This window comes from Sphingobacterium sp. UBA3519, from assembly GCF_002377215.1.
GTDB lineage: Bacteria > Bacteroidota > Bacteroidia > Sphingobacteriales > Sphingobacteriaceae > Sphingobacterium > Sphingobacterium multivorum.
Window position 1 is genome coordinate 1 of sequence record NZ_DFPI01000024.1, and the last position, 57,671, is coordinate 57,671.

Below are 57,671 nucleotides of genomic sequence, written 5' to 3' on the forward strand. Positions count from 1 at the left end.
CACGGACATCCGCGGAACCGGGACTTGATACAGGCTCTGCAGCGGAAACATGGATGGACATTGTATTGTTCGATCTGCCTAAGCTCGGGATCACTATGGTAGCCCGCTCGGCTCAATGCCAGTTAAAGACGGTGCGCACAGGCGCAGCCGACAGAGGGCGAGCCAGCCATAGCCGATGGACGGGAACGGGCGGATACTGGTAGGACCGGAATACCTCCTTTTATAGCGATACTTTCTCACCCTTTTACTTAGGTTTAGTTTAGGTTTTAGTTAGGTTTTGTTTAGGTATAATATAGGTTATAGCTAAACAAAACCTAACCTATTGCTAAGCTAAATATAAACAAAAGCTAAACTAAGGAATAAAGAATACTCAACTCTTCCCTAGTTAGCGCTAACTAGGTTTCCGCTTGGGGATAGGACTCCGGCTACACCGCAGCCCCAGCGGGAACCTCCCAGCCCTCCTTCCCCCCGGCTTCGTACCATGGTCGGGGCAGATTTGCCCTGCAACCGTGTTCTGTCCGTGTTGAGTCCGTGTTGTCTCCGACTCTAAGCCCGCACTCACCCCGCTGCCAAAACGGGCAAATGACGCTCCGAACGCGGCCATGTCCCCCGGATGTCCCTAAAAAAGGGCAACGCCAATCGGAACCGCAGCCGAAAAACTCCCAGCAACGCTACAACACGAAAACAACTCGGAAAAACACGGTATAAATACAGAAACAACAACAATTCAAGGGTTCAACATCAGACTGGGGAATACCCCAATTTAACGATGGAGCGGAGCAGCATTTGCTTCGGAATACCAACTCAAATGACAAACTAGCTTAGAAACGGATAAACATATAAGGATCCATATTATCATATAGCCGACACAAAAAATGTAAGGCCAACGACCAAAGTCTCATTTGGCACAGCACCGGACAATAACATAGATTCACAGAAATACAACAGGGATGGGCTGTCAAACAACCTTCTTTTGATTTAGAGCGATAACTAAACTAATATCCTGCTAAACCGAAAAATGGTAGCAAGAGATTACGCGAAATCGAAAGAAACAGAAAAAGAAATGGAACTGAAAACAGCTAAAGCTGATTCGTAAAAAATAAGGAAATTACGATTTCTCTTCAGCTTTAAAAACCCAAAAACGCTGAAGCGTATAGTTGAAACCCAAAGAAACAAGCAACTCAACAACCAGTTTCGAAAACAAAAAGTTTACATGATATACATCGACCAGAAAATGAATTCCGGTAGACTTCAATGTGATACTACCACAAACGACGATCACAAATTTCCATAACTGACTGCCGACAGACTTTTGCGTGCTACCGAAGGACCAGTATCGATTGATCAAAAAATTAACAACAGCACCAAGGCTACCACTAATTACATTGGAAAAAGGAGCACTGATATGAAGTAGCTTATAGCAAGCAGAGTATACTCCAAAATCAAACAATCCGCCTAAAAAGGCGGAGAGTTGGGCTTTTAAAAAAGTAATAACTTTTGAAGACATCGTTAAATAGCCTCCTCCTGTTGTTTTTTCAGTTTATCCGCTTTATCTTTTTCATCGCCTAATTTAAGAAGTAGGCGTGTATCATTTGTATTAATTATAAAAAGTGCGATACAAATTAACAGTACACACCAATTAATAGACCCAGGCATTAAAACTTCAAATAACATAACCAATGAAATAATCACCCGAATTTCAGTAGGCCCCAAAATTCCGGCGTCTATCGTATACTTATCGGTAATTCTATACCTGAGCTGAGAAATAATCATTGCCCAGCCATACAATGCGACCAATGTAAATCCCAGATACTTAAAATCACCCACGGTATACAGCACATACCCCAATCCTATAAAAACCGTACTAATCCAATCCATTACAATATCCAACGCGAAACCGTACCAGCGACGGGATTTATTACGGTAGAATGCGATACGACCATCTAATGAATCACCAAACCACTGCACAAAGAAACCAGGGATCCCTAGAAGCAAATAGCGAATATCAACATATTCAGCCAAGATAAAACTCCCCAATATCATTAAGGAGCCTAAAAATCCAATTGCCGTAAGTCCATCCGAGGTAATCCAATTTGGAATTCGAGGTACGACGTACGAAATAAGTTTTTGTTCGGGTTCACTTAAGATATTTGTTCTCTTTCTATCCTGAAAAAGTTTTTTATTTATTTTTAACTCACTCATTATCTGCGATTATAGCCATTTATTTTCTTTATACCAAGCCAATGCCTCCATTAAGCCTTTCTTCAAATCATATTTAGGTTGGTATTGTAGCTGACGTTGAGCCGCCGAGATATCACAGCCCCAGTTTTCAGCTGTAAGTTCATTCAGTCGCTCCGGATATAGCACAGGTATTGCTTTAGATTTTTTATACAATCGTTCAAAAATAACCGCGATAGTCTTCACGACACCAAAAGGAATATGCATACGAATCATTTTCTTTTGGCTAAACTCTTTGAAAAATCTAGCCAACTCATAACGGCCATACACCTGCCCATCACTGAGGTTATACACCTGCTTTCCTCCTTGATCAAAACGACAGGCATGAATGATCGCCTGCACCAGGTCAGCAACATAAATAAAGCTAAGCTTTTGAGGAGAGCGGCCAACATAGGCATCCAGGCCGCCATTCATTGTTTTAAAAACAATAAAAATATCTTTTTCACGAGGGCCGTATACTGCAGTGGGGCGCAAAATCGTTAGTGGCTGATCTCTAAAATCATCCAAGGCGAGCTCCGCTTTCCGTTTACTACGACCATAGGCCGTAACAGGGCGATAGGGATTGCTCTCATCGATAAGGTTAGCATCGTAGCTAACAGGACCGATTGCCGCAAGACTACTAACGAAAACAAATCTTTTGATGGGAGTTTTTAAATAAAAACAAGCAGATGCCAAGTTTTTTGTATAACCAACGTTGACCTTTTCGAGATCTTCTTCGTGCTTGGCACGAGTCATTGCCGCAGCATGAACAACATAGGTATAGTTTTCCGCTTCCAGTAATTCGCTGATAGACTCTTCATCAGAGAAATCCGGATAAACAAATTTATCTACAACGGAGCGAATTTCTGAAACATCACTTGACTTCCTCACCGCGGCATGAACTTCCATCCCCGCCTCTTTCGCTGCTCTTGTCAAATGATAGCCTACAAAACCACTCGCTCCGGTGATTAATACTTTTTCTATCATAATGATTTTTGATACAAACGATAACGTTTGTACAATTCTCCATTCATTTGTTCTATAGCGTGGTTCATCATGTAATTATGCTCCAACATCCACGAACATTCGGCCCCTTTGATATTAGAATCTTTTGATTCTTTTATAATTCGGCCATACAGACATGCTTCAATACCAAGTTTACGGTAGTCTTCCAATACCCCTAACATGAGTACACGAAGCAAGTTGATTTTTTTCTTTCCAAATAACAATTTAAAAATACCCGTAGGAAGTAGACGTCCTCGCTTCACTTTGATAAGGATTTGATTGATATCAGGTATCCCTAGACCAAAGCCAACAAGCTCACCATCTTTCTCCGCAACGATAGCAAAACGTGGATCGAGAATCATTTTTAGATCTTTGGCCGTATAATTAAATTCGTCCTCTGTCATCGGAACAAAACCCGAATTTTTATCCCATGCTCTATTATAAATATCACGAACTTTTGCTGCCTCGTTTTGAAAATCCTTCACATTGAATTGACGCAATGTAATGCCAGATCTTTTCAAACGCTCTTCCAGTCTATCCAAAAGCATGACTGAACGTTTATCCGCCGACTTTTCCATGACCAAGTAAGCTCTCAAATCCACTTTATGTCCATAACCCGAATTGGTAATCAAGTCGATGTAATACGGTGAATTGTAGGGCATCATGGCTACTGGAGGCTTATCAAAACCGTCAACCAATAAACCAACGGTATCATTGGTTGATAAATTGATCGGCCCAACGATCGTATCCCCTCCTTTAGCTTTAACCCATTTCTCTGCAGTCTCAAATAACGCGTTTGCGACTTCTTGATCATCTATACAATCGAAAAAACCCCACTGCCCTTCATTCACATGATTGAAAGCATTATGGTTATTGTTCCAGATGGCACATATACGACCGACAATCTTATCGTTACGATAAGCTAGAAAAGGTTGTGCTTGGGAATGTTTATAAAAGGGATGCTTGTCAGGGGAAAGCAAATCGTTTTGTTCAAGAAATAAGGCAGGTACATAATTAGGATTTCCCTCATAGAGACTATGAGGGAAATCTATAAAGAGCCGTCTTTGTTTCTTTGTTTCAACGGGTATAATCTGAATCATACGATTAGATTTTATATTAATGTTTCAACTTCAGCTTGTTTGAATACTTTAACCATCTTCTCAATAGCCTCGTCGATTTGGTCATAAGTATGTGTCGCCATCAATGAAAAACGAATCAAAGACTCTTCTGCAGGAACTGCTGGAGAAACAACTGGATTAACAAATACACCATCATCTTGGAGCATTTTAGTTACCCAGAACGTTTTTTCATTGCTACGAATAAAGATTGGTAAAATAGGACTTTCCGTAGCACCTAGATCAAACCCATGATCCAGTAATTGTGCTTTGGCATAATCTGTGTTTTTCCATAATTTTTCAATATGCTCAGGCTCATTTTGAATAATTTCCAAAGCTTTCAATGTTGAAGCAACCGAAGCTGGAGTCATTGAAGCACTGAACATCACAGAGCGCGCATTGTGTTTTAAGAAATCGATCACATCTGCATCACCTGCGACAAATCCACCTAAAGATGCTAACGATTTACTAAATGTACCCATAATCAAGTCTACATCATCATTAAGCCCAAAATGAGAAGCTGTACCAGCTCCTTTGTGCCCAATAACACCTAAACTGTGTGCATCGTCGACCATTACTGCAGCATCAAACTCATTGGCAATCGACGTAAGTTCAGGCAAATTAACAATATCCCCCTCCATACTAAAGATACCATCCGTACAAATTAACTTCGCACTATCCTCAGGTAGGCGTGATAACTTAGCACGTAAGTCCTCCATATTATTGTGTCCGTATTTGATTACTTTGGAAAAAGACAAACGGCTACCATCAATAATTGATGCGTGGTCACGCTCATCCAACAAAATATAATCATTACGTCCCATTAGACATGACAAAGGCCCTAGATTTGATTGGAATCCTGTACTAAACAGAATAGCGGCTTCTTTACCTACATAAGCAGATAATTTTTCTTCCAGTTCCACGTGAATATCCAACGTACCGTTTAAGAAACGAGATCCAGCACATCCAGTACCATACTTTTCCAAAGCATCTTGCGCTGCTTTTATAATACGTGTATCAGTCGTTAACCCTAAATAAGAGTTAGAACCAAACATCAACACACGTCTACCATCGATTTTTACTTCGGTATCTTGTTTTGATTGAATAGGTCTAAAATAGGCATATAAGCCCTTAGCTTTCAACTCCTCAACAATCTTAAATTGCGATATTTTCTCGCCTAACTTTCCTTTACTCATGCGATAAAAATGTATTTCTAAAACTATTTCTAACTTTTAGATGTTATTGTAACAAACAAAATTATCGAATTGGACTTTTATATAAAAAACTCGGTCTCCGACTAAAAATCTGCTATATCCACAATGTAAGTTGAAATGCTACGTTGTATATATTCACAATAATTCCAAAAAACGTTGCAAACATACGAAAACATAATCTGACTTTCACTTAAATTTAGTCATATTTTTAACACATCGCCCAAAACAGTTAATTTTATTTTAATACTCCGCTAACATCCGCCCCACACAATTCTACTTTAAAATAAGACAATTTTAATAATTATATTTGCGAACTTTAAATTATCCTATAATTAGTTACATTTAGGTTCATTGCAATAGCAATGGTATAGACTTACTAATATACAACAATATATGGCTTTATCTTCAGATATCAATATAAAAAATAAAAAAGCTTCTTTTGAATACCACTTACTGGACAAGTACATTGCAGGAATTCGATTATTGGGTACAGAAATAAAATCCATACGCGAAGGAAAGGCAAATATTAACGATAGTTTCTGTAGTTTTTTTGAGGACGGATTATACATCCGTAACATGCACATTGCCGAATATTCCATGGGATCTTTCTATAACCATGAAGCAAAACGCGACCGTCAACTGCTATTGACAAAAAGAGAATTAAAAAAACTGAAAGAGAAAGGGGAAGAACGTGGTTTTACCATTGTACCCCTACGCATCTTTATCAGTGCCCGGGGGTTTGCCAAAGTTGAAATTGCCTTGGCACAGGGTAAAAAAGATTTTGACAAACGAGAAAACATCAAAGAAAGAGATGTTAAACGTGAGCTTGATCGCGTGATGAAATTTTAGGTTAACGCGCCAGGACAAATGCGCCTGGCGTCATGCCTACCCTGCTTTTAAAAAGCCGAACAAAGTAGTTGACATCATTAAATCCTGCCCCATAGCACGACTCCTTTACATTACGGGTGAGTAAAAGCATCTTTTTTGCCTTCTCGATACGCTGTTGGATCACATACTCCATTGGACTAAGTCCAAGTTCACGGTTAAACATCCGCGTAAGGCTCGCTTTGCTCATGTGAGCAGTCCGCTCCAATAGACCAATTGAAATTTTCTCGGTAATATGTTTCTGAATAAATTCCTGCACGTGTAACAGTACTTTGTTGGGCGACTTCCCAATTTTTAATGCCATCATCGACTGTGACTGAAGTAGCCGAATCGTAAGCTCTTTAAAGGTCAGATCTGCAAGCACATCTTTCAACGGATTTTCACTAATAATGATCTGAAACAACTTGTTCACCAGATCGGCAAGCTCAGTCGAATTGTACAGGTGAAAAAACTCCGGATCAAGCCGCCATTGATTGACATGTTCTTTTGGATAAAACTCATTTAGATAATCTAAGACTGCTGCTATCTTCTCTCTATGAATTGTTAAAGCGGTACACTGCGTGGGCTGGTCGAGGGTCGCTTCTGGAAAATCAATATGCATAGCCACCGATGCAGGTAACACCATCATCTGACCGGGCAGATAGTCAAAAGCCTTTACATTCTCCAAATGCATGATTTTTTTACCCTGGATCATATTAATCATAACCAAATCATCAAAACATAAAGGTACATGCTGCGATATCCGATATGTTTCGTAGATATTAAGCTCCAAGCTATCTAACGTAAATGCGCGTCGGTTCTCCACTAATGTGCTGAGCTCCCCCTTCCGCGAAAATGGCAATGTATGAATCAGCGTCCTATTTTCCATAGTGCAACAATTAAATATAATTGGCAGTCAATCAAATATAATAAATAAAATAAACTATGAGCGAAAGTTATGTGCCACAATTGTGCTATGTTTTGGATCAATTCTGCTACACCATTGAATAATTGCTGGCTAACTTTGATAAGAAGGGATTAAAAATAATTAATAAATAAACCATATGAGCGCAATCAAAAGACCATCGTTCAAAGAACGATATGACAACTACATTGGTGGTAAATTTGTCGCACCAATTCAAGGAAAATACTTCGATAATATTTCGCCGGTAGATGGAAAAGTGTTTACTCAAGTTGCCCATTCAACAAAAGAAGATCTGGATCTCGCTGTCGACACCGCCGCTAAAGCTTTTGAAACTTGGGGACAAACCTCGGCTACAGAACGAAGTATTATCCTCAATAAAATTGCTGACCGCATTGAAGCTAATTTAGAATATATCGCCGCCGTTGAAACGATAGACAACGGAAAAGCGGTACGTGAAACATTAAATGCCGATATCCCATTGGCAATCGACCATTTCAGGTATTTTGCTGGTGTAATCCGCGCTGAAGAGGGGTCCATAAGCGAATTGGACAGCAATACAGTGTCACTGATTGTACACGAACCAATCGGAGTTGTTGCACAGATTATTCCATGGAATTTCCCGATTCTAATGGCCGTATGGAAACTAGCTCCGGCCCTTGCCGCAGGGAACACCGTCGTATTAAAACCTGCTGAAAGTACACCCACATCCATTCTTGTCCTTATGGAGATTATCGGTGATCTGATTCCTGCCGGAGTAGTCAATATCGTTAACGGTTTCGGCGCAGAACTTGGTCGTTCTTTGGTCACAAACCCAAAGGTTTCCAAAGCAGCATTCACTGGTTCCACAGCAACTGGACGTTTGGTTATGCAATATGCGACTGAAAATATCATTCCGGTAACCCTAGAATTGGGTGGGAAATCGCCCAATATTTTCTTTAGTTCGGTTATGGATGCAGACGATGCATTTTTGGACAAAGCAGTGGAAGGAGCCGTATTATTCGCACTCAATCAGGGCGAAATTTGTACCTGTCCTTCTCGTTTACTGATCCAGGAGGACATTTATGAAAAATTTATCGCTAAAGTAGTCGATCGGGTTAATCAGATCAAAGTGGGCGATCCATTAGACCCAACAACAATGATGGGTGCTCAGGCATCGAAGATCCAAAAGGACAAAATTATGTCCTATATTAAACTTGGCAAAGAAGAAGGGGCCGAAGTATTGACCGGCGGTGATGAAAACAATGTCGGTGCTGGTTTTGAAGATGGCTACTACATCAAACCTACCCTATTCAAAGGCGATAATAGCATGCGTATTTTCCAGGAAGAAATCTTCGGCCCCGTGTTGGCAGTCACCACGTTCAAGGATGAACAAGAAGCAATTGCTATCGCCAACGACACCATGTATGGTCTCGGAGCAGGTGTATGGACCCGAGATGCACATCAGCTTTATCAGATCCCACGTGCCATACAAGCAGGACGTGTTTGGGTAAATCAGTATCACTCCTACCCAGCGGGTGCCCCATTTGGCGGATACAAACAATCAGGAATTGGACGGGAAAACCATAAAATGATGCTTGCCCATTACAGACAGGCCAAAAATATGTTGATTTCCTACAGTAAAGAAAAACTTGGTTTCTTTTAACTGAAGCGTACCGGGTATTCTTTTCGAACAGCTAGATACCCGAGTTTAGGGGGAGCAAATGCTGCCCCTTCAGCTGAATTTCCTATTCGTCAACGCTAAAACACATAAACGAATTTCACCATGATCAATAGACTAGACATCACTGAAAAAGCCAGGGAGCTCATTCATGAACTTGAAGCGAAGCATGGTAAATTAATGTTTTATCAGGCCGGAGGTTGCTGCGAGGGTACACAGCCACAGTGTTTTGAGGAAGGAGGTTATTTTCCTAGGACAAATGACGCCATGATCGGATTAGCCGAAGGATATGAGTTTTGGGTGGATCGGGATCTCTTTGAATATTGGAAACATGCGCATTTCACACTCGATGTGCTGGATGGATTTGGTCCGGGGGGATTCTCATTGGAAACCCCACTGGGTAAAACTTTCAAAGTTCATTATCGTTTATTTACAGCCGAAGAACTTAACGACCTCCGCCCCATCAAGAGAAACGAATGACAAAAAGGGTCGCATTGCAATCTGCGACCCATTTCCATGTTATAATTTTAAAAAATCTCCCTTGAGTTTCCGCATTCGGAAGCTAAAATTTTATTCAATATCCAAGCCTTCAAGGACTGGAATTGGCTGTCTGTTTTCATCAAGGGCAACAAATGTAAAAACACCCTCAATGGCCAATTCTCTTCCTTCCTTGTACATATGTTCCAAAAATATGTCGACCTTCACCTTCAAGCTGGTCCGGCCTACATTTTGAACCCGCGCGACCGCTTCAATAATACTTCCGGAAGGAATTGCCTTATTGAAGTCAATACGGTCTGTCGATACAGTCACCAACGTTTTGCGGCAAAATCGTGTCGCAGCCATAAACGATACTTCGTCCATAATGGACATCGCCTTGCCGCCGAATAAAGTATCGTGATGATTTGTCAAAAACGGAAACACGGTCGTGCAAACATGTGTTTCTGATAAATCAATACGTTCTTGTAAAGTCATTTATTGTATTATTTAGTGGATTTAAGAGGAGACAAATGTAAACCAATCTAGCTCCAGTTCCGTCATTTTTATTCCATATTTTCGTCAATATCCACGCCTATACCTTTCAATAAAAGCGACGCATTGAATATCTTACATTCCCCTATCTTCAGCTTATAATCAAACAGCATCTGCCCCGCATCAACACGAATGTCAAAATGATAATTTTTGATATCTCCCGGGAATTCCTCTTGTAAACTGGACAGTTGTAAGTCGTGTGTAGCCACCATACCCTTACCGTCCAATCGAACCAGTTTCTTTATGATTGCACGGGAGCCAAGATATTTGTCGACTGAATTTGTTCCACGAAGCATCTCATCGATTAGAAAAAAGCTATCGCTATGTACTGAAACTGTATCCAATATAAATTTCATCCGATTCAGTTCTGCTTTAAATGTCGACGTACTTTCATTCAGGTTATCCTTGATGCGCATATAGGATATTAGTTTGTAAATCGGGAGCTGAAAAGAAGTCGCTGCAACCGCAGCTCCGGCATAAGCCAAAATTGCATTAATACCTACTGTCCGCAGAAATGTACTCTTTCCAGCCATGTTTGAACCTGTTACCAAAGCAACACGATGATCTATACTACTGTAATCATTGGCGACGACCTGACTGCTTGGGATCAGTGGATGATATAACCCTTGCGCGTCAATCTTATTTTCCAGCGGATTATCCAAAATTACTGGATAACTATAAGACGAATGGTTTCTCTTCCAAATAGCAAGACTAGTGACAGCCTCCACCTTAGCCAAGGTATCGAATGAATTCAGAATCTCGTTTTCGTATTTATTCTTCCAATCAACAATAGCCAATACTTGTCTAAAGTCCCAAAGGAGAAATAGGTTTAGAAATAGCCCAACAAAGACATTATTCCGTGCGTCCAAGTTGTTAATAAGACCAGCGAGTTTTTTAAAGGCAAAGGAAATGGATGCTGTTCCCCGGTTTTGTTTTAGCTCTCCGGCGATCTCCTGCATAGCAATAGACTTCCATGCGTGGTCTTCGATCGATTGAATCGCATCTGCATATGATCCCAGCACGCCACCAATTTTGTCTATTCGCGACGAGAACATACTCACACTTCCTGCTTTGGCCAATGCCCAAAGAATATGAAATAGTCCTATCAAGGTTGCCACTCCAGCCAATTTTGGCACGAAAAAGCTGCCCGCTAAAACGACCAAAAATAAAACAGGGCCTGCTTTGATATAAAATCGCATAAAAGCATTTCCGAATTGAAAATTTCGGTCTTGAAAGTAATTTGTCAAAAATGCCTTGATATCCAATTTATGGTTCAGATTGGCCAAGAGCTTTGCCTGAAAATCCCATATCCATTCGGATTCATTTTCGAGTTCCTGTGATGCTTCTTGATTGCGTTGAATTTGATTGCTTTGGAGAGGCGCATCAAGCCAAGAAGCCAAAAGATCAATCCCCTGTTTGGTCGTTGCCCGATTTATCTGCGCGAATAAGGAGTATGTGCCAAAGATATCCATATCGGAGCTATAAGGATGAGCTCCGTTTTCGAAATGCTCACCATGGTCATACATGTTTAGTTTCCCTTCTGCTAGGGCCTGTTCATTTGCCAAAACTTTCAGATAAGCTTCAAAATAGTTCTTCTGAAGCTCTAACTGGCTCTGCTTCCGCACCAGATAGGCAAATAGGAACAATAGTCCAAAAAAGCAGAAAAAAACCAGCGGAAGGCTTTCCAGTTGAAAGGTATAAAATAACAACGCTCCGCCACCGAGTATCACAAATAGCCGCGACAAGCTGAGCGTGTTGACTTGTTTATTTAATTTGACCACAGTTGAAGCGGTTTCGCGATGCTTCTGGTCATATTTTATTGCAGTTGGCGTCATAAGGTGAATATTTATTCTTTCACGTTCATTTCAATTTAATCATGGCTATTTTGCATCTGCTCATGAAACAAGGGCTCGATTGTCACTCGCAGACCTTGGGGGAGGCCATCGGAACTGGTTGAATGGATCTCCTACCAAGCTTGATCACCCACCAAAGGCACAAAACGAAACGTATCCAATTCGATACGGTCAAAATCATTTTCACCTACCCGAATGATCGTCATCATCTTTTGCGATTTTTCGTCTCCTACAGGGATCACAAAAATTCCGCCCATTTTCAACTGCTTCAACATAACCTCTGGCACGAAAGGCGCACCTGCAGTGACAATAATCTTGTCATAAGGGGCGTGCTCTTCGATTCCCTTGGAGCCATCACCTAAAAAGAAATTTGGTTTATAGCCCATGTAGGGCAACACTTGAATGGTTCGTTGATATAGGTTTTCCTGACGTTCGATAGTATACACTTCTGCGCCAAGTTCCAACAAGATACAGGTTTGGTACCCCGATCCCGTACCAATTTCCAGTACTTTATCTCCTTTTTTCACGTGGAGCAGTTCAGATTGATAGGCGACGGTATACGGCTGCGAAATTGTTTGCCCGTCACCTATTGGAAAAGCAATATCCCGATAGGCCTGATTCCAGAATGTTTCATCAAAAAAATAGTGACGTGGTACCTTGCCAATGGCATCTAATACTTTCTGGTCCGCAATGCCCCGGCTTTTTAGATGTTCAACCAATTTCTTACGAGCACCTTTCTCCCGATAATTATCAATAAACTTGTACGCCATGATGTTTCAAATTTACCTTTTAAAAGGCACATTAAACAGAATTAATCACAAATAATTCAATACCAACACTGTACGTATTTTCAAGTTAATTTGCTTTATTTTCCGAATCATCTTTCCCTTAGGCTCAACCTCCGTTGACCTCTTGAATTTGGCCGCGAAGAAAACGATAAGCGCATGTGATTTAAGTTTACCAAGAACGCTCGTTTTTACAAGTTAATGCGGGCAATAGCTGTCACTAATAGGGATCTACATCGACCTGAACGCGCACACCAGCATTGGTTTTATCGATTTCAAAATCGAGGAGCACCGAACGGATCAATTCCTTGACCTTTGCAATACTAATATTTGTTCGCTCAATCTTCAAGGTAATGGTCTGGATAAAATTATTCCGCACACGAGAAACTAAAGGCGGCTCCGGTCCCAATACCCTTGCACCCAACTGTTGCCGCAGCGCCGAGGCAAAACGATTGGCCGAATCATAGCATTTCTGAAAATCCGTATGTTTAATATCAATCCGAATGAGACGGTAGAAAGGAGGATAAAGATAGTTTTTACGTTCTGTAATTTCAGTCATAAACATCCCTTCATAATCGTTATTGACCACCTGTTCTAAAACCCGATGATTCGTGGTGTAGCTCTGGATGATAACTTTTCCGCCGGCTTCACGTCGACCTGCGCGTCCTGCTACCTGGGAAAATAACGAAAATGATCGTTCATACGAACGGAAATCCGGAAAGTTAATGATCGTATCTGCATTGACAACACCAATAAGGCTTACTCTTCCGAAATCGAGCCCCTTAGCGACCATTTGTGTCCCTATAAGAACATCAAATTCATGCTCATCAAAAGCCGTGATAATTTTGTCGAAACCATATTTGCCTTTTGTGGAATCCAGATCCAAGCGACCGATGCGGATTTCGGGCATCAGGATTTCAAGTTCTTCCTCTACCCGTTCTGTACCGAAGCCTTTACTTTCGATATGGGGCATTCCACAGGCTGGACAAACACGAAGTGGAGGCTCCACATGACCACAGTAATGGCAATGCATCATATTAGAGCTCTTGTGATAGGTTAAGCTGACATCACAATTGACACATTTTGCAACAAATCCACAGGTATTACACTGGATCATTGTCGTGTGCCCACGTCTATTTTGAAATAATATAACCTGCTCTTTATTTTTTACAGCTTCTTCAATTGCCTTTAACAAGATACCCGAAAAATAGGAAAACATATTTTCCTTTCTTCCTTCTTCGGGAATATTCACCAACTCAATACTTGGCAATTGGGCATTGCCATAACGCTCAAGCAGCTGCACAAAGCCATACTTCTTAGCTTTGGCATTGTAATAACTTTCCAAAGAAGGCGTCGCGGATCCCAATAGTACTTTGGTCTGATGTAGAAATCCGAGGTAAATGGCCGTATCGCGGGCATGGTAACGTGGGGCTGGATCAAACTGCTTATAGGAGCTTTCGTGCTCTTCATCAACGATGATGATCCCTAAATCCTGAAATGGCAGAAAGACGGAAGAACGAGCCCCAATCACAACCTGAAATTCATTCTTCATGACTTTATGCCACACCTCGGCACGCTCATTATCATTAAACTTAGAGTGGTACACCCCCAGTTTATCGCCGAAATGCAACTTTAAGCGCGCTGTAATCTGCGCTGTCAGCGCAATCTCAGGCAGTAGATAGAGAGCTGATTTTCCCGCAGCGATTGCTTGTTCAATAAGCCGTATATAAATTTGTGTTTTTCCCGAAGCAGTCACACCATGCAACAGTGTAACGTCCTTCTCCTCAAACGACGCTTGTATTTCGGTATAAGCCCTTTGCTGATTTTCATTAAATTGAAAATTGGCATCCAGTTCGATATCCTCCCCCTGAAACCGGGATACAACCTTTTCCTTTATTTCAAAAACACCTTTATCAATCAAAGCCGTAATTGCACCGTTACCACAGCCCGAGGCCTCCGTCAACATGGGTCGCGTAATTTCCTCCGTTTTTTTGACCAGCTGCATAAATGCCAATACCGCATCTTGTTGTTTTGGTGCACGGTTTAAGCTGTCCAACAATTCTCTTTTTGCATCTTCATTTCGAAAGTCGGGCGCAAAACGCAAAAATGCTTTGGTCTTGGGTTTATATCGTTCTGTAATCTCTTCAGAAATCAAAACAATTCCTTTGTCAAATAATTGTTTTAATATAGGGAAGACTGTTTTTTGTCCCAGCAATTTCACAATATCATTGACTTTTAGTTCTCCCGCCACCTCCAAAGCTTCGATGATGAGATACTCCTTATCTGATAGTGTGGAACGGTCAAATTCTTCCTCAATCGATGAAACGACTTTGGTCTCACTGGCCAGCTTCAATGCCGAGGGCAGCGCAGCCTGCATGACTTCACCCAAACTACACATGTAATAATCGGCTAGCCAATCCCAAAGTTTAAACTGAGCTAAATCGACAATGGGTTTTTCATCAATGATGTCCAAAATATACTTTGCTTCATAGTGCTTTGGTGCTTCCTGGCTAATAGACTTGACAACCGCAGAATAGATCTTATTCCGTCCAAATTGCACGATGACTCGTACACCGACCTGCACACGATCGTTCCAGTCAACCGGAATACGATACGTATATGTTCTTGCTAATGCTAGTGGTAGGACCACATCAACAAACAGCGTATCTCTTTCACTAAAAATCGTAGATTGTGGATTGGACATAAATTCAAATTATGGTATAAAAGTACAAAAAAACCTTCAGGAATAGCGGTCAAACGACTCCGGCAATACATAAAACCGTCTACAATCATACGGCGCCAAAGCGACATCGGAGTGTGAAAGCCAAGCGATCACTGGTCAATCCATTGTAACCTAAAAAAGCCTTCCTGAATTTATTCAAGAAGGCTCTGTTATGATTAAATACGAATATGATTTCGTATCGACATAGGCAATTAAATAGGATTACGATTTATTTTTTAGCGCTGCTATAAATAGCGCAACCCAGCCAACGATCAAAGACAATCCTCCCAAAGGCGTGATAGGTCCTAAAATAGACGGATTGCCAAAGCCGGTTATTTCTCGCACACTTAAGACATACAACGATCCTGAGAAAAAAAGTATACCAATGAGGAAAGCAATAAATGATACTTTAATCGAGTACGTCTTTGCTCGCGAAAAAGTAGATAAAAATAACAGGGCGAAGGTATGATAGAAATGATACTGGTTTGCAGTTTTCCAAGTTTCAATATGATATGTACTTACCTTTCCTTCTAGACCATGAGCGCCAAAGGCACCTAATATTACAGCTAATGCTCCCAACAACGAAGCGGCTAAAATGATTTTCTTATTCATTATGTTAAAGTGAATGCTGAAAATGAGTTTCTAGCGATAAATGTATTAAAAACAGAGCAAAATAAGGAATTTTTTGTTAAATTTCTATTACAAAGGCGCATTATAGCAACGATTTTCTATCTCTTCCCATATATTTTTATTAGGTTTGTTTTACGTATGAATCATCATGAGCATCGTGCAGCTCACCAAGATCTTGAACGAGGTTCAAGATTTGTATATCCTTGATAAACATCTGCCGCATGATAACTTCATCACCATTTAAAAAACAAGTTTAGTGTACTTATCTGCTGAAAAGAAAATGAGTACCTCATAAATAGTTGTTCTGCTAAAAACTGCATTTTTAATCGTATCGACCAGCGGGTTAGTGACGATTTATTCGAGTTCTTATCAGGCATTGAAAAAAATAAAAAGGATGAAAAAAACAATCATCATCACTGTTATATTATTCATCGCGGTCATCGCGGCTACGATCTATCTTTTTGGAGACTTCAATAAAAACAATAAACAAGATTCTAAAGCTTTACAATATCTTCCTGAAAATACATTAACCATTGCCTCCTTTGCCAATGATCAGACTGTAGATACGATCTTTAACGACTATGAGCTCTTTAAAGCCATTATTGGCCAACGCAATTTCAGTAATTTGGAACGTCTTAAAGACGAATTATTACGTAGCGAACAGCTAGCACCTCTTGTAGCGGGGCAGCAAGTATTACTGTCTTTTCATCAGGAAAAAGATCAGATTACTCCGCTATATAGCGTTCAGGTTGGTCAAAGCATTGATAATAACGCGCTGGCAACATTGCTTGGAAACGTCGGTAAAAACTACAAGATACAACCCTTTGACACCTTAGGCCAACGATTTTATGGGCTTAATCAAGGTACTAAGGATAGTACACTTTATTGTGCCTATTCCCACGAAATCATTTTCGCCAGCTACTCTAAGCAGGTGCTTTCCCAGATCTTTGATAAACAGGTTAAGAAAATAAGTACCAAACAAATCGAGTTCTTCGTAAACCATAATAATAAAAACACACCACTTAGTCTCTATTTTTTCAATGAGCAACTGTCGCAAATTGCTCGAATACTAATGAAATCCAAATTTGGTACCTATCTCAACCTGATCGATTCGCTGAAGGGCCAAACGTCCTGGAACATGAATTTCAAAAAGGATGCTTTTATCTTTAAGGGTGAAACAGATCTCACGGCGAGCAAAAATAGCTACTTACAGTTATTTGCCACGCAGACGGCTCAAGTGCAAGCTCTGGGGAACTATCTCCCTAAAAATGCAGCATCTTATATAGACTTTAGTATCTCTGATCCCCGTAGTTTCCGCAGCGGATTAAAAGCCTTGTTAGTACAACAAAAAGAAGACGCTCGATTGACGAAAAGTATAAAAAACTTTGAAGAGGACAGCAAAGTATCATTTGACAGTATTATTGCGCCAATTTTCAACGATGAATTTGCACTCGCGGAACTGGACAATCAGGATGCGATTGGTTTGATTAGCATTTCGGATTCCACACAATTTGCCGATAATCTTAAGAAATTCAGTACTGCTGTAGGGGATTCGATCTATCAATTTAAATATTCGAATCTTTTACATGCATTATTTGGAGAACCTTTCAAGAGCTTTACCCGACCCTATTTCACTATTGTAGACAATATCATGGTTGTTGCTGGCCGAACAGGTATCTTGCGAGATTATCGTGAATCTTTCCGGGAAAAGCAATTTCTTTCGGGTACTGCAATTTTCAAAAATCATGCAGCATTGCAGAATAGCCGCAGTAACGTAACGTTCTATTTAGAACCTAAGGCTGGTAAAAGCAATATTCTGGATAACTTAAAAGCTGATTTCGCAAAGAACTTTAAAGATGAGGATGAATATGGCTTTCAAAATTTCTATTCATGGTCCTATCAGCTAAGTGGCAACCAAGGCACATTTTCGTCCAGTTTATATGCACTCTTTAAGAGTGATACGAGACTGGGGGGCAAACCAGAATGGACAGCTCAACTGGAGAACCGAATTATCAATAAACCTTGGATTTTAGATCAAGATGGGAAGAATAAGTTTATCCTGATTCAAGAACAAGATCACACGGTACATGCATTTTCGCCGGATGGAAAAGAGCTTTGGCAGAACCTCTTCCAAGGTGAAATTTTGGGCGAGCCAATTCAGTTACAGGATCTCAGTATTGTCGCCGTTACAAAAAACCGCTTATATCGTTTTATGCCAGATGGTAAAAACCGAACCGGTTTTTCAGTTGAATTGCCATACTCGGCGACTTATGGGGCTACAATTGCCACCTTCAATAAAGAGCAACGTATTTACATTCCCGCAACAGACCGCATTCTTGCCTATACACTCGACGGCAAAAAAGTGGAGGGCTTTGAAAATAATAGCGTGGACGGGCGAATTTTATTCGATTTAAAAACAACCAGTCTAGGGCAGACCAATTATATTATTGCCGGTACAAGCACTGCTTCCGTCTATTTCTTTGATCAAAATGGTAAGGTCATCCATAAAAAAACATTGGATACCGATGGAGAAAGTGTTAAAAATCCAATTGGTTTAGTTGCGGCCTCGGATGAGAAGAACTCCTTCATTTACTTGGCAAACAATAAAGGTAGTGTCTTCAAAATTCCTTTCGAGGGCGAAACCAAAAAAATAAAACTGGGTGACTGGGGCAAAGATGCTTTCTTTAATTTTGAAGATATTAGCGGTGGTGCCGACAGAGACTTTGTTATTCTAGCCAACAACAAACTGAATGCCTACAGTGTAAGAGACTCTTCTTCCTACTTTGAATATAAATTCATCGAAGAGGCCAGTAACAGACCGTTGTTTTTTAAACGAATAGGTAAATCTGATATCATTGGCGTAGGAACCGACAATCGCATGATCTATGTCTTCGGATCTGATGGCTTGGTTCAGGAAGGATTCCCTGTAGAAGGTTTTTCAAAATTCTATTATGGACCGATTAACTATGGCGACAATGCCAATTATCTAATCTGTATGAAGCGGGATTTCAAGATCTATGTATATAAGTTTTAAAAACCTGAAAATCATTTTTTTAGAATCAACACCAAACGCGATAAGATGCAAAAAGATCTTTATAAAAAATTTGTCTAATCTAATTTTTTTATAGTAGGTTTGCAGACTTAATATGACTATGCTGAAATCGGAAGAATTAAAAGAGTTATTGGCTGAACCAAAACGTATTGTAATTACAACGCACTACAAACCAGATGGGGACGCTTTGGGTTCATCTTTAGGATTGTACTTTTGGTTAACCGCGAAAGGACATCAGGTAAATCTCATTGTACCGTCAGACTTTCCTGCCTTTTTGGATTGGTTACCTGGCTTGGAAAATGTACAAATTTATACACAGGATATTGACCTGCACGATCAACAGATTGACGCAGCTGAATTAATTTTCTGCTTGGATTTCAATGGTCTTGCCCGTATTCACGAGATGGGTGAACCTATTCGTCAAGCGAAGGCAATCAAATGTATGATTGATCACCATTTGGATCCGGAAGGATTTGAAGACTACGCTTTTTGGGATTCATCTGCAGCAGCGACTGCACAATTGATCTATCGCTTCTTGGTCCATGAGATGCAAGATCCAGACCATATCAGTGCTGACATGGCGACATGCTTATATACCGGTATTATGACCGATACGGGCTCTTTCCGCTTCCGTTCGACCACTGCTGAAATTCACCGCATCATTGCATCACTCATTGATTGCGGCGCACAAAACTGGGCTATTCACGAAGAGATATACAATAGTTCGTCTGAAAGCCGCCTGAAATTCTTAGGGTTCTGTCTACTGAATCGTCTAGAGGTTATCCATGAATATAACACCGCCATTATCCATGTAACCAAAGCGGATCTCGCGCAGTTTGAAGTTATCACCGGCGATACCGAAGGATTGGTCAATTATGCACTTTCAATTAAAGGAATTCGATTGGCTGCTTTAATTATTGACAGAAATGAACAAATTAAACTATCTTTGCGTTCGATTGGAGAAGTTCCTTGCAATGAGATCTGTAAATTATATTTCAATGGGGGTGGGCATCTTAACGCTTCAGGCGGTAATTCGAAAGAAAGCCTCGAAGCAGTGATTGCTAAATTCAAATCGGTTTTACCAAATTATAAAGAAATATTAACAAAATAAGATATCGTAACATACATTAGAAAATGAAGAAAGCAATTCTATTTTTCGCGGCTGCCGGTCTTTTGATGACGTCATGCCAAAAATTCAAAAAGGCTGAAGGTGGTCTTGAGTATAAAATCGTAGATGATAATGCAAAAGAAAAAGCAGTATCAGGCGATTTATTAGCACTTGACATGGTTGTGAAAACGGACAGAGATTCTACAATGCAAAGTACATATGACATGGGAGTCCCTCAAATCGTTCAATTATACCCAGATAGTATCATCGCAAAAAATCCAGGTGACCCTACTGGTTTATTCAAATACGTAGGTGAAGGCGATAGCTTGGTATTCAAAATCAACTTGGATTCTATGGCTGCTAAAACACACCAACCAAAACCAGAGTTTGCAGATAAATTCATTGTTTATTCGATCAAAGTCAAAAAACACTTCAAAAAAGGAAAATTGACAGACCAACAATTGGGCGAACAAGTTCAGAAATATTTTGAAGAAGAATTAAACAAACACAAAGCTGCTGAACCAGCTAAACTTGAAAAATATATCAAGGATAAAAACTTGAAAACAACAAAAACAGCTTCAGGTCTTCAATACGTAATCACGAAACCTGGAACAGGAACAAATGCAAAAGTAGGTGATTCTATTCATGTGAACTATGTAGGTTCATTAACTACAGGAAAAGTATTTGATACAAATCTTCCAGATGTAGCTAAAAAAGAGAAAGTTTTCAACCCTCAACGTCCTTATGAGGCATTAAAGTTCCAATTAGGTGTTGATGGTGTGATCCCAGGATGGACTGAAGCTTTCCAATTGTTTAACAAAGGTACAAAAGCAACTTTAGTCATTCCTTCATCTTTGGCTTATGGCGATCGCCCTTCAGGTGTTATCCCTCCATATGCTCCTTTAGTATTTGAAGTAGAAGTATTGGATATTAAACCTGGAAAAGTTCCTGCTCCTACAGCAACAACTCCAGGCATGGTAGCGCCTACTGGAACTACTGCTCCAGCGGCAACAGCTCCTGCAACGAAAGCTCCAGCAGCAAAAAAATAATTTGACTGTAAATTTCAGTTAACAAAAAAGCGGTTTCACCAAAATGAAACCGCTTTTTTGTTATTCCTGTTTTTATTGGTTATGCGTTAACCTTCTTATCTTCTTTTTTGATCTTCCGTATTTTTAGCCACAGTATTACTACGGCCAATATAAAACTGATGATCATAATGATGGTTAACGCGATCAGGGCCTTATCGGTATGGTAATTTTCAGCATGCTGAATAAACATTAACCTAAAAATTCGTAGATAATGGGTTGATGGGATTACATTTGCTATTGCCTGTACCCATCCTGGCATTAGACTCGACGGCCAGGTAAAGCCACTCAAGATAAATGCTGGCGTTGCAATTACCATAAGGACTTCTGTCGATTTCAATTGCGAAGGTAGGACAATGCTGACGAGTACACCGATAAAACATACGGCGAGCAGAAAGACGAAAGTACACAGGACAAAGCGCCCAAACTCGGCCTGTAAAGGCATACGGTAATACTGACCAAAACCCCAATATAAAACCAGAATACCAATAGACATCAAAACATAAGGTAATATCTTAACAAGAATAAGCCCAATTGGATTACCGATTTTACGTACAAGCTCTGGAAATGTATTGCCTTCAAACTCCGAGGAAAAAGACAAAGCCAAGCCTAAGAGCAAGACCTGCTGCAGCACGGTAATAAGCACTCCCGGCAGCATAAAATACAGGTAATTTCCACTTCGGATATTTTGCTTAACAAAAGTTGTCTTAAAAGGTTCGTACTGCTGTGCAGCAATCATTGCGGGAACACCACGTTTCATTTGAGCCTGAATCTGTATGCCCGCTTTCAACGTCGAGGCACAAACATTAACAGCCATCATGGCTGTATTGGAGGTCAACGTATTGGCACCATCTACGAAAACAGTCATTTCGGGCAAACGTCCCTGTTGTACTCCAGATGCAAAACCCTTAGGAATATGCACAATCGTTGTTGCCTCATATTGCATGGCAATATCTTTTGAATCAAATAAGGACGGTAATACACGGGCAACGTCAATACTCTCATTATCGGAAAGCATATCAATAAATGAACTGCTTAAGGGGCTATTATCCTCATCAACCACAATGATCGGCATCTGCGTTACCTTACCTTGTTGATAGACGTGCCCCACCAAAACACCGTACAATACAGGTGCCCCCAGAAAAAGCATCAATAGCACTTTATTATTGAAGAAGAGCTTAAACTCTCGTTGGATCAATTCTAAAAATTTTTTCACAGTCAAGCTCTTTAATTCGCATGGAGAACCACAAGCGTTTTTGTTAACAAATCTTTGCTACCGGCAGCATCTTCAGGGATAACCTTCAATTCAAATACAGCCTGTTGCGGATCGAAATCAGGATAAGCTGAGGCGATGCTTGCATACGAATTTAAGGCTTTAATACTAATCACCTTCGCTTTAACCTTTTTGTGATTCAAATAAGGAATTTCTACCTCCACGACCTCTCCTTTTTGAAGTTTCCCCATTTTATTTTCGGGCAATGTGAATCTAAAATAGGTCGATCGATCGAGGAAACCATTTATAATGGGATAACCAGCCATCGCCAATTCACCGACTTTCAGATTAATCGTCTCCACACTCATGTCCTGTGGAGCAATGACATATTTCTCCTGCGCAGCAACATTGACTTCAGAGATCGCTCCAAGTGCACGTTCTTTTTGCCCCAAGGCCATAATCTGCTGTTCCTGTCTAGCCCCACCCCTTGCTTCAGCTAATTCAGCCTGTGCTGCAAGATATTGATTTTTGGCTCCCTGATATTTGGCGTAGGTCTCGTCGTACTTTTGTTGTGGAATAAGACTGTCCTGCAGAAGGGCATCCAACCGACCTATAGATTTTTTCGCAAATTCATATTGTTCCTTAAGTCCATCTACCTTCGCTTGCAATTGCACGAGTTGTCCTTTCGTAGCGCCCCGGACTGCCATGTTATATTGTGCATCAGCAGACTGTAGTGCCCCTTTTGCCTGTTCTTCTTTAGCATCCACTTCGGGAATACTCAAAATAGCCAAGGTATCACCCGCATGCACAAAGTCCCCTTCTTCAACCAGAAGCTTCGCAATTTTTCCCGGGACCTTTGTCACAACCGTCACCTGCTCACGCTCCACCTTACCTTCAATAGGCTTCTCCTTCACTTGATTTGTACAAGAAACAAAAATAAACAGCGATAATATCCCATATAAATTCTTCATGTTACTCATGTATAGTTTGTAATAATTTTCCTGATGTATGTAGTAATTCGACCGCAGCAGTACGTTGCTGCAATACATTGTTAAAATAACCCAAATTAACTTTGTACCAATCGTTTTCAGCAGCCAACAACTCCGTAACATCTATTAAGCCGGCTTGATACTGTTTAACAGCCATAGAAAGGTTATTTTCGGCAACTTTCAACTGCTGTTCTCCCACTTTCAACTTTTGGTTGCCAGTCGTATAGGTGACTGTATTCTTGCTCAATAATAGATTTAACTTTTCCTGCGTATCTTCCCGCTTGGTCGTATTGATATGTTGATCGAGTTTGACTTGCTTAATCTTATTGTGATGTTCCCCGCCGGTATAGAGATCCCATTTAACCCCTACGCCGACCATGACATTGGGACTTCCCTTGATGGAATTAAGTGGCAAATTGACTGTACCAAACAGGGGTTGGTCTTTCACCGTGAGTTTAGAATTGAAAACATTCAGATAGTTTGCAGATCCAAAGGCAAAGACAGCAGGAAGAGCTCCCCCCTTTTCTTTTTTATACAGATATTCATACGCTTTTGAAGAAGCATCTAGCGCTTTCAATTCGGATCTTTGTTCGACATCACGTGGTAGCTCTGACAAAAATATAGGTTTAAGTCCATAATGAATTCCACCAACCTCCTGAAAAGACACGCCAGTTTCTTGTTCGATCTTTTGGCACAACAAATCCCGATTGCCAGAAAGTTCTACCTTTTTCTCTTCCAATTCCAGTAATGCCAATTTCAATTTATCTCTATCATAAGGTATTGCAAGTCCATTTTGAATCGCTTTATTCACTTTTTCCTGTTCTTTTTTTAATCGCTTTTCAGAATCTACAATTAATTTATCCACCTCATCCAACAACATTAATTGATCAAATGATGCTATAATATCCTTAGAGAGTGTCTCTCGACTGGCCGATTCTAAATATTGTTGTGCCGCAGCTTTCTCCTGCAATGCTTTTATTCCATTCGGAATCTGTAATCCGGAAAAGATAATCTGCTTTACAGACACTCCCGCATAAGCAGCTTGCCCATGCATACTAAATCCTGTTGCTCCTTCAAACAGGCCTAGGTTCAACAAAGGAATATTAACTGTAGGAATATCAATACTCCCATTGCTATGTACATAACCGTATAGCCCGAGTGCGGAGACGTGCGGCAACCGATTTGCTTTAACACCATCAGCTTCCAGATGTGCTTTATCGACTTCGTAAGCCTTCAATTTCAATTCTTTATTTGTCTGAAAGGCTTTTTGAATAATGTCTTTTACCGATGGGTCAATCAATGATTGCGCATGTAGTTTGTTTATAAACATAACCGACGCCAAAGTCAACAAACCCAGGCATAACCTCTTATTCATCATATGATTCATTTATTCTTATAAAAATAGGACAACAACCGCCTCTTTTATCTGTTTAACAGTAAATCTTACGGTATGTTTGACTTCTGACTCTTTTTATTACGACCTATCTTTCCAAGGGGCAATAATAATCGTTACTACTGTCCTCATGGCATGAAGGGGCGGTCCTCCTCCTAATGGCGTTTTCCAAGATACGAAAAAGGAATTCATCTCAATCGAAGGAATCCTGTATTAATTTTCATTTTTGCTAATTAATAAGTTATCTTTGGAGATCGAATTGAAATTTTGGTAATTAAGTCTACCACTTTATTCGATAATAATAAAAACAAGTTTTTACCCTAACCCACTGCTTCCACGCAGAAAACTATGTTGCTTACAGATACACACACACACATTTATTACCATGCAGGAACCGAAAAACTGCAAGAACATCTACAACGTTGCTTTGATAATGGCATACAACGCCTTTTTTTGCCGAATGTGAATAGCGCTTCCATAAAACCTGTATTTGATACCGTAGCAGCTTATCCAGAACATTGTTTTCCCATGCTTGGATTACATCCCTGCGACGTAAAGGAAAACTATGTGGAAGAGTTAGAAACCATCCGAAAGAGCTTGGAAACAAACAAAGTCCATGCCATAGGTGAGATTGGGCTGGATCTTTATTGGGATAAAAGCACGCTTGAAATTCAAAAAGATGCCTTTCGAACTCAGGTTCAATGGGCTAAAGAATTAAATTTACCAATCGATATCCATTGTCGGGAAGCCTTTACTGAATTGTTCGAATTATTGGAAGAACTCCACGACGACAGACTGTTTGGCGTTCTGCACTGCTTTACGGGCAGCCTGGAGCAGGCCCATCATTCGATCGATTTAGGGTTCGCCCTTGGTATTGGCGGGGTCGTTACCTTTAAAAAAGCGGGCTTAGATCAAGTCGTTAAAGAAATCGACTTGAAGCATATCGTTCTTGAGACCGATGCACCCTATCTGGCACCTGTCCCTTTCCGCGGTAAAGAAAATGAGAGCAGCTATTTGGTTTACGTCGCTCAAAAAGTAGCTGATCTGCATCAGATTTCCGTCGAGAAGGTCGCCGAAATCACAACAGAAAATTCAAAACGTATATTTGGTATATAATTTCAAAACTCAATGCATAATATCTTTATTATCTACACAGGTGGGACCATTGGAATGGTTAAAGATGAAACAGGAACATTCGTTCCTTTCGACTTTGAATTGATCAAACGTAATCTCCCTGATTTAAGTCGCTTAGACTATAAGCTGACCGTGCACTCTTTCGAACCTATTATCGATTCATCCAACATGAAGCCTGAAATATGGATTGAAATGGCACAAATTATTAAGGATAACTATGCGAATTACGACGGTTTTGTTATTCTACACGGTTCCGATACAATGGCTTTTACGGCCTCCGTACTGAGCTTTATGTTGGAAGGACTCCAAAAACCGGTCATTTTATCCGGCTCTCAGCTACCTATCGGTGAGATCCGAACGGACGCCAGGGAGAATATGATGACAGCGTTGGAAATCGCTTCGGCGAAGCAGGATGGCATCTCCATTATCCAAGAGGTATGTATTCTTTTCGACAATAAATTATTCCGCGGCAATCGCTCATTTAAATATAATTCGGCCAAATTTGAGGCCTTTAGATCGCCAAATTATCCTGTATTGGTCGAAGCTGGTATTCACCTCAAATACAATACAGATGCTTTATTAAATAATATTGATAAAGAATTTATCCTACATACCAAACTGGACAACAGGGTAGCTGTATTAAAATTATTTCCGGGAATCTCTGCACAAACTATCAAAGCAGTCCTGGATTCCGATGTCCGCTCCATTGTTATGGAAACATTTGGATCGGGCAATACAACCACCGACACCTGGTTTCTGGATTTATTGAAGGAAGCCATTGAACAAGGTAAAAATATCCTCAACATTTCACAATGTAAAGTAGGGTCTGTTGAATTAGGTCGTTATGAGACTTCACAAGGACTTAAATCTATCGGCGTGCTCAATGGCTACGACCTTACATTTGAAGCGGCAGTAACTAAATTGATGTATCTTCAAGGTGAGTTAGAAGATCAAAAAGAAGTCGCCTATTGGATTGAAAAGGATATTCGTGGTGAATTGACAATCAATGACTAATGACCAACGGTACAAAAGTATAAAAAGGGAGCTGCACGTCATGCAGCTCCCTTTTTATGATCAATTTCTATGAATTCCTCCCGCAGATTTATTTGCGAGAAAAGGTGATATTCCTAGTCGTGCGTCAAACTAGCCAGCACTTCCGCAACAACAAAATTGCTTCCGCCAACAAAAATTAGGTTACCTTGCTGATACGCCTCTTTTGCTGCATCAAACGCGGCTTCCACGGATGGATAATCGAGTCCAACTAGACCAAATTCCAAAGCTTCTTTTCGCAACACATCCGCTGGCATTGCACGCGGCATATCCGGAGCGGAGAAATAATAGATTGCATCCTTCGGCAGATAAGGCAACATATGGGATAAATCCTTATCACGCATTGCCCCTATCACAAAGTGCAATTTATCATAAACCGTTGTCGCCAAATTTTTGAGCACTTCATGAATTCCGTCCTCGTTATGCCCTGTATCGCAGATGATAAATGGATCCTTAGACAATTGTTGCCACCGCCCTTGAATTCCTGTACTTGTTTGCACGTTTTTCAGCGCGCGATGAATATGTTGATCACTGATCTCAAAGCCCAGTTGACGTAACTCATCCACAGCTAATAACACGCCGGCAAGATTTTTCACCTGATAAGAGCCTTTAAGATCGAGCTGATATGTTGCTTGATGACCGTTAGGATCAATAGCCTGCACTGTTAAATAATCTTGGTCGACTGCCAGCATCTTGGTCTCATACTTGTCAGAAGCGAATTGTATCGGCGCATGCTCCATCGCTGCTTTATCCACAAACACAGCAGCCGTTTCTTCGGCATATTCCGAAATAACGACAGGTGTATCTCTTTTGATAATTCCCGCCTTCTCCGCAGCAATTTCTGCCAGTGTATTACCGAGAAGATTCATGTGATCAAAACCGATATTGGTAATTACGGACAGCAAAGGCTGAATAATATTGGTGCTATCCAAACGCCCGCCAAGGCCGACTTCAATGACAGCGATATCAACCTTTTTCTTCTCGAAATAATCAAAAGCCATGGCTACAGTAATTTCGAAAAAGGATGGACTGACTTCTTCTATAAGCTCGCGATGGGTATTGACAAAATCGACAACAAATTCTTGCTCACATAACTTTCCATTGACACGAATACGTTCTCTGAAATCCAGTAAATGTGGTGAAGTATAGAGACCGGTCTTATAGCCTGCTTCGGCCAAAATAGCGGCCAACATATGGGAGGTAGATCCCTTTCCGTTTGTGCCAGCAATATGTAAAGTTTTGAATTTTCGCTGTGGGTCGTCCAACGCAGCGCAAAGTTTGATGGTATTGTCAAGGTCTTTTTTGAAGGCAGAGGCGCCATCCCTTGTAAACATAGGCAATCGAGTATACAGATACTCAATTGCCTCATTATAAGCATTCATGTGAATGATTTTTATCTTAATCTAAAATTGAACACAATCCGTCCCGTCTGTGAGTCGGGAGCATTCGGCAATTGGTTTAGCCTAGCGCCACGTACAGCACGCTCACATTTCTCCAATAACGATGGATCGGTGATCGTCGTTCCTTTTACACCAGCACGCGCATAGGTGATAACCCCTTGCTTATTGACTCTAAACTCCACAGCAACCTTTCCTGCTTGCTGTCCATTGTCGTCGATACTTGGCCGTTGCGTAAAGCTTCGGTTTTCAATAGACAACATCATGTTACCGTTTCCAGATCCTCCTTCGCCATAATTACTTGCTAAAGGATCACCTAGTTTGGAACCTTGATTTCCAGGTGTTGTTCCTGTACCATCACCAGCTCCTTTACCATTATTTTTATTCCCTTTAAAAAGTGCTTTAGCGTTTGCCTGCGGAGCCACTTCCTTCACTTCTTTGGTGGTTTCAGGCGCCTTTGATACTACCTTTTTTTCGGTTTTTGTTACCGCAGGAGCATCTTCCAGATCTTGCGTAGCGACTGCCTTCTCCGCAACTTGTTGCGTTGGAGTTGGGGTAGGTGTTTCGACAGGATCGATACGGTCTGGGCGCTCATTATTCGCATTGGGATCTACAGAAGGTTCCTCAACGCTCATATAGTCATCCCCCATACCTTCGGGTGATGTCCCATAATTAACGATCATTCCCCCCATTCCATATTCATCCGGAGCCTGTGCCTTAAAAACAACAAAAAAACCAATCAAGAGCAACGATGCCATGACTAGAGTCGATATCCCCAGCGCTTTGGGGAAATTATTTTCTTCATGTTGAAGATGATATCTCATCGCATTAATCTCCTATATTAACATATGAACAATAAACTCTCAAAAAGTTTAATTATTCTTACTTATCTTTTTTGGGTTCTGTTGCCAATACCACTTTAATCTTCAATCGATTAGCTACATCCATAACAGAAATAACATTTTGAATAGGAACCGTATTATCGACATAGAGCATAATTGTCACTTCCTCGCCTGCAGCCGTTTGGGATTGAATTGCAGCCTCCAATCCTTCAATTGGAACGGGTGTTTTATCAATAAAATAGCCCAAATCTTTTGTAATCGATACCGTGACGGTCTTTTTAGCAACAGATTGTTCTCCCGCACTTGACTTTGGCAACAATAGCTTCACCACTTGCGGATTAGAAACTGCAGAAGCCAACAGGAAGAATAACATCAGGAAAAACATGATATCATTCAGCGCTGAAGTATGTACTTCCGCAGATGGTTTATTTTTTCTACTTCGTAAGTTCATTATCTTCCGGGTTCATCCAATAAATCAATAAATTCTACTGCATCCGTTTCCATCCGTAAAATCAATCGTTCCACCATCATATTCAGGATATGGTAGCCTAAATAAGCTAAGATACCCACCGCAAGACCTGATGCAGACGATACCATTTTTACATATAGTCCCCCAGATACAGAAGCAATATCAATACCACCTGCTAATTCCACGTCGTGGAAAATCTTAATTACTCCAAAGATTGTACCTACGAAACCAAGCATAGGGGCAATACCAGCAATAATACCCAAAATATTGATGTTCTTTTCTAACTTGGCAACTTCCAATTTACCCACGTTTTCGATCGCTCCTTCAATATCTTTGATCGGTCTGCCGACACGCAATAAGCCTTTTTGCAACATGCGTCCCAAAGCTGAGTTACTTGAACGAACTACAGCTAACGCTGAATCCAAGTTCCCCGACAACACATTTGCCTTTACTTGCGACATTAAGCTGTTATCATATTTTGCAGCACGACGAATCGTCAAATAACGCTCAAAAAAGATAACCAATCCAATAAAGAACAACAGTAAGATTGGAACCATAATCCATCCCCCTTTGATCATCATATCGATCAAACTCATGTTTTCTGTAGGCGCAGCAGCAGGTAATGGTTGTTGTGCAGCTTGATTAAACGAATCCACAGCAACCCGTGCTGTATCTTGTACTAATGACATAATTATTAATAGTTTTATATAGTTTTAACTTTTATAAGATCTTTTCTACCCAAGCATCCTTAATTTTATTGAGTACCGACTTCTTCGCAAGCTGTGCTTCCTCATTTGTCATGTAGGTATTTAAGATAATTTTCTTTCTATCTTTTTTATTTTTCCCTTCAACTGCCCGTGCTGTTTTATAGCCCATCGCACGAAGACGTTGTGCCTCCTGCTCGGCGCTTGCCATAGTTTTTGCTGATCCAATGACCACCTGGTATCGCGGTTGAGCAACAGGAATGGACTCCTTAATCACAGGATTTGCTTCCAGAACCGGAGGTTTTGCTGCAGCATTGGTCGCTGGTACAGCAGCTGTCTTTTTAACAGAATCGGCTACATTACGCTTAACCAATGAATCGACTTGCTTTAAACTATCGGCTTGCGTATTGGACAAGGTATCAGCAGGTATGATCGGCTTTTGTTGAACAAGGGTATCTGCCGTCTTTACGACAGGTTTGGTCGACCCGAATAACGAATCCTTTAATGCAGGATTGGTGTAAACGACCGCAACAGCAACCATTGCCAGCACAATAATTCCAGTCATCCAATACCAGATCGCATTTGAATTACGCGGCTCTTCCTCATAGATATTTGGTGCATATGCCGAATTGGCGTTAGCCGACGCAATAGCACCGATTTCTTTTTTTGAAGTGATTTCTTCCTCTGGAGTAACCGATTGATTACTACCAGCTATCAAAGCTGCCTCCACAGGTTCAAGCTCCTCCGTTTCCTCTTTTGTTAATGGAGATTCTTCGGTTTCATCATCATTAAGATCATTTGCCAATTCAGTTTCCTGTACAGTCTCATTCAATACAGGATCCTTTACAACGGCCGGCTCGTGTGCTGTTTCAGTTTCCTCTTCAACCTCGATCGTTTCGTCTTGATCATCTGCCGTATCCGAAATAGACTCCCCGACAGGCTCTATGTTATGATCAGCTTCCACTACAGGATCTTCTTCAACAACAGGGTCATCTTCAACAGCTAAGTTCGTAAGTTCTTCTTCTTTCGCTTCTTCCAAAGAAGAAACGACTGTTTCAATCTCTGGTGCAACAAGATTTGTAACGGGCTGGAAATCGAATCCAGATAGATCCAAGGGTTTGAAGACTAAACTTGCGCCATAACTAATCAATAAGCCAAGATCATCCAATTTGACCTGTCCAAATTGCCCCAAATCAGCCCGCAGGTTCTCAACAGTTTCCGACAAGATCTGTTGTGCCTGATTTAGGCCCAAGTTTTCCTGCTGTTGGATATAATGAACAATATTAAACCCATGTTGAGCAGAGTAGTCCAGCTCAACATAAGAAATTGGTGGCAAAAACACATTATTTTGTTTATCGAACTGAGCCGGAGAATGAATTCGTTTGAACACACCTATTCCGGGCACGTATACTTCCGCATAACGTTTTAATAAACTATTGATGTTTTTGCCTAGATTCATCGCGCACTATGTTTAAGATGCAAATTTATAATCTTAATTCGTTAAAACGAATAATTAAGACCACCAATTACATTAAAGCCCAATCTTGGGTAATACATATAACGTTCGTATTCTTTTCCAAAAATGTTATTTGCTTTGACGAAAATACCAAATTGTTTTTTGATTCGGTATTCTGCGCCCGCATTAAGATCAGCAAATGAACCTATTGTTGCCTTATGCCCACTGTTGGCAATACGACTGCCATCTGTGTTATAATCATAAATATATGCATAGGTATTGCCTTGTGTAGAAAGTTCAGCATCTACGAAAAATTTATCGGAAATATTGAAGCGTGCATTAGCTTGCATGCGGAATTTGGGCAAGCCCCATGCTTCTTCCTCATCACTCAATTTATAATCGTCTATATACACTTTTCCGCCTAGATTAACCAGCTGTGAAAGACGTACATTGATTTCTCCTTCCAATCCCATATGTTTAGCCTTATTGATCACGCCATCATAAACGACATCAAAAGCCCAAGGCACATAACCATTTTGACTATCGCCAAATGCACTATTTTTAAATAAAGGCAGTCCTTCAATCTGCTTGTAGAATACCTTTACTTTATAACCAAATGTTGCACCGGCATTTCCTTTTAAACCTGCATAAACATTCATTTTCTCAATCGAGTTGATCATTTTAGCGTTAGGAGCCAAATACGGATTTTCTTTAGCGAAACTACGGAAAGAAGCTTGTTTTACGCCACCATTAATCCCGGCAAACAAAGAGATGTATTCAGGTGCCAATGCAAAATCAGCCTCCACCGATGGGAAAATATTGAATCTTGAGCTATCGCCAAATTCAGAAGTTAAATTCGCACCCAAGGTTACGTTATAGTTGTCGCCCTTAAAACGAATATATGGATTGATAACCGCCAAATGATTTTTTACCTCAGCGCTATCTTTCACGTTATTCATTGTCACGCTTAAATTTGCCCCAACATTGAATGCACTTAAACGCTTATTCAAATAACCGGATAATGCGATCGAATTTTCTTTGGCTTTGTAGGCATCTTTAAACAAATAGCCATCAACTTTTGCGGAATAGCTTAATGCCTGCTCATTCTTCGGATCCACATTACTTGAGAGCTCTCCATTCAAATAGATATCTGTAAAGGTCTGTTTATCCGGAGTTGTATTCAACAAAGTTGTTCCCGATTGGTCAAAAGTCTGACCATAGAAATTCGTTCCATAACGATTGTATCCGATGGTACCTTTAACGGTTACGGCATCCAATACACGGCGACCAAAGATACCGATATCCTGTGTACTGAACTTCTGTCCATCAATATTACCCTTTTGGCTCAAATGCTTTGCAAATAAGCCAAATCGTGTGTTTTCAAACTGCTCAGAAGCTAAATAAGCCTCTCCCAATATACTGTTATAGTTACCGATACCAAATTTGACATAGTTGCTACTATGCTCAAAAGGTTGCGCAAAAGGAATCTCCTGTACATTCAATTGTTTCAACCCCGTATTGATATCCAATTTCTTGTCCAAAATATTGTTGTAGGACAATTTGGGTTGGTATTCCCGTTTGTTGGTCATATCCGGACTGCGGCGGATTTTTACAGCATCCGCAAGAATTGGTTTATAATCACGAACAACATCAAAAGAATCGATAGTGACCGGTTTTTCAGGATCATTCTTCTTGCCTGTTTCCTGTGCAAAAGAATTCAATCCCACGCCCATCAAAAGCGCTGCTAAAGTATATTTCTTCACGTTTCTATTTTGCAACTTCTTCATTGTATCCTATTTCTTTTTGTTGTTCAATTTATTTAGACGTTCTTTTGCTGCTGGCAAAATATCATCTTTCGCATCATAGTTATCCACAATCGATTCAAGTGTAGCTTTTGCTTGGAAAGTATCCCCCTTACCTGCATAAGCATCTGCCATAGTGATAAAACTTTTCGCTACCCAATATTCGTACGAAGAGAAATTATCAGATAGATCCATAGCTGTCTTAATACAAGCATCGTATTGTTTATTTTCCAATTGAAGCACTGCAACATTGTATTTTGCTTCTGCACCGAAGACGGTACGGCTCTTCAATGCTGCTAAACTGAATTCTTTCATGGCTTCAGTTTTCTTATTCTGCTTCACATAACATTTGCCGGCATACAAGAAGGCATTTGCGATCTCCTCTTCCGAAGACTTCTCGTAATTCTTGACAGCATTGGTATAATTTAAGGCTTCTTTATAATCCCCAATCTGAAAATAAGAGACCATTAAGTTATTGATTGCGAAACCATAGTTAGCCTTATACTCAGAAGTAAGCTCCAGTTTTTTCAACAACTGTGTCGCTTCGTTATATTTCTTTTGTTTCAAATATAAATTGGAAACCGAAATCAACGTGCGTTCTGTATAAGGAGACGTCCAGTCATTCAAGATAATATTGTAATCATGTAATGCATCTTCTGTATTACCCAGAGCTGCGTTACTTTCAGCACGAACAAAACGTGCATATTTCTCTTGATTTGGTTTCGGGAATTTGTCGAAATATGCATTTACAGCTTCCACCGCCCCTTGATAATTACCTCTGGAGAATAAAGTCGTCGCAGTCGAGAATGAGCGTGAATCTTGTTCAGATTTCGAAACGTCACCTAAATTTGTTCCCGTTGCATATTTGATATATCCTGTTGCATCGCCTTTGTCCAAATAGATGTTCTCAATGGAACGCATGGCCTGTCTTGCTTCATCTGTTGATGCATATTGGTCAACTACACGTTGGAAAGTTGCCAATGCAGCATCATTGTTATCTTGATTATATTGAACCAGACCAATCGTCACCAAAGCACGTGGCACATAACTACTGCGCGGATATTTTTCAACCATTGTTTGAAGGCCTGCAATTGCCTGATCACTTTCTCCCATCAAGAAACGTGTATAAGGAATCTCAAAAGCAATATCGTCGGCATAATTCGAACTCGGGAATTGCGCAATAACAGCATTCAATGTTGAAATTTTACCATTGTTATCCCCTTGTAATCCTTGAATAATACCACGTTGGAATAAAGCGTAATCCTGGCTAGGAGCTTTAGAAGAGATTAACTTATTGTATTCTGTTAATGCTCTACCGTAGTTTTTCGAAGAGAAATAAGAATCACCTAAGCGTGCAATTGCATCATTACGTGTATTCATTTCAATTCCTTTCGAACCACCAGACGCTAAGAAACGCTCGAAGTAATTTGCCGCCGTGCTGTAGTTACCATTACGGAAAGCCGCATAGGCTAACGCATAATTGGCATAGCCATACACATCCGTTTTGCTAGCTCCCGGCAAGCGTAAGAATTTATTGAAATTTGTAACCGCTTCACCATATTTACGAACTTCGTACATGGCTTCCGCTTTCCAATAGGTGGCTAAAGCGTAAATTTCCTCGTCATAACGGAACTCTTCGGAGCGCATGAATAGGGAAATTGCATTTTCAAAAGCACGCTCGTTATAATATTCCAAACCTCTGTAGTAGGTTACCTTTTGATAAGCTGCGTTTGCTTCTTTTCCACGTTTAGGGATAGATTCCAAAATATCAACTGCTTCGCGGTAGTTTTTTGTACTCAACAATACTTCAGCAAGTAAAGTTTTCGCTTCCTCCAAACGTTTCGATTTTGGATACGTTTTCAAGTATTCTTGTGTAGAAGCCAAAGCCACTTGGTGGAATTCCAACTCATACGAAAGCTTAGCATAGTTGAATAAGCCCTCTTCTTGCATTGCCGGATCAAAATCCAATTTCGAAGCCCGGAAAAATGCATTACGCGCAGATTGCTTATTGCCTTTCTTCAAGAAAGCATCACCTAGGGTAATCATCGCAGACTGATAATAAGCGTCAGGCTCGGTCATTTTTTCCAATTCCGTGATCGCTTTATCGTAATCCTTCAATTTGTAAGCGATGTAACCGATTTGGTAGCTATCCTGATTATTCTGCGTCTTACCTTGATCTTGTGCCTGGAATTTATCGTAATACTCTTTTGATGTTTTTAAATCACCTTTGATAAAGTATGTTGCCGCTATAATACGGAACATCTCTGTTTCATTTTCTTGTTTTGTCCGCGACAAAATTGGCAATGCATAATCCAATACATCGTCGTAGCGTTTATCCAAGAAATACAAAGCAGTGATATAATAGGGGTAACTATTTTCGAATTGTTTGGATCCATTCAAACGCTCAAATTCATTCAACGCCGTTTTATACTCGGCGTCTAAGTAAGAAAGATACGCGTAATAATAGATGGAAGCTTCCTGAAATTCAGTTTTTTGATCTTTCAATCCTTCAAATAATGGTTTCGCCGTTTTATAGTCTTTAGTCATAAAGGAAGCGTATCCATATTTAAAGCGATATTCTACATTTTCTTTACCTGCTAAATTTTTGCTATCGATCTTATTAAACCACTCTAAGGCCTTAACATAATCTTTTTTAGCATAATAGGATTTACCGATTTGAAAATAAGCTGCTTTAGCATTTGCACTGACAGGGAAATCCTTAATGTATTTCAGAAAACGGTTTTCGGCATCAGATTCGCCCAATTCCAGTGCGCAAACTGCTTGATAATACCGTACGTTCTCTTTCAACAAAGAAAGTTCCTCTGTTTCGTCCAATTGCAAGTTGGATTTTGTCCGCAAAGCTTCAACACGGTCAAATTGGGCTGAAGCAGAACTAAATTTTCCGCGTTCATACAATTCCATTCCTGTTTTGTACGCCTTGTTGATTTGTTGCCATTCTGTCTGTTGCGCTAATGCTGGCGTCGCCATAACGGTTAATGCAACTCCCACCTGGTAAATCTTCTTATACATAATATGTGAAACCTTAATATGTTATTTATCTGCAAATGTAAATGAATCTCCCTCCAACCCGCGATAAATTTGCTTTAACCGGCGAATTTATCAAAAGCTTCTCAGCCATGAAAGGCTTTAAGATAGCCCCAAATTTATTGAAAATCAATTCAAATCTCCACTTCTTAGGGAGATAGTTTTATTCATATTACTAAATTATACTTTAATTGAGCTATTTTACACAAAAGTTATTAACATCTGTGAATAATCCTGTATTATAACGGAAATTTTGCACAAAAAATATGCCCGACAAAAAATAAAGTCAGGCATACTATTGTAGCATTAGAAAACAGTGTTATTTAGTCTCCCACGTGCATTAACGCAGGGCGAAACCAATTTCAACTATCCGCGTTGCCCTGCTAGTAGATACAAGACAGCCATGCGCACAGCAACACCATTTTCAACCTGATCCAAAATAATTGAATGTTCGCTGTCCGCGACATCCGATGTGATTTCGACCCCTCGATTGATTGGTCCGGGGTGCATAATTGTAATTGGCTTCTCTAAAGAATCCAAAATCTCTTTATTCAATCCATATAGCATGGAATATTCTCTTAAGGAAGGGAAATAGGCAATATCCTGACGCTCCAATTGAATCCGTAACATATTTGCAACATCGCACCAGTTCAGCGCTTTTCTCAAATCATGCTCTACCTTTACACCCAATGAGGTAATATGTTTAGGAATTAATGTGGTCGGACCACAAACCATCACTTCAGCACCTTGCTTTTGAAGACATAAGATATTCGACAAGGCAACGCGTGAATGTGTGATATCCCCAACAATAGCTACTTTACGACCAGCTACATCGCCATAGCGTTCACGAATTGAAAATGAATCAAGCAAAGCTTGTGTAGGGTGTTCATGTGCTCCGTCACCTGCATTGACAATCTGTGCATCAACATGTTTACTTAGAAATACCCCAGCCCCAGCATAGGGATGTCGCATTACAATCATATCAACCTTCATGGCCAGAATATTGTTCACCGTATCGATGAGTGTCTCCCCCTTACTTACGGAAGAGGAGGATGCTGCAAAATTCACGATATCCGCAGAAAGCCTCTTTTCAGCTAGTTCAAAAGACAAGCGTGTACGTGTAGAATTTTCAAAAAACACGTTGGCAATCGTAATATCCCGTAATGACGGAACCTTTTTAATTGGCCTATTTAATACCTCTTTGAAATTACTTGCTGTATCCAGGATCAATTGGATATCGTTCTCATTTAGATCTTTGATCCCCAATAAATGGCGGGTACTTAATTGTTCTGCTACAGATGACATTTTATAGTATATTCAAATATTTACTAATCATTTTTTTTCTGAAAGTGTCTGATCTTATTGGCCAGAAAGAACCTTCAGTTTGCTTTCATTGCTGTTGGCGTCTGCGAAGTCATGAAGGTTTTATTGAAAGTGCCTGTTTCCAAAGGTCAACAATAACCTTCAGTATCGTCATGACACCGCTATTAATCCCTAGCTGACGCCTTCTTTTCTGTAATCAAGATAATACTATCCTGATCCTCTGATTCTTTCCAGTTAACAATTACTTTTTGTGAATCAATAGAATCTACCTGTATTCCGATATAATCGGGCTGAATAGGGATCTGTCTAGAAAACCGGCGATCGACCAAAACAAGCAATTCTATTCTTCTTGCACGGCCAAATGCCTGCACAGCATCCATTGCCGCACGAATAGTACGTCCTGTCCATAAGACATCATCTATAAAGATCACCTCTTTACCTTCTACAATAAAATTGATATTTGTGCTATTTGCTAAGATTGGACCAGTATTCCCTTTCGTACGGAAGTCATCGCGATAAAAGGTAATATCCAAATCGCCAACTAAAATCTCTTTTCCGATCATTTGTTCAAGCTCTTTGACGATGCGTCTCGCTAAGAAAGTTCCTCGGGGTTGAATACCTATGACGACAGCATTTGAAAAATCACCGTGATTCTCAATCAATTGACGACATAGTCTTTGAATTGTGATTTGAAATTTTGGTCCGTCTAATAAAATCGACTGTTTCATTATGGGAATGTTTGAGCAAAGCTACACTTTTTTTAACAAAAACGAAGCCTTGAAGGGCAATTAATTTCAATATTTGCATCCAACTGGCACAATAACAAAAAGTGATTTAAACAAAGATTATCTTCCTTTCCGGGAAATTTACAAAGCCATTATTCCAGCACATTACCAGATTTTGAAGTTATATACAATACGCATTGCCAACCATTTACAGCAAATTCCATAACATCGAAATGCTATAGGTAGCGACTATTCATCTAGCTCGGCACGTTTATTATTCCGTGCAAAAAAATACACTGGTACACCGATTAATACAAGTATAAAGCCTGGCCAGGTATATTGTGGCTTATAGATAATTAATAATACACAAAATACGGTACCTATCAACAGGTACAAGATTGGTGTAATCGGAAAGAGGAAGGTTTTGTAGGAACGTTCCAAATCCGGTCTCCGGATACGTTGAATAATAACGCCCAGCACTGTAATCATATAGAATATAACAATAACAAAAGATATCATATCCAGTAAATTGCCATATTGTCCGCTCAGGCAAAGTAAGGAAGCCCAGATTCCCTGAAGCCATAACGATCGTGCGGGCACATCATATTTGTTATTGGGAATCGCCTGCTTCAGAAACAATCCATCTTTTGCCATGGTCTGAAAAACACGCGCTCCGGACAGCGCAAGTCCATTAACACAGCCAAAGGTCGAGATCATAACCAGAATCGCCATCGCTATCGTGCCCGTATGTCCTAATATTTTTTCAGCCGCCGCTATGGCAACACGATCATTTGCCGCAAAAGCAATTTCCTCTCTATTTAATGCCGCTAGGTAAATGTAATTACAGCTTATATAGAGCAACATCACCAAGCTCGTCCCGATAACCAATGCCCGAACAACATTACGCTGCGGATTGACAATCTCTCCGGAAACAAACGTTACATTTTCCCAGGCCACACTACTAAATACCGAACCTACCATTGCAGCAGCTAATGCCCCCATCAGTACGCCCCCCGAGATCTGCGACCAGCCAGCACCTTTCAAATTTTGAAAAGAATCCCAGCCATAAGCCATATTTTCTGAAAAATGATTTTCCTTAATCAAGAACAGACCGCCTAAAATCAGTAAAACCAGCGCAATGATTTTTGCTGAAGTAAAGAAAGATTGAACAGCTTTTCCACTCTTGATCCCTCTTGTATTGATAAAGGTCAGGAGAATAATAACACCCATAGCGACAATCTGTATCCAGGTAATCTTAAACTCTCCACGCTGAAATAGCGGCGCTGCATCATTTAACTGCGGAATAAGGTAGGCTGTAAACTTACCAAAGGCTACAGCTACAGCTGCTATCGTTCCCGTTTGAATAACTGTAAATAAACTCCAGCCATATAAAAAGCCAATTGGCTTCCCAAATATTTCTGTCAGATAGGTATATTGTCCCCCAGCCTTCGGATACATAGACGACAATTCGCCATAGCAGATTGCCGCCGCAACAGTTGCTAATGCGGTCAATAACCAAACTATCGCCAACCAATATCCGGATCCCAGCTGCCGCATCATATCACTCGATACAATAAAAATACCGCTTCCGATCATCGACCCCATGACCAGCATAACTGCATCCCACAATTTTAATTGACGTTTCATCATAACTTAAGGTTGGTTTTATATGGTGTTAAGCTAAGAAAAAATAATCAAAAAAAAGCCGCCCTTTCCTACATCGCATCAAAAAGTGTTTTTCCTTTCGAATACCTGTAGTAAAGGGCAGCTCCTTCGGTTAAAATGATGTCTCTAATTGTTACTCAACACCATACTGTTGTTTATACGATTTTTCTAAATCGGTCACTTGCTGTAGCAATTGTTTTTCCGAGGTAGAGGCCAAGATACTCTTATAGGCACCCAAAGCACGTAATGCTGTACCTATATTTGAATATTCCAGCTCAGGCTTCGTTTGTGCAATATCCTGATACCAACGCATGTTTTGGGTCATAAACTTCAGATTACGGTTTACGATTTCATTTGCACGCTTCGTTTCACCAGTTTCATACAACACATTGACAATTGGAATATAGCCTAAAATATCACGCATCAAATAAACACGTTTTGGCATTTTCTCAAAGGTTTCAACAGCGACTTTACGCGCCTCATCCTTATGACCTTCCATCATCAACTGTGTCGCTGTACCGCCCATTACCGTATTTGTAATCATGGTAATCATGCGGTAAGATTCAGGATCCAGGTAAGAAGCATGTGCCATATTACCCCATTGGTATTTCGTAGTAATGTCTTTATAAGCAGACTGTGTATCAACCAATGTACCTTCCGCCCCGGCAGGAGTTGCAATCGGCATTAAACGCAGTGCAAAGCCCTCTTGGACCAGATATTTATCTAAACCAAGGTAGTTATCATTTGGAACTGTTGCCGCAAAATAAATTGGACGTTTCCAATCGTTATTCAACAATACGTTTAAGATTGATAATTCTGCCCTAGAGATATAATTTCTATTGTAGGTCCAGCTCATGGTATCGACAATAGATTCTTGCCAAGCTTTAGGAACGACATTATTTTTCAGAACAGATTCTTTATTCACCGGAAGGCTAAAGTTTTTGGTTGGCAAGAAGTTTTCAAACTTACCACCTCTCAATTCCAATTTGTTCTTCTGGTCGTCAGACAATAAAATCTGCATGATCAAATCCAGATCCACATGTCCGGGAACCTTCATATCCTGATAATAAAGCACTTCTCGAACGCCTTTTTTGAATTTTTCGTCATCGATATTGATCGGTAAACCTTCGGCCTGATTCACTTTTTGCTTCATCTGGCGCATATACCAGTCCGAACTCAATAAACTTAAGTTCACCACGCGTACATCTGGACGATAATTTTCAACTTCCTGTACATACCACAAAGGATAGGTATCATTATCGCCGTAAGTAAATAAAATCGCATTCGGTGCACAAGATGCTAAATAGTTTTTCGCTAAATCACGTGCAGTTGTTTTCTCCGAACGATCGTGATCATCCCAGTTTTGGAAGCCCAGCAATACCGGAGCACCCAATAAACAAGCAACTGTAGCAGCACCGGCCGCTACTTTACCATCCACTTTTTTGCTTAAATAATCCGCGATAGCGAAAACCCCAAGCCCGATCCAGATGGCAAAGGCATAAAAAGAACCTGCATACGCATAGTCACGTTCCCGCGGTTGAAGCGGACTTTGATTTAAATATAAAACAATTGCTAATCCTGTAAAGAAAAACAACAACCCCACAATTCCCGCATCACGTTGTCTCTTTCCAAAATGCCAAAAGGCACCGATTAGACCGATGATCAAAGGCAAGAAATAATATTTGTTATTCGAAGGATCAGTCTTCAATGAATCTGGAATGGCATTTTGTCCACCGACATGCATTTGGTCTACAGGTTTAGCACCTGAAATCCAATTACCTTCTGTGAATGATCCTTGACCTTGTTGGTCATTCTGACGGCCTGCAAAATTCCATAAGAAATAACGTCCGTACATGTGTCCAATCTGATAACTGAAAAAGAATTTCAGGTTATCGCCAAAAGTCGGCGACTGTCCTTCCGGGATTTTTAAGTAATCACGATAATATTCAATATGTCCCTGATCTCGTGAACTGTAGACACGCGGAAAAAACATGGTTTTATCGTATTTATAATCCATGCCGTTCTCCACTTTTGTATACTTGTCCTTGTCTTTTCTGTACGTATACGTCGGCTCGGCATCAACTACCTGCGCATCAAATGTAGGTCCGTTTAAAAGAGGCTCACTTGCATATTGCTCACGACCAAGATAACTTACAAAAGAAAATGCATTATCTGGATCACTGTTATTTAACGTCGGATTTGCTTTTGCACGTACCATAATCATGGCAAAAGAGCTATAACCAAAAATGATAAATGCTGCACTGATCAAGATCAGATTTAGCATCGGTTTGACCTTTTTGATTGAATACCAGATACCATATACGAAAAGAGCCACCGCTAAAATCATGAATAAGTTAAATCCAGTACCGAAGCCCATTCCCAGACTATTCACAAAGAACAGGTCAAAATAGGCTGCCGCTTTAACGGTGTATTGAATGATACCCCATAAAATGAGCGCCAAAACAACGACACCGATCAAGAAAGCTTTGATGGCTCCTGATGACGTGACTGTTTTCGAACGTTTAAAATAGATCACCAAAGCTATTGCCGGGATCACCAAAAGGTTCAATAAGTGAACACCTATAGAAAGCCCCATCACGTAAGCGATAAAGATCAACCAACGATCTGAACCAGCTTCATCGGCGTGGTTTTCCCATTTTAGAATTCCCCAAAATACAACCGCCGTACATAAAGAAGACATGGCATATACTTCGGACTCTACCGCTGAGAACCAAAAGGTATCCGTAAATGCATAAGCCAATGCACCAACAGCGCCCGAGCCGAATATTTTGATTAAATCGGTTGATGTATATGATCCATCAACACCCTTTACAACGATTTTCTTTGCTAAAGCTGTAATTGTCCAAAATAAAAACAAAATGGTCAGACCACTACATACCGCCGATCCTACATTCATCCAGAACGCAATTCGTGTAACATCTCCACCGGCAAGGTTTGAGAATATATTTTGAATCATTAAGAATAAAGGTGCTCCTGGCTGGTGCACAATTTGAAGTTTAAAGGCTGAAGCGATAAACTCGCCACAGTCCCACCAGCTCGTCGATCGTTCGGCAGTCATGACATACGCTAATGTTGCTATTAGCGCACATATCCATCCTAAAAGATTGTTGATTTTAGTATAGTTCATAAAATGATAACTGTAAAAAGTATTATAATACGGCTCGAAAATAAGGATAAGTTAATAAGAAATGAACTTTATTCTGATTTTTTAACACATATTAATTGAAAAAATTTCATTACGCGATCTAATATTGGCGACAAAGAAAGCACGTCCAAGTATACTTGTACACTTTACAACGTGTTGATGGGATCTCCTTACCGAAAAAAAAGGTTAGCACACTGAATTTTCAGGAGCAAACAAAAATTATTTCTTTGAAAATCAGCCCTAATACACTTTTGAGTTCATTTTTATTTGCAGAAATAAGAATAGTCCGTATATTTGCATCATCAAATGTGAACGACATCATCACGATAGCAATCACTTTTGAATTGTTTGTCCGATAGTATAAGGGTAGTACAACAGTTTTTGGTTCTGTTTGTCTTGGTTCGAATCCAGGTCGGACAACAAACAATAGAAAAGGCTTGCAAATGCAAGCCTTTTCTGCGTTATATGCAAGGCTTATTATTTATAAAAGGGTTTAGATTTTTTTAAATTTACATTTTGATTTTTAAAACAAATCTCTATCTTTGCGTCGTCAAAAAGAGAAAAGCGGAAACGTTGACTTTTTAGAGACATTGTCCGATAGTATAAGGGTAGTACGACAGTTTTTGGTTCTGTTTGTCTTGGTTCGAATCCAGGTCGGACAACTTTTAAAGTTAAGGTATATGGATTGTGAAAACAATCCATTTTTTTTAATGTTTAACTTTAAAAAACAGTAAGGGAATAAAAATATTGAATAAACGACAATACAATAACCCAACATAAATATACAAAACCATGCCTTTGCAATTCAACACGGTTAAACTATTTGCAGGTTCTGGCACTACAGAACTAGCCGAAAAAATCGCACAATCTTACGGGAAACCACTAGGAGACAAAACATTATCGCGTTTTAGCGACGGTGAGATTCAACCATTCTACAATGAATCAGTTCGCGGAAGTGATGTATTCATCATCCAATCTACCAACCAACCTACCGACAATCTTTTTGAATTATTATTGATGACAGATGCAGCGAAGAGAGCTTCAGCGCATTATATCACAGCGGTAGTCCCTTACTTTGGTTTCGCAAGACAAGATCGAAAAGACAAACCAAGAGTTGCTATTGGCGCAAAAATGATCGCCAATCTGTTGACTGCAGCTGGTATCCACCGTATCATGACAATGGACCTACACGCAGCACAAATCCAAGGTTTTTTCGATATCCCTGTTGACCATTTGGATGGTTCTATCATTTTTGTCCCTTACATCAAATCGTTAAAACTTCCGAACCTAACGATTGCTTCCCCAGATATGGGTGGCTCATACAGAGCGCGTACCTTTGCTAAATTTTTCAATGCAGAAGTTATTATCTGTGACAAACGTCGTAAACGTGCAAACGAAATCGAATCGATGTCTATCATCGGTGACGTAACAGGTCAGGACGTTGTTTTGATCGATGACATCTGTGATACTGCTGGTACACTTTCAAAAGCAGCAGCACTTATCATGGAAAATGGTGCAAAATCCGTAAGAGCCGTTTGTACACATGCAGTGTTATCCGGAAAGGCATATGAAACAATTGAAAACTCGGTATTGTCAGAAATGATCGTAACAGATACCATTCAATTGGATCCAGAAAAAGCAAAACAATCGACTAAAATTAAAGTATTATCAACGGCTGATTTATTTGCAAAAGCAATCACCAGTGTAAATCAACACTCTTCAATCTCTGATTTATTTGAAGTAGAATAATCTTTGCGTTTTAGATCCTAGATATTGGACCTTGGTACAGAAAGCATTCAGCTCAGTGGCCAAGGTCTTTTTTTTTATAGCTTTTTTATCTCGTACACAAGTTAACAATTGATTTATCTCAATTCCTATATTAGCAGGGGATTTAAAGGGGGATTACAAGGGGATAACAGGGAAATAACAGGGGGTNNACCCCCTGTTATTTCCCTGTTAAACGAGCTCTATACCGGTTTTAATATAAGGGTTGATATTAATTTGATCATATATTAGGCTAAACCAAGTAGCGTTGAATAGGTCTGTTCATAGACATGGAAAGATTAAGGACCTTGAATAAGTGCCTGTTCTCGAACCAATAACAATCGTATTTTTTTGATAATATCAGAAATTAGATTATCTTTGCACCTCAAATTTATAAAAAATTAAAAGATGAAATCAATTGCTATTAGCGGTTCTGTAAGACAGAACGTAGGGAAAAGAGATGCAAAAGAATTGCGTTACCAAGGTTTAGTACCAGCAGTACTTTACGGTGGTACAGAGCAAACAGCTCTTTCTGTATCCGCAGCTGATTTGAAACCAGTTCTTTACACTGCAGACGTAATCATTGTTGAATTAAACATTGACGGTCAAACTAAAAGAGCTATCGTTCAAGACGCACAATTCCACCCATTAACTGATTTAGTTACACACGTTGACTTTTTAGAATTATTTGATGATAAAGAAGTATCATTGAATATCCCTATCAAATTAACAGGAACTTCTCCAGGTGTTAAAATGGGGGGTAAATTAGTTCAAAAATTACGTAATTTACGCGTAAAAGCATTACCAGCAAACTTGCCACAAGAAATTGCCGTACCAATGGAATCTTTAGAAGTTGGTAAATCAGTTCGTGTAGGTCAAATTCAATTGGAAAACGCAAAAGTATTGAACAATGCTGATGATACAATCGTATCAGTAATCATGTCTCGTGCATTGCGTCAAGCTGAACAAGAAGCTGCTAAAGCATCTAAAGGTGGTAAAAAATAATCTGAGCAAGATTTTAAAATACTACAGAAAGCACCGAAATTCGGTGCTTTTTTTGTTTATTAAATTTCTATTTTTGCAGCATGAATTATCTTATCGTTGGATTAGGCAACATTGGCAGTGAATATGCCGATACACGACATAATATTGGTTTTATGGTTGCCGACGAGCTGGTTAAACAGGCTGGCGCCAGTTTCTCCTTGCTCAAGTTGGCCTACTATAGCGAATTTAAGCAACGGGGGCACAATGTTACTGTGATTAAACCTACAACTTACATGAACTTAAGTGGCAAGGCCGTCAACTACTACATGCAACAATGCAAAGTTCCAATTCAGAATGTATTGGTGATTGTAGATGATCTGGCCATTCCATTTGGCTCGCTACGCATGAAACCCAAAGGAAGCAGCGCCGGTCATAACGGACTTAAATCCATAGAACAGCTTTGTGGCGGACAGGTTTATCCGCGCTTACGTTTCGGTATTGGCGATAATTACCCAAAAGGTAGACAAGTCGATTATGTACTAGGTCCTTTTGACAAAGAGGAACAAGCTGAACTACCGGCTTTAATTGACCATTCTGTTAAAATGATCCAGAGTTTTATCAATATCGGCATCGAGCTGACGATGACAAATCTGAATACAAAATAAGTCAGAAAAAGCCGAATATATCGGCTTTTTCCTGTGTAACTCTTGTGCTTTTATTGTATCGACCTTGTCTATTTCTTAATCGCTTCACCTTGTTCCTTCCCCAACTCAGTCTTAATTACTTTTCTCACTTTTCCCGATAGACGGTCCTTTACATCAGAAGATATTTCAGGGTGTTCCTTTACATAAGACTTGGTGTTCACAATGATGACGCCATTATCCGCCTGATCACCATATAGTGCAGTAGCATTTTGATCTTTTAAGATCGTAATGTTATCAATTGTATTCGGATCCAAATCTTTGATTTTTTTGTCTGCGGCAATTTCTCCGTCGACAACAAATAGTGGATTGCCCTTAGCTCCATGAACTCTGCGAAATTTAATATTACGGGCAGCGACTTTTCCAGATCCATCATCTGTCAATCGGATGATATTTCCAGGGATTCCCTGCGCTCGGCCCTTGAGCTCGGGTTCGTTCGCATCTTCTTTTTTATAACCCATTACAACAACTTCCGAGAGGTTTCCATTCACCTTCATCTTGTCAACGTTACCTGCATCTTCTTTTTTATCATAAGTAAAAGTAAGGGTCTGATTTGTGATCTTTGGTGAACCATTTTTCTTCAACTTAACAAGAATAACTCCGTTCTTCCCTTTTTCACCATATATTGATGCAGCATTATTTTTAATCACATCAATCGATTGGATTTCCGTCCCCGGAATGGCAGACATAATGGTTGAATTAACTTCCTTTCCTTCCACAATATAAAGCGGTTCACTTCTAGGGTCTGCATTGGCACGAACCTCTATCCCAATAGTATTTCCTTTCAATCTAGTCGCGTCTTTACCAATATGAGCTCCTTCTTTCAATTCCACTTCAAGGATGCCATCTTTCCCAACATCTTCACCATACTTATCAATAGCAGCCTTACCCTGTAATACCGAGACTGACGCTATAGCATTTGGATCGATATCATCTACAGTAAACGTTTTTTCCTGCACAATACCATTCATAACACAGCGCAATTTCTTTTGCGCTATATCCGAATGTTGTTGCATCTCGACAGTATTGGCCAAAACTGCTCCGCCAGCAATATCAATTGAAGACTTCGTCCGATACTTGATCAGATCACTATCATTCGAAAACCAGTACTTTGCCAGTTTTCCTTCAGGAATAGCCAAAAACTCTGCTTTAGAGACCAATTTATTATCCACAAAATACTTTTGATCTTTAGAGAAATCAATAGCGGATCTCTTGATTTCCGTAAAATCTTTTGTCTCCACTTGATGTGCTTTAGCCAAAGTATCCGTTAACGAAGTAGCCTTCATATTTGATTGATCTGTCTGAGATCTTAAATCAACTGTTGGCAACGGAATAGGTAATACAGTTTCATTTGCCTTCTCAACGACCCCCTCAATACTACCCTCCGCTTTACTTACTGTAAATGCTGCTCCCGTCAACAAAAATATGGGTAAAAGAAAGGCGTATTTACTAAGCTCTATTTTCGATGATCGCTTCTTGTTCATCATCATAATACGACGTTTTAAAAGTTTAAAATTAAATTGATTGCTCAATCCTACTGAAGTGCCCTTTTTGGACACATTCAATAGGCTGTATTGGTACGTCTGCTTGTCAATTCCTTTATCGAGAACCTGTTGATCAGTCAAGAACTCCAAATTTTGGCGAATGGCCCTGCGCATGAGCCAGACGAAAGGATTGTACCAACAACACACCAATATCATTTCAAACAATAAAATATCCAAACTGTGAAGGCCTTTCACATGAATATCCTCATGCTTAAAAATATCTTTTAGCTCAGCATCCAGATGCTGGTCTTTGTTGACATAGATTTTATTCAAAAACGAAAATGGAACAATAGGAATCAGGACATTCCGGAATAGGTACGTGCGCCATTGATCGGACCTCGAATTCAGATGGATCCGTAATAAACTCACTAATTGGAATACAAATTTTAAGAACAATAAAACGGCACCGGCCACAAAAACGATTTCCACCAACCTTCCTAATGTCAGCTGCCGTTGAACCTCCGGTTCCATCATATAAAGCGAAATCTGCTCGCCTACCACCCCTATATTCAATCCACGCTGTACAAACAAAGACTTTAAATCCAAAAATGGATACAGGAAAGCAAATAGCCCCCCTACTAAGAAGTAGGCTCTATTTAAAAAATAGAACGTCAAGCCTTTCAACAGTCCAATATATCCCAGATAGATAATACCCAACAACAGATTGACTTGTATAATATAGGTTAGTAGACTTTCCATGCGATTAAGATTTATTATGCTTAATCATGTCCATAATCTCCTTTAACTCATCGGCGGTCAGTTTTTCTTCCTGTACAAAAAAGGAAACCATTTCCTTATAGGAATTTTTGAAATAATCGCCCACAAAGGAATTCATAAACTTAGCCTTATAATCTTCCTCACTCACCATCGGCTCATAGCGTTTGGCATTGGCGTAGCGTACTGCCTTCACAAAAGCCTTGCGCTCCAGATTCTTTACTGTCGAAGCCAAAGTCGTATAAGGCATCTTCTCACCTTTTACATTATCCAAGATCTCTTTTATAAAACCTCCATTGAGGCTCCAAATCGATTGCATTGCCTGCTCTTCCTGTGCTGTTAATTTTTCCATATCTTTATCTTCCTTTTTCTAATCTACTACTAATCTACGAATAATTCGTAAATACAAAAAATATTTTTTATTGCCTTTGTGATCTTCACGCAAATAGGACTTTGTAACCCCTTAAAAAAAAGAAATAGCTCATTTCCTGCGCATTTAAACTCAAATCCGACGAATATAAGTTAGCTGGCAAAAAATTTGTTATACGTTTATTTTAATTCTAAATTCATTCATAAGTCGCTTCATCAATGGAAAGAACAGGATATTCACTGTGTAAAATTGATAGCAATCAGTCGCACCGTTCACTCCAAAAGGAGATGGTTTAACACAAATACAAGAAAGATAAATGGCTAAAAATATCAAAGCGATCAAATGTCCGCATTGTGGCAGTATAAAAATTACCACATTACGCCCCGATTATTACAAATGCGACAGCTGTGGAACTGAATTTTTTCTGGATAGTGATGATATCAATATCAATTACAACTATAACTACCCACGCAACAACCAAGATCAATATAAAGCCATACGGATTGTATTATTTGCTGTTGTGGGCTTTATTGCGCTGATGTTTGTCATTGGAGCCCTAAGTGCTCTATTTTCCAAAAAGCCAGCGCCTAATTATTCAACTTACAGCACTTCCAATACAGCAGAGAAAAAAGAAGAAGCCCAACCGCTGGAATGGAATTACGCAAGCAACACGCTATTTTTGGATAAAGATAATACGCCACATATCGTCGTCGTCGGTAATGTCGGAACCTTCAGGGGTCGAATGAACGAAGGCAAGGACAATAAGGTTTATATTGGGCTCTTCGACCCAAAAACTGGTAAGAAAGAATGGGTTAAGACTTTGATGGAAACTCCCGTCGAACTGTCGAGCAGCGACGTCAAACTTCAGGTATTTGAAGATCAGCATCTTTATATCATCGTCAAATCCAAATATATTTATCAGCTGGACAGAAATACACTCACTTATAAAAGTGTCCTAGAGAACTATGTAAAAGATGCTCCATCTTTAAGCACAGGCATCGCTAAAGTTGAATTTAAATACGAAGACTATGGCTCTGCCTATCAGATTGTCAACAATGAAGGACAAAACCTAGCTTATTACCCCTTAATTAACAAATCTATTCCCGATAAACAACTGTACGATGAAAGAAGGAAAAAGCTGCCCAACCCAACAACAAAAACGGAATTCACCTTTTCAAGTAAATCAAGTTATTACCCAGAAGAAAAAATTCAGTTAATCCAGTACAGCTACCAATATCAATATGGATTTCCCAAAGATAGCCCACGCTTTTCCTGGGATAAGGATTACGGCGGATCAGGTATTTTTACCGACCGCGATCCATACAAAAAGGTCTTGATAAATCCATGGCAATTTAAAGGAGCCCGTCTGATCAGTTTCAAAGACTTTACACCGGGCAGACTTTACTTCCAGCCCGTAGTGGTTGCTCAAAATGACAAAATACTTCTCATTGCGTATAAACCGACACCTGCTGAGGACGACCCCTTACAGATCCAGTTGCTGGATATAACAACGGGGGCCATACAAAAAACGATCAGCACAGACCTAAAGTCCATTTATGGAAATGGATGCCTGTTAAAGGATGGTTTTATTGTAAAAGACGGTAGCAACTATTATTATTTTGATAATAATGGCAAACAAATCAACAAGTTTGAAGGGTATAACCCCAAATTCGACACACTAAATTAAACACTATGGGACTATTTAATCTTTTTAACAACCAGCTTTCTGAGGTCATTGAGTGGAAAAACCAGGATCCCCGAATATTATGGTATAAATTTCCATCTGAAAGGAATGAGATCAAAAATTCCAGTAAGCTGATCCTTGCTCCAGGGCAGGGCTGCATCCTCGTCTACGAAGGAAAAGGTGAAAACTTGCTGACCGAGGCAGGCACATACAATCTGAAAACGGACAACCATCCATTCTTTACTACTTTAGCACGTTTGCGGCAAAACTTTGAATCAGAACATAAGCTCTACATTTACTTTTTCCGTACAGCCGCTATCGTCAATCAATCTTGGGGAACGGGAACACCTATTAAATATATCGACCCCCATTACAATTTACCGATAGAAATTGGCTTGAATGGTACATTCTCTTACCTCATCAAGGAACCGGTACATTTCTATAAAAACATTGTGGCGAATCAAAATACGGTTAGCACAGCTGATATTCAAGACATCATCAATAATCGGATCCCCCAACAAATTATTGCGCAGATTGCACAAAAGAAACTGGGTTACAATGAGATTGACAGTCAACTGGGATTACTTTCCAACGACATCAAGACCGCGGTTACACAAGACTTTAATGATCTTGGCCTCGACATTACGGATTTCAAAATCCTAGGAACTCAATTTGATGCCAATACACAACGAAGAATTGGAGAAATCGCCGATTTAAGCACACAAAATCAAGCAGCGCTACAGGCAGGTCTGAGCTATGTTGAATTAGAAAAATTACGGGCACTACGCGACGCAGCTAAAAATGAAGGCGGAATTGCAGGTGTAGGTGCACAACTGGGAGTCGGTATGGAACTCGGAAAGCAATTCGACCTTCAAAAAGAGGAGATCAAAGATCATATTCAGCAAGAGGGTGACTTTGTCGAGAAACTCCAAAAGCTGCAGCTGCTGCTTCGTGAGAATATCATTACCCAAGAAGAATTCGACACATTAAAAAAACAGATTCTCAATAAAATCTAGTGTATTACGGGAGATTCAACCTTAAAAGTGATAGCTATCCCATGAGACCTTTTAAAATGTAAATCGGTACGATTCAGCTCAATATACTGAGGTCAATCCATTCACAACCCATAAATTAATTCAGCTATGAAATATATATTCGGCATATTATTCACACTGGTGATCCTTTTCGTTGCCACCTATTTCCTTTTGGGACTTTGGGGCATTAAGCTATTGGAGGCGGAAAACTTCAGCAAAATATTGTGGACTACAGGAATTTTGACACTAACGTCCATTATTCTGGTTTGTTTTGTCATACTACCTTTTTTCGGATCGGGCAAACACGGCAACTACCAAGACAAAGGAAAGGTTGCGCAACGAAAAATAGATTGATATTTTTGCAGAATAAGATAATGTTAAATTTGAATAAATTATTTGCTTATTTAAGTAAATAATTCGTGAATATTATCCAAAATGACGCAGTCATGTCATTTTAATTCCAAAAGAACTTTCAATTTTAAATATCAAATAGTTAAATTTGTGAGATTAGCATAACAAATCAGATATAAGATATATATAAACATGTCAGATAAAGCATCTATAAATTTAGACGGCACTTCGTATGACCTTCCGGTCATTGTCGGTACTGAAAATGAAAAAGCAGTTGATATTTCGAAATTAAGAGATCTAAGCGGATTTATTACGTTAGACCCAGGATACAAAAATACAGGTGCAACGAAAAGTGCGATTACTTTCCTTGACGGTGAAAAAGGCATATTGAGATATAGAGGATATCCAATTGAACAATTGGCAGAGAAATCGACTTTCTTGGAAGTTGCTTATTTGTTGATTTATGGAGAACTTCCCAAAAAAGAGGTATTGGAAAAATTCAGAGCTGACATCAAAAAGCAAATGATGATTCACGAAGACATGAAAAACTTCTTCGCTGGATTCCCATCCAAATCTCACCCAATGGGCCAACTTTCGTGTTTAGTAGGCGCATTATCGGCATTTTACCCAGAATCTTTAAATCCTAACTTAACTGACGAAGAAGAGGATCAAACGATCATCAATCTTTTGGCAAAAATGCCAACGATCGTTTCCTGGATTCAAAAGAAATCATTGGGTCATCCTGTCGTTTATCCAAAAAACAACCTTGGTTACATTGACAACTTCCTAAACATGCTGTTTGGAGAAGTGAATGATGAAAAAACATTCGATCCTGTGGTGATTGACGCCATGCACAAATTGTTGATTTTACATGCTGATCATGAGCAAAACTGTTCAACATCTACTGTTCGCATCGTTGGTTCATCCAATGCAAACCTTTATGCATCTGTTGCATCGGGTATCAATGCATTATGGGGACCATTACATGGTGGTGCAAACCAAGCTGTAATCGAGATGTTGGAGGCCATTAAAAATGATGGTGGTGACGCTGAAAAATATCTTGCTAAAGCAAAAGACAAAAACGACCCTTTCCGTCTGATGGGATTCGGTCACCGTGTTTACAAAAACTTCGACCCTCGTGCTAAGATCATCAAAAAAGCATGTGATGACATCTTGGAAAAATTAGGCGTTCAAGATCCGGTATTGGATATCGCTAAAAGACTCGAAGAAGCAGCATTGAATGACCAATACTTCATCGACAGAAAACTTTATCCGAATGTTGACTTCTATTCAGGTATCATCTACCGCGCATTAGGTTTCAAAGCAGATATGTTTACCGTATTATTTGCTTTAGGCCGTCTACCAGGATGGATTGCACAATGGAAAGAAATGCGTGAAAACAAAGAGCCTATCGGTCGTCCTAGACAAGTATACGTTGGCCACACAGAACGCGACTACGTTGAATTTTCAAATCGCTAATCCGATTTCGATTTATATCCTTAAAAAGCATCCCTCGGGGATGCTTTTTTTATTTCTACCCCAACCAACATGGAGAACTTTACAGCTGTCCGAAACCACCCACTCGAACACTATAGGATGCACCGTCGTTACGTTATTGTCACGATAATCTACTTGTTAAGTATATTTTAATTTTTCCTTATCTAAATTCCCTGTTTTTCGTTAAGTTTGCGTATTCATTGGTCTCTTATTAAAAATCATTATAAATAAGACTTGTTAGAAACAATACTACATATCTTGGTTCCCATTGCTATTTTCACTTTTATAGCAGCCTTTACCTTATTTGCAGTATATGCCGAGCGTAAGATCGCGGGATTTGTACAAGATCGTCTAGGACCGATGGAAACAGGAAAGTATGGCAGTCTCCAAACGATTGCCGACATTCTCAAATTATTACAAAAAGAATTAATTACCCCCTCATCGGCCGATAAAATACTCTTTAGAGTTGCTCCTATCGTTATTTTCGTTGCTGTATTTACAGGTTTTGCCGTTATTCCCTGGGCCAAAGATTTTATCCCAGCGGATACACATACAGGCTTGTTCTTTATTATGGCCATCATCTCCATTGATGCTTTGGGCATTTTAATGGCAGGTTGGGGATCTAACAACAAATATTCTTTATTGGGTTCCATGCGTGCCATTGCACAGATGGTATCCTATGAAATACCGGTAGGCCTTTCGCTGATTGCTGTAGTGATGCTAACCCAGACCCTAAATTTGAATGAAATTGCTATTGGACAAGGAATTCTAACTCATGGAAGCATTAAATTCTTTGGTTTTTGGGAAGTCAATGAGATCGGAGGCCTTTTCGCCTGGAACATCTTTCAGGCCCCACATTTGATTATTACCTACATCATATTCTTTATTGCTACCCTTGCCGAGTGTAATCGTGCACCCTTTGATATCCCGGAAGCCGAATCTGAATTAGTTGGTGGTTTCCATACAGAATATGGGGGCATACAATTTGCCTTTATCTTTTTGGCCGAGTATGCCATGATGTTTTTGGTATCGATGTTGGGAGTTGTTCTCTTCTTAGGCGCTTGGAATACACCATTACCAAACATAGGTGCAATACGCTTGGCCGATTGGACCACAGGTTTAGTGTGGGGAATATTTTGGACATTAGCCAAATCATTATTTATTGTTGGTATCCAAATGTGGATTCGATGGACATTACCACGGTTACGTGCAGACCAGCTGATGAGTTTATGTTGGAAAGTATTGACACCGCTGGCTTTTCTTTGTATGGCCATCTCTGCAATTTGGCGAATTTTAGTTATAGCATAGGATATGATATTTAAAACAGCTTCGCATGCATTTCGTACGGCAATCAAGGGTTTATCTTTGACTGTTAAGCACTTGTTTGGTGCCCGACGTTCGCGAACAGAATTGAATATCAAGAAAGACAATTACTTTGATCAACAAGAAGGTATTGTCACCGTACAATACCCGCGTGAAAAAATGCCAATCCCCGAAGTTGCCCGCTATCAATTGCAAGTCGATATCGAGGACTGTATTGTATGTGATCTATGCGCAAAGGCTTGTCCTGTCGACTGCATCGAAATCGAAGCCATCAAATCACCGGAAGCGATTGGAAAAACTTCCGATGGCAGCGTTAAAAGACTATATCCGGCCAAATTCAATATTGATATGGCCAAATGTATGTACTGTGGCCTTTGTACTGTGGTATGTCCGACGGAATGTATTACCATGACCAATGAATATGACCGCAGTTCTCAAAAACTGACCGATCTTATCTATGGTTTTTCAGATATGACCGATAGTGAGGTCGCACAGCGCAAAGCAGAGTGGACCAAGTTTCAAGCTGAAAAGGAGGCAGCAAAGCAAAAATAAAAGATGGAAAGTATTTTATTCTACGCCTTTGCTACCCTAGCAATCGGTTCAGCACTTTTACTGGTCAATCTTAAAAATATCGCGCGTGCATTGTTCCTGTTTTTTATTGTGTTATTTGCTATGGCAGGACTCTACTTATTTGCTTTAGCCGATTTTGTAGCTATCACGCAAATTATGGTGTATGTCGGAGGCGTGCTCATATTGATGTTATTTGCCTTTATGCTCTCCAACAAAGAACTCCTGAAAGACCTTCAGGATAGCAGCGGTTCATTCTTAACCATGCCTAAGTGGCAGACGGTTCCCATCGTACTTGGCTTTCTATTGCTTATGCTATACGGCATTGTTGAATGGCAACAAGCACCATCTGCGTGGATTTTACAAGCTAGGGAAAATAACACCGAGATTGTCGCAACAGATAATAACATTCATCAGATTGGTTTACGTTTTATGACCTTTTACGTTTTACCATTTGAAATTATATCCGTGTTTTTGATGATGGCCTTGATCGGAGCCTCACATCTATCCAGAAAGGAGCGTACAATATGATTACGCTGACGCATTTCTTAGTTGTCAGTGCCTGCATCTTTTGCATTGGTCTTTATACTGTACTTTCCAAGAAAAATGCGATCATGATTCTGGTGGGTATTGAATTGATGATCAATGCCGCCATCCTGAACTTTGTTGCTTTTGGAAAATACGACAAGGTCAGTTATGGTGGGCAAATTTTTGCCCTGTTTGCCATCGTTCTCGCAGCGGCTGCAGTTGCTGTTGGATTGGCTATTGTATTAAATGTCTATCGGCATTACAAAACCATTAATCCGGATGAGATCAACCAATTAAAAGACAAGTAAGCATTGGATCAATTTGTTCACATATCGCCCCTTCTGACCGCACTGTTTACCTTGGCAGCGCCATTTGTGGCATTCCTATATCAAGCAATAGCAGGCAAACGCGACCAGTCGGGCCTAGTTTCTCTCGCAGCTATCATCCTCAGTTTTATCGCTGGAGGGTTGACCTGGTTCTCCATATGGAATAATCCGGCAGTATCAATGCAAGTAAGCTGGTTCACTATTGGTGAAACATCATTTAAAGTTGGTATCCTGCTGAACAATTTGAGCACGTTGATGCTTTTTTTGGTACCGACGGTTGCCCTACCCGTACATATATACTCCAGAGCCTATATGCATGGAGATTCAGGTATTCACCGCTATTGGATGTATCTCAGCTTATTCTGTTTTGCGATGTTGGGATTGGTTATTATGGACAGCCTGCTATTGATGTATGTTTTTTGGGAATTAGTCGGTTTCGCATCGTATCTCCTCATCGGCTTCTGGTTCACACGTGAAACAGCTGTACAAGCCAATAAAAAAGCATTTTTGGTCAATCGCATCGGCGACCTCGGGTTTCTAATTGGGCTTGCGATCCTATTTACACAGTTCAAAACCCTCAATTTAATCGATCTCTTTGGGGACAATGGCTTGATTTATCAATCCACAATCGCCCAAGGATTATGGACATC

47 protein-coding genes (1 of these 47 running past the window's edge) are annotated in these 57,671 nt (G+C 40.0%); 20 read left to right on the forward strand and 27 right to left on the reverse strand.

All coding sequences use genetic code 11. The features are described from left to right. Positions 1 to 1,108: 1,108 nt before the first annotated feature. From B3297_RS12655 to spt, 5 genes are read right to left on the reverse strand one after another with little or no spacing between them, the layout of a single operon-like run. On the reverse strand, positions 1,109 to 1,507 hold the full coding sequence (locus B3297_RS12655; RefSeq protein ID WP_112374843.1) for a GtrA family protein: 399 nt from the start codon (positions 1,505 to 1,507) through the stop codon (positions 1,109 to 1,111). Positions 1,508 to 1,509: 2 nt separating this feature from the next. Continuing rightward, on the reverse strand, positions 1,510 to 2,202 hold the full coding sequence (locus tag B3297_RS12660; protein WP_112374844.1) for a CDP-alcohol phosphatidyltransferase family protein: 693 nt from the start codon (positions 2,200 to 2,202) through the stop codon (positions 1,510 to 1,512). A gap of 9 nt (positions 2,203 to 2,211) precedes the next feature. Next, positions 2,212 to 3,204 carry an NAD-dependent epimerase/dehydratase family protein gene (locus B3297_RS12665; RefSeq protein ID WP_070561221.1) on the reverse strand — a complete coding sequence of 331 codons (993 nt, stop codon included), beginning with the start codon at positions 3,202 to 3,204 and terminating at the stop codon, positions 2,212 to 2,214. Continuing rightward, positions 3,201 to 4,322 (reverse strand): hypothetical protein, encoded by a 1,122-nt coding sequence (locus tag B3297_RS12670; protein ID WP_286778987.1) that lies wholly within the window; start codon positions 4,320 to 4,322, stop codon positions 3,201 to 3,203. The genes B3297_RS12665 and B3297_RS12670 overlap by 4 nt, the downstream gene beginning before the upstream one ends. An 11-nt stretch (positions 4,323 to 4,333) precedes the next feature. Further along, entirely contained in the window at positions 4,334 to 5,533 is a 1,200-nt protein-coding gene (gene spt / locus B3297_RS12675; protein WP_046672730.1) for a serine palmitoyltransferase, read from the reverse strand. A gap of 411 nt (positions 5,534 to 5,944) precedes the next feature. Between spt and smpB the strand changes: the two genes are divergently transcribed. Further along, positions 5,945 to 6,400, forward strand: a complete 456-nt coding sequence (gene smpB / locus B3297_RS12680; protein WP_046672731.1) for an SsrA-binding protein SmpB — start codon at positions 5,945 to 5,947, stop codon at positions 6,398 to 6,400. A 1-nt stretch (position 6,401) separates the two neighbouring features. Here smpB and B3297_RS12685 read toward each other — a convergent pair whose 3' ends face one another. Continuing rightward, a complete protein-coding gene (locus B3297_RS12685) occupies positions 6,402 to 7,304 on the reverse strand; it encodes an AraC family transcriptional regulator (RefSeq protein WP_046672732.1) in 903 nt (300 codons plus the stop codon). A gap of 175 nt (positions 7,305 to 7,479) precedes the next feature. On the opposite strand from B3297_RS12685, the gene B3297_RS12690 reads away from it, so the two are divergent. Further along, positions 7,480 to 8,982 carry an aldehyde dehydrogenase family protein gene (locus B3297_RS12690; protein ID WP_286778988.1) on the forward strand — a complete coding sequence of 501 codons (1,503 nt, stop codon included), beginning with the start codon at positions 7,480 to 7,482 and terminating at the stop codon, positions 8,980 to 8,982. Positions 8,983 to 9,102: 120 nt separating this feature from the next. Beyond that, positions 9,103 to 9,477, forward strand: coding sequence for a DUF779 domain-containing protein (locus B3297_RS12695; RefSeq protein WP_112374846.1), 375 nt, complete (start codon positions 9,103 to 9,105; stop codon positions 9,475 to 9,477). A gap of 90 nt (positions 9,478 to 9,567) precedes the next feature. Here the strand turns inward: B3297_RS12695 and B3297_RS12700 are convergent, their stop codons facing one another. The 5 genes from B3297_RS12700 to B3297_RS12720 all read right to left on the reverse strand — a co-directional run bounded on the left by B3297_RS12700 (position 9,568) and on the right by B3297_RS12720 (position 15,998). Continuing rightward, positions 9,568 to 9,969 carry an acyl-CoA thioesterase gene (locus tag B3297_RS12700; protein WP_070561224.1) on the reverse strand — a complete coding sequence of 134 codons (402 nt, stop codon included), beginning with the start codon at positions 9,967 to 9,969 and terminating at the stop codon, positions 9,568 to 9,570. A 68-nt stretch (positions 9,970 to 10,037) separates the two neighbouring features. After that, positions 10,038 to 11,861 (reverse strand): MutS-related protein, encoded by a 1,824-nt coding sequence (locus B3297_RS12705; protein ID WP_286778989.1) that lies wholly within the window; start codon positions 11,859 to 11,861, stop codon positions 10,038 to 10,040. Between the two features lie 131 nt (positions 11,862 to 11,992). After that, positions 11,993 to 12,649: a protein-L-isoaspartate(D-aspartate) O-methyltransferase gene (locus B3297_RS12710; protein WP_046672736.1), complete on the reverse strand. Its 657-nt coding sequence runs from the start codon at positions 12,647 to 12,649 to the stop codon at positions 11,993 to 11,995. A gap of 235 nt (positions 12,650 to 12,884) precedes the next feature. Then, a complete protein-coding gene (gene priA, locus B3297_RS12715; RefSeq protein WP_112374849.1) occupies positions 12,885 to 15,368 on the reverse strand; it encodes a replication restart helicase PriA in 2,484 nt (827 codons plus the stop codon). A 240-nt stretch (positions 15,369 to 15,608) separates the two neighbouring features. Then, positions 15,609 to 15,998 carry a DUF423 domain-containing protein gene (locus B3297_RS12720; RefSeq protein WP_046672738.1) on the reverse strand — a complete coding sequence of 130 codons (390 nt, stop codon included), beginning with the start codon at positions 15,996 to 15,998 and terminating at the stop codon, positions 15,609 to 15,611. Positions 15,999 to 16,410: 412 nt separating this feature from the next. On the opposite strand from B3297_RS12720, the gene B3297_RS12725 reads away from it, so the two are divergent. The 3 genes from B3297_RS12725 to B3297_RS12735 all read left to right on the forward strand — a co-directional run bounded on the left by B3297_RS12725 (position 16,411) and on the right by B3297_RS12735 (position 21,225). Beyond that, positions 16,411 to 19,050: a hypothetical protein gene (locus tag B3297_RS12725; protein ID WP_146753065.1), complete on the forward strand. Its 2,640-nt coding sequence runs from the start codon at positions 16,411 to 16,413 to the stop codon at positions 19,048 to 19,050. A 118-nt stretch (positions 19,051 to 19,168) separates the two neighbouring features. After that, positions 19,169 to 20,179, forward strand: coding sequence for a DHH family phosphoesterase (locus B3297_RS12730; protein ID WP_115046634.1), 1,011 nt, complete (start codon positions 19,169 to 19,171; stop codon positions 20,177 to 20,179). Between the two features lie 23 nt (positions 20,180 to 20,202). Beyond that, complete coding sequence (locus tag B3297_RS12735; protein ID WP_046672741.1) at positions 20,203 to 21,225, forward strand: FKBP-type peptidyl-prolyl cis-trans isomerase; 1,023 nt, start codon at positions 20,203 to 20,205, stop codon at positions 21,223 to 21,225. A gap of 79 nt (positions 21,226 to 21,304) precedes the next feature. Here the strand turns inward: B3297_RS12735 and B3297_RS12740 are convergent, their stop codons facing one another. From B3297_RS12740 to B3297_RS12750, 3 genes are read right to left on the reverse strand one after another with little or no spacing between them, the layout of a single operon-like run. Next, a complete protein-coding gene (locus tag B3297_RS12740; RefSeq protein WP_286767797.1) occupies positions 21,305 to 22,477 on the reverse strand; it encodes an ABC transporter permease in 1,173 nt (390 codons plus the stop codon). 11 nt (positions 22,478 to 22,488) lie between these two features. Further along, positions 22,489 to 23,445: an HlyD family secretion protein gene (locus B3297_RS12745; RefSeq protein WP_159333412.1), complete on the reverse strand. Its 957-nt coding sequence runs from the start codon at positions 23,443 to 23,445 to the stop codon at positions 22,489 to 22,491. Position 23,446: 1 nt separating this feature from the next. Further along, on the reverse strand, positions 23,447 to 24,841 hold the full coding sequence (locus B3297_RS12750) for a TolC family protein (protein WP_236560286.1): 1,395 nt from the start codon (positions 24,839 to 24,841) through the stop codon (positions 23,447 to 23,449). A 363-nt stretch (positions 24,842 to 25,204) separates the two neighbouring features. Between B3297_RS12750 and B3297_RS12755 the strand changes: the two genes are divergently transcribed. Continuing rightward, on the forward strand, positions 25,205 to 25,972 hold the full coding sequence (locus B3297_RS12755; protein ID WP_112374856.1) for a TatD family hydrolase: 768 nt from the start codon (positions 25,205 to 25,207) through the stop codon (positions 25,970 to 25,972). Between the two features lie 12 nt (positions 25,973 to 25,984). Continuing rightward, a complete protein-coding gene (locus tag B3297_RS12760; protein WP_046672745.1) occupies positions 25,985 to 27,004 on the forward strand; it encodes an asparaginase in 1,020 nt (339 codons plus the stop codon). A gap of 113 nt (positions 27,005 to 27,117) precedes the next feature. Here the strand turns inward: B3297_RS12760 and B3297_RS12765 are convergent, their stop codons facing one another. The 11 genes from B3297_RS12765 to B3297_RS12815 all read right to left on the reverse strand — a co-directional run bounded on the left by B3297_RS12765 (position 27,118) and on the right by B3297_RS12815 (position 43,616). Next, positions 27,118 to 28,422 carry a bifunctional folylpolyglutamate synthase/dihydrofolate synthase gene (locus B3297_RS12765; RefSeq protein WP_112374857.1) on the reverse strand — a complete coding sequence of 435 codons (1,305 nt, stop codon included), beginning with the start codon at positions 28,420 to 28,422 and terminating at the stop codon, positions 27,118 to 27,120. An 11-nt stretch (positions 28,423 to 28,433) separates the two neighbouring features. Further along, positions 28,434 to 29,261, reverse strand: a complete 828-nt coding sequence (locus tag B3297_RS12770) for an energy transducer TonB (protein WP_046672747.1) — start codon at positions 29,259 to 29,261, stop codon at positions 28,434 to 28,436. Positions 29,262 to 29,319: 58 nt separating this feature from the next. Beyond that, positions 29,320 to 29,730, reverse strand: a complete 411-nt coding sequence (locus B3297_RS12775) for an ExbD/TolR family protein (protein ID WP_286778990.1) — start codon at positions 29,728 to 29,730, stop codon at positions 29,320 to 29,322. Then, positions 29,730 to 30,437 carry a MotA/TolQ/ExbB proton channel family protein gene (locus B3297_RS12780; protein ID WP_112374858.1) on the reverse strand — a complete coding sequence of 236 codons (708 nt, stop codon included), beginning with the start codon at positions 30,435 to 30,437 and terminating at the stop codon, positions 29,730 to 29,732. Before B3297_RS12780 ends, B3297_RS12775 begins: the two co-directional genes overlap by 1 nt. 31 nt (positions 30,438 to 30,468) lie before the next feature. Beyond that, positions 30,469 to 31,911: an SPOR domain-containing protein gene (locus tag B3297_RS12785; RefSeq protein WP_112374859.1), complete on the reverse strand. Its 1,443-nt coding sequence runs from the start codon at positions 31,909 to 31,911 to the stop codon at positions 30,469 to 30,471. Between the two features lie 41 nt (positions 31,912 to 31,952). After that, the gene (locus B3297_RS12790) at positions 31,953 to 33,695 is read right to left on the reverse strand and encodes a TonB-dependent receptor (RefSeq protein WP_046672750.1); all 1,743 of its coding nucleotides are present in this window, start codon (positions 33,693 to 33,695) and stop codon (positions 31,953 to 31,955) included. Positions 33,696 to 33,701: 6 nt separating this feature from the next. After that, positions 33,702 to 36,740, reverse strand: a complete 3,039-nt coding sequence (locus tag B3297_RS12795; protein WP_115046620.1) for a tetratricopeptide repeat protein — start codon at positions 36,738 to 36,740, stop codon at positions 33,702 to 33,704. Positions 36,741 to 37,121: 381 nt separating this feature from the next. Further along, positions 37,122 to 38,060, reverse strand: coding sequence for an aspartate carbamoyltransferase catalytic subunit (locus B3297_RS12800; RefSeq protein WP_046672752.1), 939 nt, complete (start codon positions 38,058 to 38,060; stop codon positions 37,122 to 37,124). A 182-nt stretch (positions 38,061 to 38,242) separates the two neighbouring features. Further along, positions 38,243 to 38,806: a bifunctional pyr operon transcriptional regulator/uracil phosphoribosyltransferase PyrR gene (gene pyrR, locus B3297_RS12805; RefSeq protein ID WP_112374861.1), complete on the reverse strand. Its 564-nt coding sequence runs from the start codon at positions 38,804 to 38,806 to the stop codon at positions 38,243 to 38,245. A 246-nt stretch (positions 38,807 to 39,052) separates the two neighbouring features. Beyond that, the gene (locus B3297_RS12810; RefSeq protein WP_236560287.1) at positions 39,053 to 40,453 is read right to left on the reverse strand and encodes an APC family permease; all 1,401 of its coding nucleotides are present in this window, start codon (positions 40,451 to 40,453) and stop codon (positions 39,053 to 39,055) included. A 148-nt stretch (positions 40,454 to 40,601) separates the two neighbouring features. Beyond that, complete coding sequence (locus B3297_RS12815; RefSeq protein WP_112374862.1) at positions 40,602 to 43,616, reverse strand: DUF2723 domain-containing protein; 3,015 nt, start codon at positions 43,614 to 43,616, stop codon at positions 40,602 to 40,604. 810 nt (positions 43,617 to 44,426) lie between these two features. On the opposite strand from B3297_RS12815, the gene B3297_RS12820 reads away from it, so the two are divergent. The 3 genes from B3297_RS12820 to pth all read left to right on the forward strand — a co-directional run bounded on the left by B3297_RS12820 (position 44,427) and on the right by pth (position 47,047). Then, positions 44,427 to 45,383 carry a ribose-phosphate pyrophosphokinase gene (locus B3297_RS12820; protein WP_046672755.1) on the forward strand — a complete coding sequence of 319 codons (957 nt, stop codon included), beginning with the start codon at positions 44,427 to 44,429 and terminating at the stop codon, positions 45,381 to 45,383. Positions 45,384 to 45,806: 423 nt separating this feature from the next. After that, complete coding sequence (locus B3297_RS12825) at positions 45,807 to 46,403, forward strand: 50S ribosomal protein L25/general stress protein Ctc (RefSeq protein WP_046672756.1); 597 nt, start codon at positions 45,807 to 45,809, stop codon at positions 46,401 to 46,403. A gap of 80 nt (positions 46,404 to 46,483) precedes the next feature. Then, complete coding sequence (pth, locus tag B3297_RS12830) at positions 46,484 to 47,047, forward strand: aminoacyl-tRNA hydrolase (RefSeq protein WP_070561240.1); 564 nt, start codon at positions 46,484 to 46,486, stop codon at positions 47,045 to 47,047. A gap of 68 nt (positions 47,048 to 47,115) precedes the next feature. Here the strand turns inward: pth and B3297_RS12835 are convergent, their stop codons facing one another. Further along, a complete protein-coding gene (locus B3297_RS12835) occupies positions 47,116 to 49,326 on the reverse strand; it encodes a M56 family metallopeptidase (protein ID WP_070561241.1) in 2,211 nt (736 codons plus the stop codon). A gap of 4 nt (positions 49,327 to 49,330) precedes the next feature. After that, complete coding sequence (locus B3297_RS12840) at positions 49,331 to 49,693, reverse strand: BlaI/MecI/CopY family transcriptional regulator (protein WP_046672759.1); 363 nt, start codon at positions 49,691 to 49,693, stop codon at positions 49,331 to 49,333. Between the two features lie 334 nt (positions 49,694 to 50,027). Between B3297_RS12840 and B3297_RS12845 the strand changes: the two genes are divergently transcribed. The 9 genes from B3297_RS12845 to B3297_RS12885 form a co-directional block, all read left to right on the forward strand. Beyond that, a complete protein-coding gene (locus tag B3297_RS12845; RefSeq protein WP_070561242.1) occupies positions 50,028 to 51,398 on the forward strand; it encodes a hypothetical protein in 1,371 nt (456 codons plus the stop codon). A 5-nt stretch (positions 51,399 to 51,403) separates the two neighbouring features. Continuing rightward, positions 51,404 to 52,411 (forward strand): SPFH domain-containing protein, encoded by a 1,008-nt coding sequence (locus tag B3297_RS12850; protein WP_070561243.1) that lies wholly within the window; start codon positions 51,404 to 51,406, stop codon positions 52,409 to 52,411. Between the two features lie 126 nt (positions 52,412 to 52,537). Beyond that, complete coding sequence (locus B3297_RS12855; protein WP_070561244.1) at positions 52,538 to 52,783, forward strand: hypothetical protein; 246 nt, start codon at positions 52,538 to 52,540, stop codon at positions 52,781 to 52,783. A 189-nt stretch (positions 52,784 to 52,972) separates the two neighbouring features. Next, positions 52,973 to 54,259, forward strand: a complete 1,287-nt coding sequence (locus B3297_RS12860) for a citrate synthase (protein WP_046672763.1) — start codon at positions 52,973 to 52,975, stop codon at positions 54,257 to 54,259. A 252-nt stretch (positions 54,260 to 54,511) separates the two neighbouring features. Next, positions 54,512 to 55,585: an NADH-quinone oxidoreductase subunit NuoH gene (gene nuoH, locus B3297_RS12865; RefSeq protein ID WP_046672764.1), complete on the forward strand. Its 1,074-nt coding sequence runs from the start codon at positions 54,512 to 54,514 to the stop codon at positions 55,583 to 55,585. A gap of 3 nt (positions 55,586 to 55,588) precedes the next feature. Beyond that, complete coding sequence (locus tag B3297_RS12870) at positions 55,589 to 56,152, forward strand: NuoI/complex I 23 kDa subunit family protein (RefSeq protein WP_046672765.1); 564 nt, start codon at positions 55,589 to 55,591, stop codon at positions 56,150 to 56,152. A gap of 3 nt (positions 56,153 to 56,155) precedes the next feature. Next, positions 56,156 to 56,698, forward strand: a complete 543-nt coding sequence (locus tag B3297_RS12875) for an NADH-quinone oxidoreductase subunit J (protein ID WP_070561245.1) — start codon at positions 56,156 to 56,158, stop codon at positions 56,696 to 56,698. After that, entirely contained in the window at positions 56,695 to 57,003 is a 309-nt protein-coding gene (gene nuoK / locus B3297_RS12880; RefSeq protein ID WP_046672767.1) for an NADH-quinone oxidoreductase subunit NuoK, read from the forward strand. The genes B3297_RS12875 and nuoK overlap by 4 nt, the downstream gene beginning before the upstream one ends. A gap of 3 nt (positions 57,004 to 57,006) precedes the next feature. Further along, positions 57,007 to 57,671 carry the 5' portion of an NADH-quinone oxidoreductase subunit L gene (locus B3297_RS12885; RefSeq protein ID WP_286778991.1) on the forward strand. 1,390 nt of this gene lie beyond the right edge of the window, so only the first 665 of its 2,055 coding nucleotides appear in the window; the start codon lies at positions 57,007 to 57,009; its stop codon lies beyond the right edge, outside the window.

Coding starts and splice junctions, on each gene's coding strand:
- B3297_RS12655 (WP_112374843.1), bottom strand. CDS start 1,507: ATGTCTTCAAAAGTTATTACTTTTTTAAAAGCCCAACTCTCCGCCTTT.
- B3297_RS12660 (WP_112374844.1), bottom strand. CDS start 2,202: ATGAGTGAGTTAAAAATAAATAAAAAACTTTTTCAGGATAGAAAGAGA.
- B3297_RS12665 (WP_070561221.1), bottom strand. CDS start 3,204: ATGATAGAAAAAGTATTAATCACCGGAGCGAGTGGTTTTGTAGGCTAT.
- B3297_RS12670 (WP_286778987.1), bottom strand. CDS start 4,322: ATGATTCAGATTATACCCGTTGAAACAAAGAAACAAAGACGGCTCTTT.
- spt (WP_046672730.1), bottom strand. CDS start 5,533: ATGAGTAAAGGAAAGTTAGGCGAGAAAATATCGCAATTTAAGATTGTT.
- smpB (WP_046672731.1), top strand. CDS start 5,945: ATGGCTTTATCTTCAGATATCAATATAAAAAATAAAAAAGCTTCTTTT.
- B3297_RS12685 (WP_046672732.1), bottom strand. CDS start 7,304: ATGGAAAATAGGACGCTGATTCATACATTGCCATTTTCGCGGAAGGGG.
- B3297_RS12690 (WP_286778988.1), top strand. CDS start 7,480: ATGAGCGCAATCAAAAGACCATCGTTCAAAGAACGATATGACAACTAC.
- B3297_RS12695 (WP_112374846.1), top strand. CDS start 9,103: ATGATCAATAGACTAGACATCACTGAAAAAGCCAGGGAGCTCATTCAT.
- B3297_RS12700 (WP_070561224.1), bottom strand. CDS start 9,969: ATGACTTTACAAGAACGTATTGATTTATCAGAAACACATGTTTGCACG.
- B3297_RS12705 (WP_286778989.1), bottom strand. CDS start 11,861: ATGACGCCAACTGCAATAAAATATGACCAGAAGCATCGCGAAACCGCT.
- B3297_RS12710 (WP_046672736.1), bottom strand. CDS start 12,649: ATGGCGTACAAGTTTATTGATAATTATCGGGAGAAAGGTGCTCGTAAG.
- priA (WP_112374849.1), bottom strand. CDS start 15,368: ATGTCCAATCCACAATCTACGATTTTTAGTGAAAGAGATACGCTGTTT.
- B3297_RS12720 (WP_046672738.1), bottom strand. CDS start 15,998: ATGAATAAGAAAATCATTTTAGCCGCTTCGTTGTTGGGAGCATTAGCT.
- B3297_RS12725 (WP_146753065.1), top strand. CDS start 16,411: ATGAAAAAAACAATCATCATCACTGTTATATTATTCATCGCGGTCATC.
- B3297_RS12730 (WP_115046634.1), top strand. CDS start 19,169: ATGCTGAAATCGGAAGAATTAAAAGAGTTATTGGCTGAACCAAAACGT.
- B3297_RS12735 (WP_046672741.1), top strand. CDS start 20,203: ATGAAGAAAGCAATTCTATTTTTCGCGGCTGCCGGTCTTTTGATGACG.
- B3297_RS12745 (WP_159333412.1), bottom strand. CDS start 23,445: ATGAAGAATTTATATGGGATATTATCGCTGTTTATTTTTGTTTCTTGT.
- B3297_RS12750 (WP_236560286.1), bottom strand. CDS start 24,841: ATGATGAATAAGAGGTTATGCCTGGGTTTGTTGACTTTGGCGTCGGTT.
- B3297_RS12755 (WP_112374856.1), top strand. CDS start 25,205: ATGTTGCTTACAGATACACACACACACATTTATTACCATGCAGGAACC.
- B3297_RS12760 (WP_046672745.1), top strand. CDS start 25,985: ATGCATAATATCTTTATTATCTACACAGGTGGGACCATTGGAATGGTT.
- B3297_RS12765 (WP_112374857.1), bottom strand. CDS start 28,422: ATGAATGCTTATAATGAGGCAATTGAGTATCTGTATACTCGATTGCCT.
- B3297_RS12770 (WP_046672747.1), bottom strand. CDS start 29,261: ATGAGATATCATCTTCAACATGAAGAAAATAATTTCCCCAAAGCGCTG.
- B3297_RS12775 (WP_286778990.1), bottom strand. CDS start 29,730: ATGAACTTACGAAGTAGAAAAAATAAACCATCTGCGGAAGTACATACT.
- B3297_RS12780 (WP_112374858.1), bottom strand. CDS start 30,437: ATGTCATTAGTACAAGATACAGCACGGGTTGCTGTGGATTCGTTTAAT.
- B3297_RS12785 (WP_112374859.1), bottom strand. CDS start 31,911: ATGAATCTAGGCAAAAACATCAATAGTTTATTAAAACGTTATGCGGAA.
- B3297_RS12790 (WP_046672750.1), bottom strand. CDS start 33,695: ATGAAGAAGTTGCAAAATAGAAACGTGAAGAAATATACTTTAGCAGCG.
- B3297_RS12795 (WP_115046620.1), bottom strand. CDS start 36,740: ATGTATAAGAAGATTTACCAGGTGGGAGTTGCATTAACCGTTATGGCG.
- B3297_RS12800 (WP_046672752.1), bottom strand. CDS start 38,060: ATGTCATCTGTAGCAGAACAATTAAGTACCCGCCATTTATTGGGGATC.
- pyrR (WP_112374861.1), bottom strand. CDS start 38,806: ATGAAACAGTCGATTTTATTAGACGGACCAAAATTTCAAATCACAATT.
- B3297_RS12810 (WP_236560287.1), bottom strand. CDS start 40,453: ATGATGAAACGTCAATTAAAATTGTGGGATGCAGTTATGCTGGTCATG.
- B3297_RS12815 (WP_112374862.1), bottom strand. CDS start 43,616: ATGAACTATACTAAAATCAACAATCTTTTAGGATGGATATGTGCGCTA.
- B3297_RS12820 (WP_046672755.1), top strand. CDS start 44,427: ATGCCTTTGCAATTCAACACGGTTAAACTATTTGCAGGTTCTGGCACT.
- B3297_RS12825 (WP_046672756.1), top strand. CDS start 45,807: ATGAAATCAATTGCTATTAGCGGTTCTGTAAGACAGAACGTAGGGAAA.
- pth (WP_070561240.1), top strand. CDS start 46,484: ATGAATTATCTTATCGTTGGATTAGGCAACATTGGCAGTGAATATGCC.
- B3297_RS12835 (WP_070561241.1), bottom strand. CDS start 49,326: ATGGAAAGTCTACTAACCTATATTATACAAGTCAATCTGTTGTTGGGT.
- B3297_RS12840 (WP_046672759.1), bottom strand. CDS start 49,693: ATGGAAAAATTAACAGCACAGGAAGAGCAGGCAATGCAATCGATTTGG.
- B3297_RS12845 (WP_070561242.1), top strand. CDS start 50,028: ATGGCTAAAAATATCAAAGCGATCAAATGTCCGCATTGTGGCAGTATA.
- B3297_RS12850 (WP_070561243.1), top strand. CDS start 51,404: ATGGGACTATTTAATCTTTTTAACAACCAGCTTTCTGAGGTCATTGAG.
- B3297_RS12855 (WP_070561244.1), top strand. CDS start 52,538: ATGAAATATATATTCGGCATATTATTCACACTGGTGATCCTTTTCGTT.
- B3297_RS12860 (WP_046672763.1), top strand. CDS start 52,973: ATGTCAGATAAAGCATCTATAAATTTAGACGGCACTTCGTATGACCTT.
- B3297_RS12870 (WP_046672765.1), top strand. CDS start 55,589: ATGATATTTAAAACAGCTTCGCATGCATTTCGTACGGCAATCAAGGGT.
- B3297_RS12875 (WP_070561245.1), top strand. CDS start 56,156: ATGGAAAGTATTTTATTCTACGCCTTTGCTACCCTAGCAATCGGTTCA.
- nuoK (WP_046672767.1), top strand. CDS start 56,695: ATGATTACGCTGACGCATTTCTTAGTTGTCAGTGCCTGCATCTTTTGC.